Here is a 55,288-nt window from a genome sequence, read left to right on the forward strand (position 1 = left end):
GCCGGAAAGCATGTTACCCATGGCGTCACTTACACAGACAATCGGACACATCCGCCCGTTACGGAAGAACCTTCACAGGTTTTAATGGAACCTGCTACGGTTCCATCTAAACCTGATGTGCTATAGCGCGCCACCCTGGTTCAGATACCAGCGATAGGTTTCCGCCAGCCCGTCACGCAACCCGATCCGCGCCTTCCAGCCCAGCGCATGCAGCCGCCCGACATCGAGCCATTTGCGCGGCGTGCCATCCGGCTTGGACGTGTCGAACACCAGTTCGCCGTGGAAACCCACGGCATAGCAAATGGTTTCGACCAGTTCGCGAATTGTCACATCCTCTCCAACGCCGACATTCAGCGCAATGGAATCCTCGTAATGCCGCATGCAGAAAACCGACGCTTCGGCCAGATCGTCGACATGCAGGAATTCACGTCTCGGCGTGCCCGTTCCCCAAACCGGCATTTCCGACGCCCCGGTCACCTTTGCCTCATGCGCCTTGCGGATCAGCGCGGGAATGACATGGCTGGATTCCAGGTCGAAATTGTCGCCGGGTCCGTAAATATTTGTCGGCATCAGCGAGATCGCATTGAAACCGTATTGCCGGCGATACGCCGCGCACATCTTCAGACCCGCGATCTTGGCGATGGCATAGGATTCGTTGGTCGGCTCCAATTCGCCGGTCAGCAGGTATTCCTCGCGGATCGGTTGCGGGGCGTGTTTCGGGTAGATGCAGGATGACCCCAGAAACAGCAGCTTGGTCACGCCGTTCTTCCAGGCCGCGTCAATCAGGTTGGTCTGGATCGCCAGGTTTTCATAGATGAACTGCGCCGGCAGGGTATTGTTGGCATGAATGCCCCCTACCTTTGCCGCCGCGATAAATACGTATTCGGGGCTTTCTTCGGCAAAGAACCGGTCCACGGCCGCGCGGTCGCACAGGTCGAGTTCGGTCCGGGTACGGGTGATGAGGTTGTCACAGCCTTCCCGGACCAGCGCACGGGCAATGGCGGACCCCACCAGCCCGCGATGTCCGGCAACGAAAATGCGTGATTCCGGACTGAATGCGCTCATCGCCCCGGCAATCCTTCAACAGGAGAACCGATCACGGAAAACCCCATGGTCGCTGGCGAGGGAAGCCGGTGGCGTACTGCCGTCAGACGACGATATCGACGACGCGGCTGGGATCGGTCGCGGGCGACGAAAGCTGGCTCGCGCCCTGGCTGGTCGCCTTCGTCACGAGATCGACAATGGCCGATTCCGATTGCGACGCCGACTTCAACGCCTGTAACCCGGCCTGATATCCGCTTGACAATGCTGCGCTCAGTGCGATTTCCGCCGCCATGACATTCCTGCCTTCTTGTGTATGCGTTCGACGACATCGTAACGGGAAACCATTATCCAAGTGTTAACGCGAGGTCTAATCGACGTCCGCGGCAACCCGCAGGCTGATAATCTTGTCCGGCCCGTCCACGGCGCCCGAACGGGGGTCGCCTTTCTTGATATTGTCGACGAATTCCATACCCTCGATCACCCGGCCCCATACCGTGTACTGCCCGTCCAGCCAGGATGAATTTGCCAGCACGATGAAGAACTGGCTGTCGGCGCTGTTCGGATCGGACGACCGCGCCATGGACACGATTCCGCGTTCATGCGGCTCGGCGCTGAATTCCGCCGCGAGCTTCTTGCCGGAGCCGCTGGTGCCGGTGCCGGTCGGATCGCCGGTCTGCGCCATGAAACCATCGATGACCCGGTGGAAGACGATGCCATCGTAAAATTTTTCCCGCGCCAGTTCCTTGATGCGGGCGACATGGTTGGGCGCCAGATCCGGCAGGGTTTCGATGACGACGCGGCCGTCCTTCAATTCGAGATACAGCATGTTTTCCTTATCCTGCGCCGTGGCGGCTCCCGCCAGGGACGCAATTCCAATTGCAGTAGCGATCCATAGAACCAGTTGCTTCAACGTACAGTCCTTTCGAGAATTTGGCACCCGTTTCGCCGATTTTTTCCTTCCGGGCATATGGGGGCGGCCGGCCGCAATTCCCAGTTCTCCGTCCCGCTTCAACGCAATGCCGCGGCAATATTGCCGCCATCCACGGTAACGACGGCCGCGGTCGTCCGGTTTGCCCGGGCCAGATACACGAACGCATCGGCGACGTCGCTGGCGCGCACTTCCCGGTTCAGCAGGTTGCCGCCCATATAGGCCGCTTCCGTGACTCCGCGTGCTTCCGCCCTCGCGGCGATCATCGCATCGTCCAGCAATCCGCTGCGGATGCGGTCGGCATTGACCGCATTGGCGCGGATTCCCTCGGCGCCGTAATCGACAGCATATTGCCGCATCAGCGACAGCGTCGCCGATTTCGGCAGGCCATAGGGACCGAAGTCCGGGCCCGGATTGACTGCCTGCTTGGACGCGTTGAACAGCAGCACCCCGCCGGTCCCCTGCGCCTGCATCACCCCGACCGCCGCCTGCGCGATGTTCTGGTGGCCGTAGAAATTCAGCTCGAACGATTGCCGCAGGACGGCGTCCGGCACTTCGCCGATCCTGCCCGACCAGGCAGCCCCCGCGTTCGAGACGACGATATCGACCCCACCGAACGCTTCGCAGATGGAATCGAACGCCGCCGCGACCGAACCGCGATCCGTCACATCGCAGGCCAGCGCCAGCCCGCCGGATGTTTCCACCGCCCGCGCCGCCGCGGCGACATCCAGGTCCAGCGCCACGACCGAGGCGCCTTCCCGGGCGAACGCGGCGACAATGGCGGAACCGATCCCGCCGCCCGCGCCGGTAACGGCGACAACCTGCCGCGCAAGCGGCTTTTCCAAGCCCTTGCCCAGCTTGGCCTGTTCCAGCGACCAGTATTCGATATCGAACATGTCGTCTTCGGGCACGCATTCGTAGCGGCCGATGGCTTCCGCGTCGCTAATCGTCTGCACGGTGTTTTCCGCGATATCGGCGGCGATGGCGGCCGCTTTCGGGTCCGCGCCGATGCCGAACAGGCCAAGTCCCGGCACCAGCGCCACACGCGGAAACGGGTCGAGCATGGTCTTCGGCGATTCCTGGCGGGAATTATGGCGCTCGAAATACGCCCGGTAATCCTCCTGATAGGCTGCCAGCGCGGCCGCCGCTGTTTCACGAAACGAATCCAGCCTGTCGCATTCCGGCGCCGCCAGCAGCAGCGGATAATTCTTGGTGCGGATGTTGTGGTCGGGCGTGACCACACCAGTCTGGCTGTAGCGGCCGATTTCGGCGCCGTTCACGTAGTTCAGGATTTCCGGCCCGGTACGGAATTCCAGCACCATCCGCCGCCAGCCATCGGCCGCAAGGTCAGCGGCGAGCAGCCCGCGCAGGATGGGCGCGACATCGGCAAGCCTTGCGATATCGTCCGGCAACCGCGCGGGGACGAATACGGATTTCCGGTTGTTCTGCAGGCGGATTTCCGCCAGCGTCACCGCATCGATCATCCGCTCATAGGCTTGCTGCGCGGTATCGCCGAAGGTGAAGATGCCGTGCTTGTGCAGGATCAGCCCGTCGACATCGGGCGATTGCGCATGCACCTCCGCCGCGGCCCGGGCCAGCGCGAAACCCGGCATGATATAGGGCACGTAGCCCATGCGGTCACCATAGATTTCGCGGCAGATTCCGCCGCCATCCGGCTGATCGGTCAGGCTGAGAACCGCCGTGGAGTGGGTATGATCGATAAATTTATGCGGCAGGAAGGCGTGCAGCAGCGTTTCCACGGACGGGTTCGGCGATGTGGAATCCAGCAGGTTGCCGCGCTGGAAATTCACCATGTCCTCGTCGCTGAGCGCATTGAGCGCCTGAAGACGGCGCAGCGGTTCGAGGCGCACCGCCGGCAGGCCCGCCGGTTCGATATCGCCCATGTCCCAGCCGCTGCCCTTGACCCGCAGCACCGGCACGTCGTCGCCCAGCAGGTCGCGCTGGGTGGTCTTTACCGACGTATTGCCGCCGCCATGCAGCACCAGCCTGGGATCGCCGCCCAGCAGCCGGGTTGTATAGACCCGCAGCGCGGTATCGCGGTTTTCGCCCTTTTGGGCATAGCGTGTGACGAAGGCTTCGGCGTCGTCATCGGACCACAGACTTTCCATCTTCGGTAATTTACTCCTGTTCGGGAAACAGCGCTTTCAAACCATCGTGACTGGCCGCGGCGATGCCGCGTTCGGTGATCAGCCCGCTGACCAGCCGCGCCGGGGTCACGTCGAAGGCGTAATTGGCGACCGGACTGCCGTCCGGCGTGATGGTGACGGTTTCGATCCGCCCGTCCGCCGTCCGCCCGGTCATCTGCGACACTTCCGCGCCGTCGCGCTGTTCGATGGGGATCTGCGACACGCCGTCCTGCAGCGTCCAGTCGATGGTCGGCGACGGCAGGCCGACATAGAACGGCACGCCGTTGTCATGCGCCGCCAGCGCCTTCAGATAGGTGCCGATCTTGTTGCAGACATCGCCGGTCGCCGTGGTGCGGTCGGTTCCGGTGATACACAGGTCGACCAGCCCGTGCTGCATCAGGTGCCCACCCACATTGTCGGCGATCACCGTATGCGGCACGCCGTGATGGCCCAGTTCCCAGGCGGTCAGGCTGGCGCCCTGGTTGCGCGGCCGGGTCTCGTCGACCCAGACATGCACCGGGATGCCGGCGTCATGCGCCATATAGATCGGCGCGGTCGCCGTGCCCCAGTCGACCGTGGCCAGCCAGCCCGCGTTGCAATGGGTCAGGATATTGACGGCCTTGCCGTCCTTGCGCTCCCGCGCCGCCTCGATCAGGCCCAGCCCGTGCCGGCCGATGGCGCGGTTGATGGCAACGTCCTCGTCGCAGATTTCGGCGGCGCGGGCATAGGCGGCACTGGCCCGGACGCCCGGAGACAGCGGCGACAGGCGGGATTTCATATCGTCCAGCGCCCAGCGCAGATTGACGGCCGTCGGCCGCGTCGCCATCAGCTGGTCATAGGCCGCCCGCAGGCCGCCATCGGAGGAATCCGCCCGCATCGCCAGCGCCATGCCGTATCCCGCCATGGCCCCGATCAGCGGCGCGCCGCGCACCTGCATCGACGCGATCGCATGCGCCGCTTCCGCGACCGTTTCCAGCCGCAGGGTCACGAAGCCATGCGGCAGCCGCGTCTGGTCGATAATCTCCACCGACCATCCGTCCGGCGCGAGCCAGATCGTGCGATGCGCCACACCGTCCACCAGCATGCAGGGAACTCCGAAAATACTGTTCTGTCAGACTCAGACCCGGTTTATATCGGCTTTGATCGACAAAGGGGCAGCTTTTCCGGGCGGACCGCTGCATTAATTCAAAATTTGGGGCGAAGCCGCTAGACGATCCCGGCCACCGGTTCCTTGATCGAAACACGCCAGTGGATGCGGTCTTCTTCGGGCGGGTAATCGCCCGCCGCCTTGTGCACCATGCAGCGGTTGTCCCAGATCACGATGTCGCCGACCCGCCATTTGTGCCGATATTCCGCATCCGGCGCAATCATCCGTTCGGTCAGTTCGTCGATGACGTCGTCGCTCTGCTGCTGTTCCAGTCCTTCGATGAAGAGAATCTTGCCCGGATCGAAATACAGCGATTTGCGCCCGGTTTCGGAATGGGTCCGGATGATCGGATGGAAGGCCGGCGGCCGGTTGCGGTCCTCCGGGTTCAGCAGCGCCGTCTGCCCCGTGCGGCCGCCATAGGTAAACCCGCCCCGGCGCCCTTCCAGCAGCGTCTTCAGCCGTTCCGGCAGAACCTCATAGGCCTGGTACATACTGGAAAAATGCGTGTCGCCGCCCGTGTTCGGGATCGCCAGCGCATACAGCTTGGTCGCCTTGAACGGCACCTCGTCATAGGCGCCATCGGTATGATAGCCTTCCGCCCCGCGCCGGTAGACCGCCTTGTTCAGCGTGCCGTCGGCATTGAACTTGTTGATCCCCAGCAGGGTCAGTTCGGGATAATCCGGATGCCGCGTCGATTTGGAGGGATGCGGGACGATGACGCCGTAGCGGCGGCTGTAGCGCAGGAAATCCTCGATTTCGAGTTCCTGGTCGCGAACCACCGTGACACCGTATTTGAGCCACGCCGCATAGATCGGCGCGAAACCGGCATCATCCAGTTTCTTGACATCGACGCCGGTGACTTCGGCGCCGGTATACGGGCCCATCGGCCGAATCTGCAGCATAGTATAGCGCTCCCTTTACCCGGAATTTCCCAAATATGGCCGGATTCCAAGCGCAAGCCTAACCGCATGGCAATTTGCTGGCAAGATCCACCGCCGTTACCGGAATCACCCGGTTGCGTCGAAAACGGCAGCAAAACTGTAATATTCCGACGACACCGCTTGAGGCATACTCGCAATTATCGCGAATACACGGACAATCGAGGTCACTGCAAAATGTCGGTATCAGAGGAAAAACCGGTCCGCCACAGCTGGGTGGAAGAAGAGCTTCGGGACAGTTTCGACGAGGAACTGGAGATGGAGATCGACGACGATCGCATCGCCAGGGAACTTCGGGGGATCACCGACCTGGAGCACAAGGAGACCATGGACCGGAACACGTATTTTCGCGAACTGTTCCGGCTGCAGGCCGAACTGGTGAAGTTGCAGGACTGGGTCATCCATACGAATTACAAGCTGGCGGTGATCTTCGAGGGCCGCGACGCCGCCGGCAAGGGCGGCATGATCAAGCGCATCACGCAGCGCCTGAACCCCCGGGTCTGCCGCGTGGTGGCGCTCCCCGCGCCCAATGCGCGCGAAACCTCGCAGTGGTATTTCCAGCGCTACACCCCGCACCTGCCGGCCGGCGGCGAAATCGTCCTGTTCGACCGGTCCTGGTACAACCGGGCAGGCGTCGAACGCGTCATGGGTTTCGCGACGCCTGACGAGGTTGAACAGTTCTTCCAGGACGTGCCGGAATTCGAACGCATGCTGGCGCGGTCCGGAATCAAGCTGATCAAATACTGGTTTTCGATTACCGACCAGGAACAGCAGCACCGGTTCCTGATGCGCATCCACGACCCGGTCAAGCAGTGGAAGCTGAGCCCGATGGACCTGCAGTCGCGGATCCGCTGGGAGGAATACACCAAGGTGAAGGAGGAAATGCTGAAACGGACAAGTCTTCCCGAAGCGCACTGGTACATTGTCGAGGCCAATGACAAGAAACGGGCGCGGCTGAACTGCATCCACCACCTACTCCAGCAGGTACCCTACGAAGAGGTGACGCACGAACAGGTCACCCTGCCGGAGCGGGTCTTCAATCCGAATTACGAACGCTCCGCCTTGCCAAAGGAACTCTACGTCCCGAAAATATATTAGATCAGATCGTGTTTGTTTGGAATCGCCTCTGGCGATCCAACCAACACGTGAATCTGATCTATCTTATTGAAGATATAGCACCTTCACAGGTTTGATTGGAACCTGTTGTGGTTCCAATCAAACCTGATGTGCTATAGATATGACTGGCAGGTGAGGCTAAGGGGCAGCGATGATCGTGGACATGGAAACGCGGCTGGGCATGCGGATCGGAACCTTCGTGCCGGCGGAAGCGGCGCTGTCGTTTCGGTATCCCGATACGCCGGGCGGGATCGAACCGACCGTCCAGACCTATATCGGCGGCGTTACGGATCGCGAAAGCCGCGCGCCGTCGACCAGGCATCCCCGGCGCGGCGTGGTGCTGGTCGAAGCGCCCTATGCGGATTTCACGGTGCTGCCGGACGACCTGTGGTCGGCCTGCGATGCGCCGCCGGCGCATGAATGGGTGCTGGAGCAGATCCGTCCCGGCGGACGCCCGTCCCCCGCCGATGCCGGCGGGCTGTGCATTTCCGCGATGGAGGTGGATCCGGCCATCGAGGGTGAATTCAACGAATGGTACAATGAGGAACACATGCCGCTGATGGACGCGGTGCCCGGCATGCTGGCCGCGCGCCGTTTTCACGCCGTCAGCGGGCTGCCACGCTATGTCGCCGTGTACCACCTGGAATCGCCGGAAGTCTACAAGCAGCCCAGCTGGTACGAAGCGAACCAGACGCCCTGGATCCGCCGCATCCATCGCCACCGGCTGCGCACCCTGCACATGATCCTGGAACGGGTGCAACTGCCCGGATAGACGCTACCAGACCGAAGAAGGCCCCGGAATATACTTGAACCGCTCCAGCGCGTCCTTGCGCAGGGTGAAGCCGAGGCCCGGCTTTTCCGGCGGGCGGACCTCGCCATCCGCGCCGATATCGAACGGTTCCTCGAACAACTCGTACATCATCGGCATATGCGCCTGGCTGACCTCCAGGATATGGCAGTTCGGGCAGTGGCAGGCGAGATGGATGGACGCCGCGAACAGCACCCCGTTGCTCCAGGCATGCGGCGCCAGCCGCACCTGCCGCGCGGATGTCAGCGCCGAGATACGCCGGATTTCGGTGAAACCGCCGGCCCTGCCGATATCCGGCTGGGCGATATCCATCGCCTCGTGGTCCAGCAGATCGTTGAAATCGAAGCGGGTGAATTCCCGTTCCCCCGTCGCGATGGGGATCGTCGTCGCCTGCCGCACCAGCCGCAGCCCCGCATGATCGTCGGGCGAGATCGGTTCCTCGAACCACGAAATGTCGTATTCCTCGACCAGTTTTGCGAGCCTGATCGACGTGGACACATCCAGTGCGCCATGCGCGTCGATGAACAGTTCCACATCCGGCCCGATGCCGCGCCGCGCCGCCGCGATGCGCCGCACCGCTTTCTCGTAGGAAAATCCGTCATGCCCGACGACGCGCATCTTCACCGCCGTGAATCCCTTCGCCGCGTAGCCGGCCATTTCCGCTTCCGCCTCGTCGCCTGGCGCCCAACCGCCGGAGGCATAGCCGCGCACCTGATCCCGCACGGCCCCCAGCGCCTTGTATATCGGCACCCCCAGCGCCCGCGCCTTCACATCCCATACGGCCAGGTCGATGCCGGAAATCGCCTCCATGACGGTCCCGCGACGGCGCGTCGGTTCCGGCTGGGCCCAGCCCTGGCGCAGCGCCGGGATAACCCGCGAGCCGTTATACATCGTCTCGTAAATCCGCTCGGAGAACATCGGGTCCATGCCGATCAGGGCGGGCGCAAGTTCGTGTTCGACGATGGCGCGGACCACTTCCGGATTGCCCAGCGCCGCGCCCATGCCGGAAAGCCCCTCGTCCGTATCGACCATGATGATGGTCGAGTCGTTTTTCACGCGGGTGCCGAGATCGCTGCGCTGCCGCTTCTCGGGCGGCACTTCATGCGACAGGGGAATGCATCTGACGGCAGTGATTTTCATGGGACGGCGTCTCCGGCTGGTTTCAAGCGGAAAGAGTGCATCGATTGAACCGTCCCGTGCAACCGGTTACGCTTCGTTGCAGGGCCGCGCCGGACCATCGCCCAAACCGCGCAGCCGGGGAAGACCGCGACAGGCGGACAAGATTGATGAATTCCGCCGGCAAGCCGTATCCTGGATTTGAATACGGGGGCGCGGCGGTATACGCTTCCCTCCAGGATCGGGCAGGCCCATCGGCCATGCCGTATATTGGGGAGACCACAAAATGAGCGTTGTCGAAACCGAACGGAACGGCCAGATACTGACCATCCGGCTGAACCGGCCGGAACGCATGAACGCCATCGGCTTTGAATTGCGGACCCGGATGGCCGAAGCCTTCACCGAATTCCGCACGGACCCGGACCTGGAGGTCGCGGTGTTCACGGGCGCGGGCCGCGCCTTCTGCGCCGGCGAGGACATGAAGGAATCGCTGGAACGCGGCGCGCCCGGCCTCGACGACCGCGAACTGCCCAACCCCTTCATGGACGGCACCCTGGAAAAGCCGGTGATCTGCGCGATCAACGGTTTCGCCATGGGCGGCGGCTTCATGCTGGTGGAAAAAACCGACCTGCGCGTCGCGGTCAAGGGCGCGGTGTTCGAGATGTCCGAAGCCAAGCGCTGGCTGCTGGGCGGCTACAATCACGGTCTGGTCGCCGATCTGCCGCATCCGATCGCGACCGAAATGGCGCTCGCCTACCGCTTCACATCCGACCGGCTGTATGAACTGGGTTTCATCAACCGGCTGGTCGAACCCGACGACCTGATGCCCACCGCCTATGAAATGGCCGAGCACCTGCTGACCCTGCCGCCGGCCGCGCGGGTCAATACCGTCTACATGATGCGGCAGATGCGCCAGAAGCCGTCGCCCGACATCGAGAAACTGGCTGAGGCGCTGCACGCCCATGGCGACCAGTCCGACCGGATGGAATCGCGCAAGGCTTTCGCGGAGAAACGCAAGCCGAACTTCAAGGGCTGGCTGAAGCCGGAGGACCGCTACAACATGCCGACCCTGGATTCCGTGCGGAACAAGCCGTAGATCTGATCGTGGTTTGCTGGCACCGCCTGTGGTTCCATTCAAACCTGTGAAATTGCCCTATGCCCGGACCTACGCGGTGATGCGACCCTTTCCCGAATAGGACCAGGCCGCTTCCAGCGTTGGCGGGCAATGCGGGCCGGCGATCCGATACCCCAGGGATGCTTCGATATCTTCCCGCAACAAAAATTATCAAAAAATATGGAATTTGGCTGTATATTCGAAATAATGATGAGTTTTTAGAGAAATCGTCTGTTTTTCATCAAATCTCCGAAACACGGTCAACTGGCGGTGCGGCGCTGCGCGAAAATGCCGCGCTTGCCGCGTCCGCGCGGCTGCGATAGCGTTTGAAACTGACCGACATACGCGGGAGGAATACTGATGAACAAGGCACTGACGGACGAACAGGTCGCTGCGTGGAATCGCGACGGATTCCTCTACCCCTTTCCGCTGCTCAGCGAGGCCGAACGGCAGGAATGCCTGGACGGGCTGGCGCGTTTCGAGGGCTGGCTGGGATCGCGGGTCAATGAGTCCCGGGACCTGAAATGGCGGACCATGCCGCATATCACCCTGCCCTGGGCACACAAACTGGCGACCGATCCGCGCATCCTCGACGTTGTCGAAGACCTGATCGGCCCGGATATCATTATCTACACCAGCACCTTCTTCATCAAGGAATCGAACACCCCGACGATGGCCGCATGGCATCAGGATACGACCTATTGGGGGCTGGAAACGCCGATCGACATGGTGACCGCCTGGGTCGCGCTGACCGAGGCAAGCCCGGAGGCCGGATGCATGGAAGTGCTGCCCTTTGAAAACGGCAAGCCGCACCAGTACCGCCACCGGGCGAATGTGGTGGAAAACAGCGTCAACCGGGCTTCGCAGGTCATCACCGATCCGCTGGACGAAAGCCGCGTCGAAGTCATGGCGCTGAAGGCCGGCGAGTTCTCGATGCATCACGGCCAGTGCACCCATCGCTCCGGCCCCAACACCGCGGGTCACCGCCGCATCGGCATGGGAATCAACTACGTGCCAGCCTGGGCGAAACCGATCGGCAGGTACCGGACAGCGGGGATGCTGGTGCGCGGCGAGGATCGCTGGGGCTATCTGGAGCCCCTCACCCCACCCAAGGCGGAACTGGACGCCGAGTCCATTGCCGCGCATGAAATGGCCGTGACGCGCTATCGGGAGACCTATCTGGAACAGGAACCACTGCACCTGAAAATGGCGGGTTGATCAGGGCCTCCAGATTGCACAATCGCGCGGGACATTCGTTACAGACAAATGCCGGCTCGGTTTTTATCAGCCCTGTAATTGTCCCACTTGCCGCGTCCGCGCGGCTGCGATAGCGTTTTGAAACTGACCGACATACACGGGAGGAATGCTGATGAACAAGGCTCTGACGGACGAACAGATCGCTGCGTGGAATCGCGACGGATTCCTCTACCCCTTTCCGCTGCTCAGCGAGGCCGAACGGCAGGAATGCCTGGACGGGCTGGCGCGTTTCGAGGGCTGGCTGGGATCGCGGGTCAATGAGTCCCGGGACCTGAAATGGCGGACCATGCCGCATATCACCCTGCCCTGGGCACACAAACTGGCGACCGATCCGCGCATCCTCGACGTTGTCGAAGACCTGATCGGCCCGGATATCATTATCTACACCAGCACCTTCTTCATCAAGGAATCGAACACCCCGACGATGGCCGCATGGCATCAGGATACGACCTATTGGGGGCTGGAAACGCCGATCGACATGGTGACCGCCTGGGTCGCGCTGACCGAGGCAAGCCCGGAGGCCGGATGCATGGAAGTGCTGCCCTTTGAAAACGGCAAGCCGCACCAGTACCGCCACCGGGCGAATGTGGTGGAAAACAGCGTCAACCGGGCCGCGCAGGTCATCACCGATCCGCTGGACGAAAGCCGTGTGGAAACCATGGCGCTGAAGGTGGGCGAGTTCTCTGTGCATCATGGCCAGTGCGTCCATCGGTCCGGCCCCAACACCGCCGGGCACCGGCGCATCGGCATGGGATTCCACTACCTGCCGGCTTGGGCGAAACCGATCGGGAAGTTCCGGACGGCGGGCATGCTGGTGCGCGGCGAGGATCGCTGGGGCTATCTCGAACCCCTCTCACCGCCCAAGGCGGAACTGGACGCCGAGTCCATCGCCGCACACGAAATGGCCGTGACGCGCTATCGGGAGACCTACCTGGAGCAGGAACCGCTGCATATGAAGATGGCGGGCTGAACAGGACAAACCGCGCTGGCTTGATCTGCATCAATGGCAACCGGCGCCGCGGTATTATGATAACAATTCTGTCATAAGGCGCGGTGTATGGTTGTGATGGAACCGTTGCGCGACTATCTATAAACAGAGCCGGCATGTTGCGCAGGGTCCAGGTCGCCTCGCGATAAGCCGGGGACGCGGATGGGCCGATTGACCTGACAGGTTTAAGCAGGGAGCGTGAACATGACGTCTGATGACAAACAGAAAAAATATTCGTCACGCGGTCATTCCGGTGCCGCGCCGGACGCCGATTTCTACGAGTCGGTTCGCCAGTTCTGGGCGGGGCTGCCCAAATACCCGCTGGACATGGCGCAGAATCTGAGCGGGACCGGCAACAGGAAGCTGCTCGACGATACAACCACTCTGGCCAGCCGGATGATGGAGTTCGGTCAGGCGCGGATCCAGGCCGATATGAGTTTCATGACGGCGCTGGCGCAGTGCAAGCAGCCGGAGGACGTGCTGAGCCTGCAGAAGGACTGGTTCGAAACGGCGGTCAGGGATTATCGGGAAACCAACGCCGAACTCGTCAAAGCCGGCATGCAGTTGTTCTCCGACGGAGTCGAAGCCGCCGAGGATGTCAGCGAGGAGAAGGCCGCGCCGAAGAAGTAGGCGGTGGCGATCCGACGCCTGGTTTCCGGCGAGGCGTGGACACATTGCGCGTGAGTGCCGTGCGGGGTAGTTCCCTGCCATGCTTCCTGGCCCGCCGGTTGGTAAAGAGATTACACGCGAGTGGCGGGGCCCGCCGACGCACTCGTTGAACCGGTTGCCCAAAGTTCCCGAATCCCGAATTCAGGGAACCAGTTTCCCATGCATGCGTTGTATTCGTGCTTAACGCATTTTTCGGGAGACTTATCATGGGCGGTATAATCTATCTCGTCGGTCTGGTGGTCGTGATATTGGCCTTGCTGTCATTCTTCGGCATCCGGTAGGGGTGAAGTCATGGCGCATATTGTCGACGAACGCGGCGCGTCAACCGTCGTAACGGGCGGCCCGACCGGTAGTGCCGCGCAACAGCCTTACGTTGACTGGCCGGCGGTGCTGGGCGGCGCGGTTGTCGCATGGGCGCTGGCATTCCTGTTTCTTGCCTTCGCTTCGGGCATCGGGCTGACAATGACCGGATCGCCCTGGCGAGACGGCATGTCGACGGCATGGTTCCTGGCGGCTGCCGCAATCTGGTTCATCTGGACCCAGGTTTCCAGCGTCATGGCCGGCGGTTATATTGCCGGTCGCCTGCGCCGCCGTATCAACGACGCCACCGAGCACGAAGTCGATATCCGCGACGGCGCTCATGGCCTTCTCGTCTGGGCGGTCAGCGCCCTGGTCGGCGCGGTGCTGGCTCTCGGGCTGGTCGCCGGCGGCGCCAAGGTGGTAACTGGCGCCCTGGCGCCCACCGTCAACACCACCGGCGATATTCTGGATGACCGCGGCATGAACTATGTTGTCGACCGGCTGTTCAGGACGGTTGCGGGTAGTGACGCGGCGATCGCCGCATCGCCACGCGCAGAGATGGAACGCGAGGAAGTGCGAAGGATCATCGCGGCGGCGGGCAGGTCCGGCACCCTGGCCGAGGTGGATCGCAGCTACATTGCGCAGACATTGGCCGGTATCCCGGGGATTACGCCGGAGGAGGCGATATCTCGCGTCGACGGGTTCCTTGTCCTGCACCTTACCGAAGCGCGGGCGGAAGCGGAAAAGGCCCGGAAAACCGGCATTGTTGTCGCGTTCCTGACCGCCGCAACCTTCCTGGTCAGCGCATTGGCCGGATGGTGGGCGGCCTCCACGGGCGGCAGGCATCGCGACAATAACCTGGACCTGACCCGCTGGTTCCGGGTCCGATGAACCGAGATACCCGAAAGGTCTGACAGAATGCCATATTTGCTGCTCTGGCTGCTGGGGATGCCGCTTTCCATAGTGATTATCCTCGCCCTGCTGCTGTAACGCAGAGGCGGCCGTATAAACGAAAAAGGCCGGGACGGTTGGCGCGGCTATTATTACGTTCTACCAGTATTCCGCCATCAGCACCTTCGCCCATTCCGGCTCCACCACCGCGCCGCGGGCCTGAAAGCCTGTCATATAGGGTTTGATATCGAGCACGGGGGTGCCGTCGATGGCGTCCAGCCCCTGCACGGTGATCTTCGTGCCCTCCACCTTCACCAGCCGGCAGACCGTCACGCCGATCCGGTTCGGGCGGACGCGGCCGCGCTGGGCGAAAATACCGACCTTCGGCCAGTCGGTGTTGCCGCGCGGGTGGCGGGCGACATACTGGATATCGTCCTCCGACACGCGGTCGAAATGAAACACCACCTCGACATGCGAAAACGCCTCCAGCCCGGCCAGCGATTCCGCCGTGAACCGGGACTCGTCCAGCGCGATCACCGCCGTCTCGCGGTCCCAGTCATCGTCGGTCGGTTCGGCCCGTCCGCCGACAACCGCGCCGACCGCCTGAAGTTCGATTGTCATACCGCCCCCCTATAATTTCCCACGCACGCAGTCGAGGAATATGCCTTTCAGCGCTGCCGCGTCGACCGGCACCGGATTCCCTGGCGCGGTCGGATCCCTGGCGGCGGCTTCCGCCAGCACGTCCGCATCGGCTTCCGACACCCCCGCTTCGGCGAAGCTGTGTGGAATACCGAGTATCCGGCGCAAGTTCAGGAGCCATTCCATGACAGCATCGAATCCCGGATCAGGCAGCCTCAACAGTTGCGCGAGGCGCGTCATGCGGTCCTCGATCGCCGGGCGGTTGAATTTCAGCACATAGGGCAGCAGCACCGCATTGGCGAGCCCGTGATGCACGCCGTACATCGCCCCCGCCGGGTGGCTGATCGAATGCACCGCGCCCAGCCCCTTCTGGAACGCGGTGGCCCCCATCGAGGCGGCAACCAGCATATGCGCCCGCGCGGCGAGGTTCGCCCCGTCGGCATGGGCGGCGGGCAGCCAGTCATGCACCAGCCGCAGCCCTTCCAGCGCGATACCGTCCGCCATCGGGTGAAATCCGCGCGCGCAAAGCGCCTCGATGCAATGCGCCAGCGCGTCCATGCCGGTCGCGGCAGTGATATGCGGCGGCAGGCCGAGCGTCAGTTCCGGATCGGAAATCACGACGCCGGGCATCATGGTCGGGTGGAAGATGATCTTCTTGGCGGCCGCGTGTTCATCGATGATGACGGAGGCGCGGCCAACCTCCGACCCAGTCCCCGCCGTCGTTGGCACCGCCACGACCGGCGCCACCCCGGCGGGATCGACCCGTTTCCAGTTGTCGCCCGCATCCTCGAAATCGAACAGCGGCCGGGTCTGCCCCGCCATCAGCGCGATGGCCTTGGCCGCGTCGATGGCGCTGCCGCCGCCGAAGGCGATCACCCCGTCATGGCCGCCGTCGCGATAGGCCGCGACCCCGTCGGTCACATTGCGGCCGACGGGGTTTCCCTGCACCCCGGCGAACAGCCCCGTCGGCGTGCCCGCCGCCGCGTTCGCGCCCAGCACATCGCTCACCATCGGCAGCGCCGCCAGCCCCGGATCGGTCACCAGCAGCGGCTTCGCCATGCCGAGCGAACGGCAGGCGCGCGCCAGTTCGCGGATGCGCCTCGGGCCGAACCGCACCTGCGTCGGGTAGGACCAGTTGCCCCGCAATGTCGCCGGATCGATACTCATGTGACTGTCCTCAAATGGAATGATTTCGGCCGAGTAAGCTGTTCGAAGCCGAGCGGCGACAGGGTGCAGCCATGTCCGGAATTCTTCACGCCGGTCCAGGCCAGCGCCGGATCCAGGTAATCGCAGCGGTTCATGAACCAGGTGCCGGTCTCGACCTGCTCGCCGAGCGCCAGCGCCGCTTTCTCGTCCCTTGTCCATACCGCCGCCGTCAGGCCATAGTCGCTGTCGTTCATCAGGGCGATGGCTTCCGCGTCGGACCGCACCCGCATCACGCCGACGACCGGGCCGAAACTCTCCTCGCGCATGACCCGCATCGAATGGTCGACATTGATCAGCACCTGGGGCGCCATATAGGCGCTGCCCGGCCTGTCGGCGGGGAAGGTTTTCGGATCGACCATCGCCCGCGCTCCCGCCCGAACCGCCTCGGCGATCTGGCCGCGCACGAAATCGGCGGCGGACGCCCGCACCACGGGGCCGAGGGTCGTTTCGCGCTCGCGCGGATCGCCCAGCCGGTAGCGCCGCGCCGCGCGGATCAACCCGGCAGTGAAATCGTCATAGACATCCGCATGCACATAGATGCGTTCTATGGCGCAACACGACTGCCCGGCATTGAAAAATGCGCCTTCGGCGAGGTTCTCGACCGCGTGGTCGATATCCGCGTCATGCCGCACATAGGCCGGGTCCTTGCCGCCCAGTTCCAGCCCCGCGCCTTTGAAGCCATTCGCCAGCGCCTGCCGCACGGCGCGACCGCCGGCAACCGAACCGGTGAAGCAGGTGAAATCCGCCGCATGCATCATCGTTGCGGCGCCCGCATGGGACAGGTGCAGCGGCTGGTAGACGCCTTCCGGCAGCCCCGCCTGCGCCAGCACGGCGGCGAAGCGTTCCGCCGACAGGGGGGTCTGGTGCGACGGTTTCAGGATCACCGTATTGCCCGCCAGCAGCGCCGGCCAGACCGCGTTGACCGCCGTCAGGTAGGGATAGTTCCAGGGCGCCGCGACAAAGCACAGTCCCAGCGGCACGCGGCGGATGAAACGGGTGAAACCCCGCTGCGGCGCCGGGGTGATATCGGCGAGCGCCGCCGGCGCGATGGCGATCATGTGACGCGCGCGTTCGGCGAACCCCGCGATCTCGCCAGGCGCATGGGCGATGGGACGGCCCATCTGCCATGTCAGTTCCTGTGCAATGGCATTGGTGTCCATCGCCAGGTTTTCCACCGCCCGGGACAGGATCGCGCAGCGTTCGCGCAGCGGCGTGGCGCGCCAGCCGGGCCCCGCCGCCGCCGCGCGGGCCAGCGCCGCGGCGATTTCCACATCGTCCGCCAGCGGCCGTTCGACGAAGACCCGCCCGTCGATCGGCGAGATGCATTGCAGGGTGTCCGCCATGCGCGTCAGCCGCGCTCGAACATGCGGCGGCGGTCATAATCGGTGACATGGCGGTCGCTTTCCGCCTGCTCCCATCGCGCCGCGTGCAGGTAGTGCTCCACCACATCGTCGCCCAGCGCCGCGCGCAGTTCGGCGCAATTGTCCAGCGCATCGATGGCCGCGCGCAGGGTGCGGGGCACCTCCGGCACGTCGTCGCGCGCATAGATATCGCCGCTGAGGATTTCCGGCGGTTCCATCCCCGCCTCGATTCCGTGCAGACCGGCGGCGATGGTCGCGGCGAAAGCCAGATAGGGGTTGCAGTCGGCGCCGGGAATCCGGCATTCCACGCGCAATCCCGGCCCGGCCCCGACCAGCCGGTAGCCGGCGGTGCGGTTGTCGCGGCTCCAGGCGATGCGCGTCGGTGCAAAGGTAGCCGACTGGAACCGTTTGTACGCGTTCACCGACGGCGCGAAAAACAGGGTTAGCGCCGGAGTGAGCGCCATCTGCCCGGCGATCCAGTGGCGAAATATCTCCGACAGCCCCGCCGGGTCGGCGCAAATCGGCGCGCTGCTTTCCCTGTCCCACAGTGACGTATGGATGTGGCAGGAATTCCCCGCCAGGTCGTTGTCGAATTTGGCCATGAAGGTAACGGACCTGCCCTGCGCCCAGGCGATTTCCTTCACCCCGTTCTTGTAGATCACGTGCCGGTCGGCCATTTCCAGCGCATCCGCGAAACGCAGGTTGATTTCCGCCTGCCCCGGCCCCCATTCGCCCTTGGAGAACTCGATGGGAATCGCCGCCCCTTCCATGCCGTTGCGAATGGCGCGGACCAGCCCCTCCTCCTTGGTCGTCTGGAAAATGTGGTAATCCTCGATATAGCGCCCGGCGGTGCGCAGCCCGGCATAGCCCTTGCCGGACGCGGATTCGTAACTTTCATCGAAGATGTAGAACTCCAGTTCCGAACCCATTTTGATGTCCAGCCCGGCGGTCTGCGCCCGGGCGACCTGCCGCTTCAGCATCGCGCGCGGGCTGTGCGGCAACTCGTTGCCGGCTGCATCGACACAATCGCCGATCACCAGCGCCGTCGCCTCCAGCCAGGGGATGCGGCGCAGGGTCGCCATGTCCGGGCGCACGCCGAAATCGCCATAGCCGGTGTCCCAGCTCGCCGCGGCAAATCCGGGCACCGGCTCCATTTCCATATCGACCGTCAGCAGGTAGTCGCAGACATGCATTTCATGCAGCGCGTGATCGAGGAAATAGCGCCCGGTGATCCGCTTGCCGATCAGCCGCCCCTGCATGTCGGGAAAGCAGACCAGCACCGTATCGATGTCGCCTGTGTCGACCAGTCGCGTCAGCTCCGCAATATCGAGATTTCCGGCCATGGCGTCCCCGCTGTGCTGTCGCTCCATTTTAGCGACGGGTCAGGTGCCGGATGCAAGGGGAAGTTTCCGGTGGAATTCCGTTCAGTTCCCCTGATCGACTTGCCCGCCAGGGGCGATCCCGACCGCCAGCGTCTGGACAATCGCGCGCAGCTTGATGCGCCGGTCCGTCGGCGGGTAATCGCCGGCGCCGCGATGCATGGTCGACCGTTCGTCCCAGATCAGCAGGTCGCCGACCGACCAGTCATGCGTATACAGGTTGTCCGGCTGCGTCGCATGGGTCATCAGGTCCTTCACCAGCGCCACGCTTTCCGCTGCCTCCATCTCGGCGAATTTCCGCGTATGGGTCGCATTCACATACAGCAGCTTGCGGCCGGTCCGCGGATGCGTGGCGACGGCCGGATGCACCGCGTCCTTGTAGCCTTCCTTCTGGTCGTCGGCCAGCGAGCCGTCATACATGTCGCCGCCCGGCCCCGCGCCATGCAGATGCAGCCCGGTCAGCCCGGAAAGCTTCGCCCTGGTTGCCGCGTCGAGGCTGTCATGGGCATGGCACATATCGGCGAAGATCGTCGCCCCGCCGCGCGACGGCACCTCCAGCGCATACAGGATACCCAGCATCGGCGGTTCCTGCGTGTAACTGCCATCGGTATGCCAGCTTGTCGCCCGGATCACGCCGAATTCATCGACCGAACCGTCCTGCGCCACATTGGTCAGCCAGGACAGACCGGGAAATTCCGCGTGCCGGTATTTCCGCAGCACGTGGTGCTGCAATTCCCCCAGCCGGCTGGCGAAGCCGTGAAAAGCCGGCGCGTCCAGTTTCTGCCGGGGAAAAACCAGCACCTTGCGGTTATCCAGCGCGTTGCGGATCCAGTCGAGCGTTGCGCCATCGAGCGGGCCGCCGAGATCGATTCCATCGACCCGGCCGCCGAGGCGGCTGCCGAGCGGGGTCAATACGGGTCCGGTCATCCTGTGCCCCTCCCTGAAGATATCCCGACGAGTGTGCCCGGCCCGGCCGTCCGGCACAAGCCGGGACGGGGCAATCGCTTTTCCCGGGACCGCCGTTTAGACTGACGGTCCAGTACGCCGGCAGGGTGCGTCAGACGGAGAAGATATCATGAGACTTCAGGGTAAATCAGCGCTGGTCACCGGGGCGGGCGGCGGCCTTGGCGGCGCGATCGCGCGGCGCTTCGCGGCCGAGGGGGCCTCGGTGCTGTGCACTGACCGGGATCTGCCGAAGGCCGAAATCACGGTCGCGGCCATCGAAAAGGCGGGCGGCATTGCCAGCGCCTTCCCGGCCGATGTTGCGAACGCCGCGGATTGCGAGGCGCAGGTGGCGGAAACCGCCAGCCGCTACGGCCGGATCGATATCGCGGTCAACAATGCCGGGATCGGGCTGCACCGGCTGGCATTGGATACCAGCCTTGAGGACTGGGAGCGCGTGCTCCGCATCAACCTGACCGGATCCTTCATCACGGCGCAGGCGGCGGCCCGGCGCATGGTGGCGCAGGAATCCGGCCGCATCATCCAGATCGGCTCGATTTCCGGCCAGCGCGGCAATATGGGCGGCATCGCCTATGGCGCCTCCAAGGCGGCGGTGATGCATGTCTGCAAGGTGCTGGCGGTGGAACTGTCCGGCAAGGGCGTGATGGTCAACGCCATCGCCCCCGGCCCCATCGAAACCGGGCTCAGCGTGCATGGGCCGACGCGCAGGAAGGGCTATCTCGACCGGATACCCGCAGGCCGCTACGGCACGGGGGAGGCGGTTGCCAATGCGGCGCTGTTCCTGGCCTCGGACGAATGCGAATGGATCACCGGGCATGTGCTGAACGTGGACGGCGGCTACGGCGCAGCCGGTCTCGCCTACGACCCGGCCGAAATCGCGGTCGGAAATTAACGGCAGAGACCATTATTCACGCGCCGCCATCTGGCATCGTCCGAGCCTGCCTTGTATACCAATCATCACACTCATGTCTTTTGGAAGGGACCCAACATGCCCGTAACGGTCGCTATGTACGAAAAATCGCTGGACCATATCGGCGAACGGCTCAATGCGCTCAAGCTCGATATCAAGGTCCTGCCCTTCGGCAAGGACGGCAAGTTCAGGATTGACGGCGCATCCGTTTCGCCCGGTGAAGTCGATGTCGATTATTTCTGGCTGTCGAGCCACATCAATCCCGACGGCGCCCGCAAACTGGCCTTCGACACCATCCTGGGATGCAGGTCGGTCGGCGTGCTGCAGACCTTCAATGCCGGCCTCGACGATCCCGTCTACAAGCAGGTTTCCGACAAGGGCACCCGCATCTGCAACAGCAGCGCGCAGGGCGTGGCGATTGCGGAATATGTCATGGCGCATGTGCTGAGCCTGATCCATCCGATCGATCGCCAGCGCGAATTGCAGGCCGCCAGGAAATGGGAGAACACCCCGTTCCGCGAGGTTTCGCAAATGAACTGGCTGATCATCGGCTACGGGCCGATTGGCCAGGAACTGTCCAATCGGGTCAAGGCATTCGGCGCGACCGTCGATGTCGTGCGCCGCACGCCCCATACATCGGAATTCGTGGACCGGTCCGGCACCATGGCCGACCTGCCGGAATTCCTGCCCGATGCGGACGTCATCGTCCTCGCCTGCGCGCTGAACGACGACACGCGGGATTTCGCCGATGAAAAATTCTTCGCCGCCGCGAAGAAGGGCGTCATTTTGGTCAATATCGGGCGCGGCGCGCTGATCGTCGACAACGCCCTGATCGCGGCGCTGGACAGCGGCCATCTTGGCCATGCGGTACTGGATGTCTTTCGCCAGGAACCGATGCAGCAGGACGACCCCTTGTGGTCCCACCCGAAAATCCGGGTAACGCCGCATACATCCTTTGCCGGTGACGGCGCCCGGGGCCGCTGGGACAACCTGTTCCTGGACAATATCGCCCGGTTCGTGAAGGGCCGCCCGCTGGCGTTCGAGGTCAATCCCCGGGACATCTGACCCGTCAGGCAACGCGGCGGCGCGGCTTGCGCGGCCGCTGTTCCCATATGATCGGTCGCTGCATTACAGTACCGGAATTCAATTTGCCGGGCGCGACCTGTCCTGCGCCCGGCTTTCCGTATTCAAGAGGAAACCGCCATGAAGCTCGGCCTGTTCATGATGCCCCTGCACCCGCCGACCCGGACGGTCGCGGCATGCTACGACCGCGATATCGACCAGCTCGTGCTGGCCGACAGGCTGGGCTTCGACGAGGCCTGGCTGGGCGAGCATTTCACCGAGAAATGGGAAAACGCCCCGGCGCCCGACCTGCTGATCGCCAAGGCGCTGGCGCTGACAAAAAACATCAAATTCGGCACGGGGGTAACCCTGCTGGGCATGCATGAACCGGTCTATCTGGCGCACCGGGTCGCCATGCTGGACCATCTGGCGCATGGCCGTTTCCAGTGGGGCATCGGGCTGGGCGGCATCCCGACCGACATGCAGTTGATGGGGCTGGACCCGGCCACGGCGCGCGGCCGGGCGGAAGAGGCGCTCGACGTCATCCTGGGGTTGTGGCAGGCGGATGAGAACGGCTTCACCCATCACGGCAAACATTTCAGCATCGACGCGCCGAAAATGGACCCGGTCACCGGCCGGGGCCTGCACATGAAACCCCTGCAGCTCCCCCACCCGCCGATTTCGGTCGCGGCCAGCACGCCCAAATCCGGGTCGCTGCGCATCGCGGGCGCGCGCGGCTGGGCGCCGATGTCCAGTTCGCTGCTCTCCGCCACCCACCTGCCCGGCCACTGGGACCTTGTGGCCGAGGGGGCGAAAAGCGCCGGCCGCTCGGCCAGCCGCAGCGACTGGCGCGTCGCGCGGGATATTTTCGTCGGCCCCACGCCGAAGATCGCACGCGAGCGGGCGCGCGCCACGATGGGCCGCAATTACGATGAGCACCAGCATGCCAGCCGCGTCGGCACGGTGCAGATCGCGACCACCAAGCTGGACCCCGCCATGCCGGACGAGGCGGTGGATGTGGATTACCTGATGGAAAACGTCTGGATCGTCGGCGATCCGGCGGAATGCGAGGACAAGATCCGCGCGCTGTACGACGTCACCGGCGGCTTCGGGTCGTTGCTGAGCATCACCGCCGATTCCGACGATGCCGGCTGGGACCATGAAAGCCTGCGCCTGCTGGCGGAGGATGTAGGCCCAAGGATCGCGGACCTGGGGTAGTTCCGGACGGGATCGGGACGGGTCGTCGGCGTCAGGCCGGGCGGTCCCAGCCCCACCATTTGCAAATCGCCTCGCCCATCACCAGCGGCTTGTCCGCCGCGCGCAGCCAGGGCAGCTGTTCGGTGAACATCGTCACGCATTCGCGCCACGAGCACGGCATCTTCGAGATATCCGTACCCCAGAACATCCGTTCCGGCCCGAAGGCATCGTAGATCTGTTCCAGATAGGGATGCATCGGCGCAAACGGCCAGGGCTCGCTGCAATAGCCCGGCGCGCCGGTCGCCTTGACCGCCACATTGGGATATTTCGCCAGTTTCAGCAGTTCCGGCAGATGGGTCATGGCTTCGGCGTCCTTCAGCGTCGTATTGCCGCCCCGTCCGCCCAGATGGTCGATGGTGATGCGCAGTCCCGGATGGCGCTCCGCGAGGCGACCGAAATGCGCCAGCGAATCCGTCGCCAGCGCCGATACCGGAATATCCGCGGCCTCCGCCGCTTTCCAGACCCAATCGAAGGTCCCGTCTTCCAGCGGCTGGCGCATGGAATCCTTCAGGAAGGTATAGCGGATGCCGAGCATGCCCGGCTGCTGTTTCCAGCCGGCGAGCCGTTCCGCCGATTCTTCCGGCGTATCCAGCGGCACCGCGCCCATGATCGCGAAGCGGCCCGGATAATCCTTCACCGCCTTGAACGCCATGTCATGCGCGCCCGGGTCCCAGCCCGGCGGATGGATTACGGCGGCGTCGACCCCGGCCTCGTCCATCAGGGCAACCGCGTCCTCGGTGGTGAAGGAGGTTACCTGCCAGTGCGACTGGTTGCTGGGCAGTCCGCTGCCCCATACATGGATCTGCGCATCGACAATCTGCATCCTGTCCGCTTTCCTGTTTTCTGTGTTCCACACCGCATCGGGCTCCGGCCTTTCAGGCCGTTCGCACCTCACTATACACGCCACGCAGCGCCGGTCGGCAAGGCTGTTTGTCCACCAAGAAGGCGGCGACCCGGCGCAGCCCGTCAGGCCACCCCATGCAGGCTGGGAGTTTTCGCATCATGTCCTTAGCGCCCGTCCTGTAGTACGATGCCGTACTCAGCGCTGTCCCGCCGCGAACAAGGATTTTTATTTCACCCTGGAGGCACGTTCATGATGCGCATCGGAAAAACACTGCTTTTGCTCGTTTTCGCCCTGACCCTGGCCGCCACGGCGCGGGCGGAGGACGATACCTATTCCGTCGAAGAGATAAAGGACAAGGCAACCGGCTTCTTCGGCGATACGAGCGAGGGACTGGCAAAGGCGCTCGAAAAGGTATTTGCCGATCATGGCCGGCCCAACGCCTATATTGTCGGCGAGGAAATCAGCGGCGCGATCGGCGTCGGCCTGCGTTACGGCAACGGGACGCTGCACCGCAAGGTTGGCGGTTCGCGCAAGATTTACTGGCAGGGTCCGTCCATCGGCTGGGATCTCGGCGGCAACGCCTCCAAGGTGTTCACCCTGATCTACAGGCTGAAGAATACCGAAGACCTGTTCCAGCGCTTTCCGGGCGTCGACGGCAGTTTCTACTTTGTTGCCGGCATTGGTGTGAACTACCAGCAGGCGGGCGATATTGTCCTCGCGCCGATCCGCACCGGCGTGGGCCTGCGCGCCGGCGCCAGTATCGGCTATCTGCATTACAACAGGGAACATTCCTGGCTGCCCTTCTGACCGCAAAACATGCCATGACCGTCCTTGCCATCGATCAGGGAACCACGAGCACCCGGGCCATCGTTTTCGATGCGGGCGGAACGCCGCGCGGCCGGGGCCAGCGGGAACTGCCGCAGATATTTCCGCGACCCGGCCGGGTCGAACACGGGGCGGAGGAAATCTGGGCGGCGACGGTCGCGGTCTGCCGCGACGCGATGGCCGCCGCCGGGGTCGGGCCCACCGAAATTGCCGGGATCGGCATCAGCAACCAGCGCGAAACCACAATCATCTGGGACCGGACGACCGGCATCCCTGTTCACAACGCCATTGTCTGGCAGGACCGCCGCACCGGCGATCACTGCGCCCGGCTGCGCGCCGACGGGCTGGAACCGCTGATCCAGGCAAAGACCGGCCTGCTGCTGGATCCGTATTTTTCCGCCACCAAGATCGCCTGGCTGCTGGACAACCTGCCCGGCGCGCGCGCCAAGGCGGAATCCGGCGCGCTGGCCTTCGGCACCGTGGACAGTTTCCTGCTGTGGCGGCTGACCGGCGGCCGGGCGCATGCCACCGACGCCACAAACGCCGCCCGCACCCTGCTGTATGATATCCATACCCAGGAATGGGACGACGAACTGCTGCGCCTGTTTGGCATTCCGCGCGCGCTGCTGCCGGAAATCCGCGACAATACCGCCGAATTCGGCGCGACCGACCCGGCGCTGTTCGGCGCCGCGATACCGGTGCGCGGCATGGCCGGCGACCAGCAGGCGGCGACGGTCGGCCAGGCCTGCTTCACCCCGGGCATGGTCAAGGCGACATACGGCACCGGCTGTTTCGCGCTGATCAATACCGGCGAGGCGCCCGTCGCCTCCACCAGCAAGCTGCTGACGACGCTGGCCTACCGGATCGGCGGCAAGGCCACCTATGCGCTGGAGGGCAGCATCTTCGTCGCCGGGGCGGCGGTGCAGTGGCTGCGCGACGGCATCGGCATGATCGCGCAGGCGGCGGAGGTCGAGGCGCTGGCCCGCGCGGCCAACCCGGACAGTGGCGTCTATATGGTTCCCGCCTTTACCGGGCTGGGCGCGCCGCACTGGGATCCGGATGCGCGCGGCGCGATTTTCGGACTGACCCGCGATACCGGCCGGGCGGAACTGGCGCGGGCGGCGCTGGAATCGGTCAGCTTCCAGACCCGCGACCTGTTCGAAGCCATGGCCGCCGATGGCGCCACCCCGCCCGCCGCGCTGCGCGTCGATGGCGGCATGACCGCCAACGGCTGGGCGATGCAGTTTCTCGCCGATATCCTGGGCTCGCCGGTCGAACGCCCGGTCCTGCAGGAAACCACGGCGCTGGGCGCGGCGATGCTGGCCGGAATGCAGGCCGGCGTGATGCCGGGACTGGCGGAACTGTCCACCCGCTGGCAGCGGGATGCCCGGTTCGATCCGGCGATGGACGAGAGCGAACGCGAACGCCGTTACACGGGATGGCGGGATGCGGTGCGCCGCACGCGCAGCAGCCCCTAACCCTTGTTTTCGACCGTCGCTTCCTCGATGGCGTAATATTCGTCCAGCCCGATCGTGTCCTCGACATACTGGCGCAGTTCCACATTCTGTTCGGTGCTGAACCCGGAATAGACGCCGGACTGTTTCATTTCCCGCAGGGCCTCGCGCGCGCCATTGACGGCGGCGAGCAGGAAGAGCTGCGCGTCGATGCAGGCGGCATAACCCATATCCTCCATTTCCCGCAGCGAATAGACCGGGCGGCCGTCGCGGTTGCCGCGGCTCTGCACATAGACAAGCGGGATCGGCGACCTTTTGGGCGCGGCGCGCGCGGTTTCATCGTCCGTCGGGAACAGCAGCCCCATATCGGCCCCTTCCGCCGCGCCGATTTCCATCCGCCGGATCGCCACATCCAGCCCCTCGAAGCGGCAGGTATCGGTGCGGGCGATGATGACGAAATCCGGGTCCAGCTTGTCGCGCTCCTTGCAGGCCCAGCGGATCTTGTCGCCGAATTCCGCTTCGGGAATCGCGTGGGCCACATACTTGTGGTAATGCGCGCGCTTGGGATAAAGCTGGTCCTCGATATGGACCCCGGCGATGCCGCCATTGATGAATTCGCGCACGGTTCGGGTCGCATGCAGCGGTTCGCCGAAGGCGGCGCCCGCGTCGGCGATTACCGGCAGCGGGATCGACCGCGCCACGGCGGACGCCGTTTCGACCTGTTCGGTCAGGGTCAGCAGGGGTTCGCTGACCGCGCGGGACGCGCCGGTGACGAACCCGCCGACATAGGCGGCGTCAAACCCGACCTGCTGCACCATGCGGCCGCCGAACGGGTCATAGACCGACGGCATGTACAGCAGCCCATCGCGTTTCAGCAGTTCCCTCAGTCGTTTTGTCGCCGTACCCATAATTGACTTTCCGCCCCCTATTGCCGAACAATATTACCGGTCACATATGCGGACAGTATGCGCGTACCGTAGCAGAAGGAAAAGATCGAATGCCGGAAGCGACCGCAAAATCGGAACCGAGCGCGGAAAACCCGCAGCGCATCAACCTGCCCTGCGCCTGGTATGCCTCCGAAATGGAGGCGGACAAATCCTGGATCTGGCGGTTTCAGCCCGAACATCTGGAAGAACTGGACGCCGCCCTGCGGATTTCGAAGGAAAAGGGCCTGGCCGAACAGGACGTCACCAAAGCGGATTTCCCGCTGGACGGTTTTGCAAAGGTGCTGGATGCGTTGCTGGACGAACTGGAGTTCGGTCGCGGCGTGGTGCTGATGCGCGGGCTGCCGGTCGAAAAATACAGCCTTGAGGACCTGCGCCGACTCTATTGGGGGATCGGCGCCCATATGGGCAAGACCATGTCGCAGAACATCAATGGCGAACACATGCAGGAAGTCCGCGACCACGGCTTCGACTACTCCAAGCCGGAACACCGCGGCAGCATGACCGCCGCCAAGCTGCGACCGCATTGCGACATCAGCGACGTGGTCGGGCTGCTCTGCGTGCGCCCGGCGAAAAGCGGCGGCGAAAGTACGCTGTGCAGTTCGATGACGATCTACAATGAAATCTTCGACCATCACCCGGAAATGCTGCCGGCGGCGCATCACGGCTACCGTTTCGACCTGGACGGCAAGGGCCCGACCGGTCACCCGAAGGAAGTCACCAACCCGCTGCCCGTATACAGCTGGTTCAAGGGGCAGTTGAGTTGCCGCTTCAACCAGAAAGCCATCGAAGAGGGTGCTGCCAAGATCGACGAACCGCTGACCAAGCTGCAGCAGGACACCATCCGTTTCATCGGCGAAACCGCGCTGCGGCCGGATGTGCAGATGTCGATGGATTTCCAGCCCGGCGATATCCAGTGGCTGAACAACTACGTCATCCTGCATTCGCGCACCGAATACGTGGATTATCCGGAACCGGACCGCAAGCGGCTGCTGCTGCGGTTATGGATCAACCACGCCAAGTCGCGGCCGCTGGACGATGCCTTCGCCAACAAGACGCTGATGGGTCCGCGCGTCGGCGTGAAGAAACGTCCGCCGACCTATCAGTTGAACGCCGCCGACTGAATTCAGGCTGTCGCGAGGTATTCCGACGCGGCGGTCACGCCGCCCTTTTCATGCGGAATGCCGCAGATCCCAAGGCTTGCCTCGACGGCGGCCAGCGCGCCGATGATCATCGGTTCGTTCACGAAGCCCATATGGCCGATGCGGAACGCCTTGCCGCGCGACTGGCCCAGCCCCGTGGCGATGGAGACATTGAACCGGTCGCGGCAGGTCAGGCGGAATTTTTCAATGTCATGCCCGCCATCGACCAGGATCGTGGTCACGGAATTCGCCGCCTCGCGCGGGTCGGCGGCATTCAGCGAAATGCAATTGCCCCGCGCCCAGACGGCGATGCAGCGCCGCACCGCTTCGGCCAGCCGGGCATGGCGGGCGAATGCGTTTTCCAGGCCTTCCTCGAACACCATGTCGAGCCCTTCGCGCAGCGCGAACAGCAGGTGTTCCGGCGGCGTACCGCAGAACCACTTGTAATAGGCCTCATCCTGGCGCCGTTTCCAGTCCCAGTAGAGCCGCGGCAGCGTCGCGTTGTCGGAAGCATCCAGCGCCTTTTGACTGACCGCGTTGAACGCGAGCCCCGGCGGCTGCATCAGACCTTTCTGCGACCCGCCGACCGCGACATCGACGCCCCATTCGTCCATGCGGAAATCGACCGTCGCCAGCGCCGCCACCGTATCGACCATGAACAGGGCCGGATGGCCCGCATTGTCGATTGCACGTCGCATCGCCGGCAGGTCGCAGAGCAGGCTGGTAGCCGTATCGATATGGACCGTCAGCACCGCCTTGATCCTGCGATCCGTATCCGCCCGCAGATGCGCTTCGACCGCATTTAGGTCTACGCCGTGGCGCCAGTCACCCGGCAGGGTCTCGACGACGATGCCGAAGGCTTCGGCCATCTCCGCCCAGTTGATGGAGAAATGCCCCGCTCCCGGCACCAGAACATGGTCGCCGGGCGACAGGGCGTTGACGAGGGCCGCTTCCCAGGCGCCATGCCCGTTGCTGGCATAGATGATGACGTCGCCCGCCTCGGTGCGGAATACACGCTTGAGATCGACATAAATGCTGCGCAGCATTGCCAGGAATTCGGGCGTGGAGAAATCCACCGCCGGCTGGGCCATGGCGCGCAGCACCCGGTCGGGAATATTGGTCGGGCCCGGCGTGTGCAGGAAATTTCGGCCTCTTGAAAGCGTCATGGCGATTCGGTCCTTAACCCGTCCTGATGGCAGTGCATTCGGGCGATTCTCATGGCATTGGCGGCGCAACGCAAGGTTCGAATTCAGGCGGCGTCCAGCAGCGGTAAAAACAGCGCCGCCGCCTCCCGAACCGCCGCCTCGACGGTCTGCCCGTCCCCCAGGGGCTGATGCACCGAAAACCAGCCGTCATAGCCGATTCGTTTCAGCGACCCGATAATCGGCGCGGGATCGATCCCGGCCGGATCCGCGAGGGCGGCAAACCGGACGCCAACGGCGCCCCGGCAGCGCGTGTTAAAGGTCATCGGTGAATCGGGGTCGAGACGGATGTTCTGGAAATAGACATTGCGCAGCCAGGGCGCCAGCCGCGCAATGGCATCGTCGCCATACGGGCCGCCGCAGGCCAGCATGTTGGCCGGTTCATAGGTGACGCCGAAATTGGCCCGGTCGATGCGTCGCAGCACCTCGACCGCGCCGTCCACGGTTTCGAACAGCGAGCCCCAGTGCATCTGGTGGCTGAGGGTCATGCTTCGCTCCGCCGCCTGGTCGGCGGCCCGCCGGGCGCGGGCGATATCGTCCTCGCCATGCATCATGACCCGCAGCAATCCGCAGCCGAGTCCCGCAGCAAGGTCGAGATAGGGTGCAATGTTGTGCAGGGCGCGCGTCGCATCGGCATTGTTGATCGCGAGCGGCAGGTCCCCGGTCACCATGGACACCGGCAGACCAAGCCTGTCCAGAAGCGTCCGGACGGCGGTAACCCGCGCGGGCGACGTATCGACGGAAACCACCGACGCCCGCATCGACAGGCCCTGGAACCCGGCATCGCGCGCCAGCGGCGCCAGATCCTCGATGGGGACGGCCGCGACATCTTTTCGTTTCGGCGATTCGGCAATCCGAACCGACAGCGACAGTTTCATCGCGGCGACACCGTCATACCGCCGGCGGAATCAGCCTGCCGAGGATTTCGCGACGGCTTTCACGGCCTGAAAGATCGACTTGCGCAGAGTCGGGCTCGCAACCTTCTGGTACGCCTGCACGAATTCCCGCACCTCCGGTTCGGTGAACGGATTTTCATCCTCATCGATCGCCGGATCGGTCGCCTGCGAGGCGGCCTTGATCTTGGTCGGCATCTCTTCGAAGAAATAGGAAACCGGCACGTCCAGTATCTGCGCGAATTCATGCAGTTTGCTGGCGCTGATTCTGTTCGCGCCCTTTTCGTATTTCTGGAACTGCTGGAAGGACAGCCCTACCTGTTCCGCCAGGAATGTCTGGCTGTAATCCATCATGATGCGGCGTTGGCGCAGGCGCCGTCCGACATGCTGATCGATTTCGCGGACTTCGTCCCGTGTCAATTTATTCGAACCGCTTTCCATATTTCCCTCAATTCATTGTCTGCAATACACTGCGCCGCCAGCATGACTATCCACGATGTCAATTCGACATTCACACCGGGTCAAATCGTCCCTGAAGCCTCTCCTGACCATTCGTTATAGTCAATTTTGCGAATGTGTCACGACGATTAAACCATAGGAGGCTCGAAAACCCGTTTCCCTGATATGTGTCGCCGCCTATATTTTCGCAATCGCTGCCGCCCGCTTTTTCACAACGAACGATGGGAAACCGATGTCAAACCCAACCTCCATGCGTGTTTCCGACCCGGGCATCCGTTCGCTGTTCACCATCGAATCCCGCTGGCAGGCTTGGCTGGACGTCGAAGTCGCCCTGGCCCGCGCGGAGGCCGATCTGGGCGTCATTCCGGCCGAAGCGGTCCCCGAAATCGCCGCCAAGGCGAATCTGGCGCTGATGGACCGAAAGCGGATCGACGAAGGCCTGCGACAAACTGCCCATCCTATCGTCCCCCTGGTGTGGGAACTTTCGCGTATCTGCGATGGCGATGCCGGGCATTACGTGCATTGGGGCGCCACGACCCAGAATATCGTACAGACCGGCGACCTGCTGATCCTGCGCCGGACGCACCGGATATTCCTGCGGCAGATCGCCGCCATCCTGCGTGAAATGGCCGACCTGGCGGAACGCACCAAAGATATGGCGCTACCGGGGCGCACGCACGGCCAGCATGCGGTGCCGGCCACGTTCGGCCTGAAGGTCGGCAACTGGATCGACGAAATCTGCCGCCATGTGGAACGGCTGCACGGGGTGGAACCGCGTATTTTCCGCGTGCTGCTGGGCGGCGCCGCCGGCACCATGGCCTCCTTCGACGGCAAGGGCATGGCGATTCAGGCCGGTGTCGCGAAATATCTCGACATGATTCCGATGGCGGCGCCGGCGCGGACCATCGGCGACCACCAGGCGGAATACATCGCCATCCTGGGGCTGCTCGCCGCGACGGCGGGCAAGATCGGTCGTGAAATCTACACGCTGATGAAACAGGAATTCGGCGAGGTCGAGGAACCGGTGCCGCCCGGCACCGTCGGCAGCAGCACGATGCCGCAGAAGCGCAATCCCAAGCTGTCGCAGGATATTATCGCGGCCTCGGCGCAAATCCGGGCGCTGGTGCCGCTGGCGCTGGAATCGATGATGACCGAGCACGAGGCAGACCGGGCCAACTCGCTGATGATCCAGCACGCGACGGAGCAGGCCTGCATCGAAACCGGCGACATGCTGTCGCGAATTCACATGCTGATCGCCGGGCTGACCGTTTTTCCCGACCGCATGCGCCGCAACCTGGACCTGTCGGGCGGGTTGATCATGGGCGAGGCGCTGATGCTGTCGCTGGGCGCCAGTATCGGCCGCCAGGAAGCGCATGACGCGATCTACGACGCGGCGCAGGCCGCAGCGACAACCGGCGAATCCTTCGAAGCCCTGCTGGCGAAGAACCCGACCGTCAAGGCGCATATGACCCCGGCGCAGATCGCCGCGCTGCTGGACCCGGCCGCCTATACCGGTGAATGCGCCGCCATCGCCGCGGCGCAGGCGGTCCACGCCCGCGAGGTCGCGGCGGATATCGACGCCGGATAAAGCCGGTCATCCGCGCCAGCACGGCGTTGCGCGCCTGAAGATGCGGGCTGTGGCCGCTGTCGGGTGCCAGAAACGTCTGTACCGCACCGGCGCAGGGCGATCTGATGACCCGGAATGGATATCATGGTCAAATCGGCAGCCTGATACATTGCGAATTCGGGATGTCGCGGGATCAATCGTGGCAGATCGTCCCTCAAATGGAGGTCAGGATCAGACCGCCACTGTGGTACTATGACTTCAATCGGCGCATTCGGGGGAGGAATCGGAAATTTTTGACGGATTCATTTTTGACGGATTCACAAGACAGCGTATCGATACGGGCGAGGTCGAGATAAACCTCGTCACCGCCGGCACGGGCGAACCGCTGCTGCTGCTGCACGGCTACCCGCAGACTCATGTCATCTGGCACAAGGTCGCCCCGGTCCTGGCGGAGCATTTTACCGTGGTCGCCCCGGACATGCGCGGATACGGCGCCAGCGGCAAGCCGCCGGGCGGCGATGGCGGCATCCACTACGCCAAGCGCGTCATGGCGGCGGACCAGGTCAGGGTCATGGCGGCGCTGGGTCATGACAGCTTTTTCCTGGCCGGGCATGACCGCGGCGGCCGCGTCGCCTACCGGCTGACCCTCGATCACCCGGAAAAGGTCCGGAAACTGGCGCTGCTCGACATCGTGCCGACGCTGGAGCAGTTCGAAAGCATGGGCAAGAGCGGATCCTTCGGCAGTTTCCACTGGTACCTGCTGGCCCAGCCGGCTCCGTTCCCCGAGGAACTGATCGGCCGCGATCCCGATTATTTCTGCCGCCACATGATCGAGAGCATTTGCGGCACCCCCGGCGCGATTACCGACGCCGCCATGACCGCCTATCTGGACGCCTTCCGCGATCCGGATACCATCCGGGCCACCTGCGACGATTACCGGGCCGGTTACGGGATCGACTGCGAAATCGACGCCGCCGACCGGGATGCGGGAAAGCAAATCGAATGCCCGCTGCTGGCCATGTGGGGCGCGCGCGGCCGTCCGCACAAGGCGCAGGGTGTCATCGCCACATGGCGAAAATGGGCAACCGACATGCGCGGCAAGGGGCTGGATTGCGGCCATTTCCTCCCCGAGGAAGCGCCGAAGGAAACAACCGATGAATTGCGCGCGTTCTTTAGCGGATGATTTCATGTCGAATCGCTGTAAAACATACCCTTTCGTCACCAGAATGGCCTGAACAATGCCTCAACCGTTTCCGTTTCTCATAGCTGTCGTTATCCTTGTGGCGGGCACAGCGGTTTATGCGCTGATTACGCCGGATGCCCGGATATGGATCGACCAGTTTCCGGTCGAGGTCACTGTCATCGCCGGCGGATCGGCGACGGTGGTCGCGGTACTCGCGGCAATCGCGCTCGGCATCGGCAGCGGCGCCCGGTCCCGGCGCGACGAGGCGGAAACCGCCCGCATCGCCGAGGCGCGGGCGCTGGCCGCCGCAATACAGGGCGAGCTCACCGCGCTGAACCAGTGGCTGATCGCCCGTACCGAGGCGCTGGAACGGCTGGCGCGCAACCAGCAGCTCGGCGCCAACCGTTCTGTCGAGGAACTGGAAATCCCGCGTTCCGCCGCCCGGACGGTTTTCGAGGCCAATGCCAGCCGGTTGAACCTGCTGGGACCGGATCTGGCCAGCGCCACCGCATATTGCCACGCCGCGTTCGAACGGGCGGAATGGCAGCTTATCGCGACGCCCGAATTTTTCGACCGCCATGATATCGACGTGCTGCAGGCGATCAGCCGCAAGCTTGAAAAAACCACCCTGTATCTTGAGGCGTTCTCGGCCGGCGCCGTTGACCGGATAGCCGATGCGGACCGCAAGACGATCTTCGCACCGACCGCCATCGAACCGGGCCACTAGCGGACGCCCCGCGACTTGCGGACCGGCAGCCAGATTTCACAAAAAAGCCTTAATTGGGGCATTTCTGCACCATGAATGAGAACACATATGTATAGCCTGAGACCTCCCCTCTCAGCGAGGCTGACCGTCAGCCTCATACGGGTGATCCCCCACCGATCACCCGTTCTGGAGCGGTTGCCGGCCCACCCCCGGCAACCGCTCTTTTTCTTTTTTGGTCCGCCCCATATCGCCCCCCCGCCCGCGGGATACGGCGGTGTGCTATAGATCGGATCGCGTTTGCTGAATCGCCTCTGGCGATCCAGCAAACACGATCCGATCTACCCTGTTGAAGATATCGCGGCACCGATTGCGGACACATGGCTGACACAACATTTTCTCCCTCCGGATTTTCCGGCGAAGGCCTGACCTGCATCCGCGGCGAGAGAATGGTATTCGCCGGGCTGGGTTTTGCCGTCGCCGCGGGCGACGCCCTGATACTCAGCGGCCCGAACGGGAGCGGCAAGTCCAGCCTGCTGCGGCTTATGGCGGGGTTGCTGCCGCCGGCCGACGGCGCGCTTTATCGCGACGATCACGACATTCTGGCCGATCCGGAGGCGCATCGCGCGACGCTGCATTATGTCGGCCATCAGGACGCCGTCAAACCAATGCTTACCGTTGCTGAAAACCTCGCCTTCTGGGCCGGTATCCGCCACGCGCCGCAATCGCCGCCGGTGCCGCAGCGGGTCGCGGACGCGCTGGCGGCATTCGGGCTTGCGACTATGGCGGACAACCCGGCGCGCCTGCTTTCGGCGGGGCAGCGCCGGCGGCTGAACCTCGCCCGCCTGATCGCCAGCCCCGCACCGCTCTGGCTGCTGGACGAGCCGGCCGTGGCCCTCGATACGGCGTCGGTCGCGGTGCTTGTCCGGTTAATCGCCGCGCATCGCGAAAACAGCGGTATCGTCGTGCTGTCCACCCATACCGACCTCGGCATCGAGGCGCCGCAATCGCTGGTGCTGGATGATTTCGCCGTCAGCAGGGCGTTCGCGCCATGATGGGGGCATGGCGGCGGATATTCCTGCGCGACCTGCGGATTTCCCTGCGCCAGGGGTCGGACCTGTCAATGGTCGTAATGTTCTTCATCATCACCGCGGCGCTGTTCCCTTTCGGAATCGGCCCGGAACCTGCGATTCTCGCCCGGATCGCGCCCGGCGTTGTATCCGTCTGCGCCATGCTGGCGGTGCTGCTGTCGCTCGACCGGATATTCCTGAACGATTTCGAGGACGGGTCGCTCGACCTGCTGACCATGAACGCGCTGCCGCTGGAAGCCGTGGTGCTGGCCAAGGTAGCGGCGCACTGGGTGCTGACCGGACTGCCGCTGATTGTCGCGGCGCCGTTCATCGGGCTGATGCTGAACCTGCCGGATGCGGGCTACGCCACGCTGTTCACCGTGATGCTGCTGGTCACCCCGACTTTGAGCCTGATCGGCGCGGTCGGCGCATCGCTGACCCTGGGCGCGCGGCGCGCGGGTATCCTGGTGTCGATCCTGGTACTGCCGTTATACATTCCGGCGCTGATTTTCGCCGTTGCGGCCATCGATGCGGCGATCATGGGCCTGACGCCGCGGCCCTATTACTACATCCTGGGCGCCATGCTGGTCGCCGCCATCCCGCTCACCCCCTGGGCCAGCGCCGCCGCCATCCGGCAGGCGCTGCGGTAAAAAAGCAACTCAGATTTTATTTTCGACCAACTGACAGAGCGCCGGGCCGCTTCGAAGAGTCCAGCATGGGTTTGTCGCCCCGCCAGGAATACAGCATATCCCAGTTCACACCGGTTTCCGCCGGCGGGCAATGACTGCCTTGCGGTCATTGCCGCCCGTTTGCGGCAAATGCCGCTTGCGGAGGCAAATTTCGCAGGTCGGACATCTCGCCGCATGCCGCGCGGGAAAGCTTGAAATCGGCGGTGAAGCCCGCTATCCACTGCTGCTGGGGCGATAACAATTCGGTGCGCAACGCAGTGTTGGCAAAGAAGGTTTGGCGCGCAACGGGTCTGGTCACTATATAGGTGCCCATGCACAGATTCGCGAACCCCAATCAGTTTCTCCGCATTGCGAACCCGGCCCTGCCGTGGTGCGCCTGGCTGGCCGGCATTTCCATCGTCGTGGGGCTGTATTTCGGCCTGATCCAGTCCCCGCCCGACTACCAGCAGGGCGAAACCGTCCGCATCATGTATATTCACGTGCCGTCCGCCTGGATGGCGATGTTCGTATACGCCGGCATGGCGATCGCCAGCGCGACGGCGCTTATCTGGAAGCATCCGCTCGGATTCCTCGCCGCCAAGGCCAGTGCGCCCATCGGCGCCTGTTTCACCGCCATCGCCCTCGCGACAGGAATGCTGTGGGGCAAGCCCATGTGGGGCGCCTGGTGGGTCTGGGATGCGCGGCTGACGTCGTTCCTGATCCTGTTTTTCCTGTATATCGGTTATATCGCGCTGGTCGACGCCTTCGACGATCCGGCACAGGGCCAGAGCCGGGCCAGCATCCTGGCGCTGGTGGGCGCGATCAACCTGCCCGTCATCAAGTTTTCGGTCGACTGGTGGAACACGCTGCATCAGCCGGCCAGCGTGATCAGAATGGACGGACCGGCAATCCACGCGTCGATCCTCACCCCGCTGCTGATCATGATTTTCGGTTTCACGGCACTGTATCTGGCGTTGCTGATCGTCCGCATCCGCAGTGAGCTTGCGGCAACGCGCATTCGCAACATGCGCCTGGGACAGGGGGAAGTCTGATGCAAATCCTCGTCGAATACTTCGCCATGGACGGGTATGCCGGTTTCATCTGGCCGGCATACGGGATCGCGACGGCGGTCCTGGCCGGTTTGCTGTTTACCTCCCTGCGCGGCATGCGGCGCAACGAAGACCTGGCGCAATCGCTGCGCCGGCAGCGCCGCGCGGCACCGGAAAGCGAGGCACGGCCATGAGCATGACCGCAACGCGGCGCACGCCGACGACCCGCAAGAAACGGCGGATGCGGATTATCCTGATCGGCATGCTCATGCTGGGCGCCGCCGCGGCGCTCGTGCTGACCGCTTTCCAGGACAATATCCTGTATTTCTACAGCCCGACCGACCTGATCGAGAAATCGGTCAAGGAGGGACAGTCCGTGCGGATCGGCGGCATCGTTGCCGAAGGCAGCGTGCGCACCGGCACGGACGGGCAGACACGCTTCGACATTACCGATTTCAACAATACGACTGTCGTCAGCTATACGGGCCTGTTGCCGGATCTGTTCCGCGAGGGACAGGGCGTGGTCAGCGAAGGCTGGCTGGAAGCGGATGGCAGCTTCCACGCAACCTCCGTACTGGCCAAGCATGACGAAAATTACATGCCGCCGGAAGTCGCCGACGCCCTGAAACGGTCCGGCAAGTGGAAAGGCGAATCATCGCCGATGGAGGCCGAAAATTGATCGCTGAAATTGGGCATTTCGCGCTGATCCTGGCGCTCGTCGTCGCCCTGGTGCAGGCGATCGTCCCGCTGACCGGCGCGGCGCGGAACGATGCCGGATGGATGGGTATCGCGGCGCCCGCCTCCGTCGTGCAGTTCGCCTGCGTCGCCGCCAGTTTCGGTTGCCTCGTCTATTCCTTCGCCATAAGCGACTTCAGCGTCGTGAACGTGGCGCAGAACTCCAATTCGCTGCAGCCGATGATCTTCAAGGTCTCCGCGGCATGGGGCAACCACGAAGGGTCGATGGTGCTGTGGGTGCTGATCCTGGCCCTGTTCGGCGCGATGGTGGGGTTGTTCGGCGGCAACCTGCCGCCGTCGCTGAAGGCGCGCGCGCTGTCGGTCCAGTCGATGATCGCCTTCTCCTTCCTGCTGTTCATCCTGCTGACCTCGAACCCGTTCGAACGGCTCGACCCCGCGCCGGTTGACGGGCGCGACCTGAACCCGCTGCTGCAGGATATCGGCCTCGTCCTGCATCCGCCGATGCTCTATGTCGGCTATGTCGGGTTTTCGATGGCATTCTCCTTCGCTATCGCCGCCCTGATCGAGGGCAAGGTCGACGCCGCCTGGGCGCGCTGGGTACGGCCCTGGACGCTGGTGGCGTGGCTTTTCCTGACCGGCGGCATCGTGCTGGGCAGCTGGTGGGCGTATTATGAACTCGGCTGGGGCGGCTGGTGGTACTGGGACCCGGTGGAGAACGCCTCCTTCATGCCCTGGCTGGTGGGTACCGCGCTACTGCATTCCGCCATCGTGGTGGAAAAGCGCGATGCGCTGAAATCCTGGACCATCCTGCTGGCGATCATCACCTTCTCGCTCAGCCTGATCGGCACCTTCCTGGTCCGGTCGGGCGTGCTGACCTCGGTCCATGCCTTCGCCACCGACCCGGAACGCGGCGTGTTCATCCTGGCGCTGCTGATCGTCGCCATCGGCGGCAGTCTGGCGCTGTATGCCTGGCGCGCACCGGGGCTGAAGGGCGGCGGGCTGTTCGCCCCGATCAGCCGCGAAGGCGGGCTGGTGCTGAACAACCTGCTGCTGGCAACCGCGACGGCGACCGTGTTTATCGGCACGCTGTATCCGCTGCTGGTCGACGCCATGGAACTGGGCAAGATTTCCGTCGGACCGCCCTTCTTCAACGCGACCTTCGTGCCGATCATGACTCCGCTGATCGTCGCGCTGGGATTCGGGCCACTGCTGGCCTGGAAACGGGGCGACCTGGCCGGTGCCCTGGGCCGGCTCAAATTCGCCTTCGTCGCCGGCGCGGTCGCCATCGCCGTCGCCGGCTACCTGACCTGGGGCCGCTCGGTTTTCGGCGCGCTGGGATTAGGCGTCGCCGGCTGGCTCGCGGCGGCGGTTCTGGTGGAGTTCGGCGGGCGCATCGGGTTTGGCCGCGCGCCGTTGGGCGAGGTGCTGCATCGCGCCGCCGGTCTGCCCCGCTCCGCCTGGGGCATGACCCTGGCGCATTTCGGCTTCGCTGTCCTCGTCGCCGGCGCCACGGGCGCATCCATTTGGCAGGAAGAAGCGACGAAGAGCCTCAAGCCCGGTGAATCTGTCGCCCTAGCCGGTTACGAATTCACCCTGCGCAGCGTCGATAATATCCAGGGCCCCAATTACGCCGCGCAACGCGGCGTATTCACGGTCCGGCACGACGGCGAAAGGCTGACCGAACTGGCGCCCGAGCGGCGGCGGTATTTCGTGCAGGGTACCGAAACGACGGAAGCCGCGCTGTACAGCAACGGCATTTCCGACCTTTACGCCGTCCTCGGCCAGCCGGACGGGCCCGGCCGCTGGGTCGCGAAGGTTTATTACAAGCCGCTGGTGCCCTGGTTGTGGGCGGGCGGTGCGCTGATGGTGCTGGGCGGCTGCGTTTCGCTGACCGACCGCCGCCTGCGCATCGGCGCCCCGGCACGCCGCCCGGCGGAACCCGGCGGCGTAACCAGCCCGGCGCCGGCGGAATAGGATTCATTCGATGACCCGGGCCCTGTTTCTGCTGCCGCTGGTGCTGTTTCTCGGCATCGCCGCCTATTTCGCCATCGGCCTGACCAAGGACCCGAAAATTCTGCCCTCCGCCCTGATCGACAAGCCCGCGCCGGAATTCGCGCTGGAACCGCTCAAACCGGACAAGCCGGGCCTTGCGAAAGCCGACCTTGGCGGCGAGGTCAGCCTGATCAACGTCTTTGCGTCCTGGTGCGTGCCCTGCCGGGCGGAACACCCGGTGCTGATGCGGCTGGCGGAAGAAGGAACCGTGCCGATATACGGCATCAACTACAAGGACCGGAAAAACGACGCGCTTGCCTGGCTGGACGAACTGGGCGACCCCTATCAGCGGATCGGCCATGACCTTTCCGGCCGCGCCGGAATCGATTGGGGCGTCTATGGCGTCCCTGAAACCTACATCATCGACCGGGAAGGCCGGGTCCGGTACCGCCATGTCGGGCCGATGTTTCCCGAAACGCTGGAAGAAACCATCCTGCCCCTGATCGAGGAGCTTCGGCGATGATCATCCGCACCGCCCTTGTCTCGTGCTTGCTGGCCCTGTTCAGCCTGCCGGCGCTTGCCGTCCAGCCCGACGAAATCCTGAAGGACCCGGTCCTCGAAGGGCGCGCGCGCGAACTCTCCCGCGACATCCGCTGCCTGGTCTGCCAGAACCAGTCGATCGACGATTCCAATGCCGACCTCGCCCGCGACCTTCGGATCCTCGTGCGCGAGCGGCTGGTGGCCGGCGACAGCGACGCGCAGGTGATGGATTATCTGGTCTCGCGCTATGGCGATTTCGTCCTGCTGCGCCCGCCGGTAAAGGGCAAGACCTATTTCCTGTGGTTCGGCCCCGCCGTCGTGTTCCTGATCGCCGTGGCCGGGCTGGCGGTCTGGTACCGACGACGCCGGACCGCCCTGACGGATGGCAGCGATGCGCCCGAACGCCTGAGCCCGGAAGAACGGGAGCGGCTCGCCGCCCTGCTCGACGGGGGTGACGCACGCCCATGACCGTCTGGATAATTGCCGTCTTCATGAGTCTTGCCGCCATTGCGGCCGTGCTGATCCCGCTGATCCGCAGGCGCGGGCCGGGCGAGGATGCCGCCGCCTACGATATCGAGGTCTACAAGGATCAACTCGACCAGGTCGGCCATGACTACGACAGGGGCCTGCTGACCGCCGAACAGGCGCAGGCCGCGAAAACGGAAATTTCCCGTCGCATCCTGCTGGCCGACCGGAAGCGGAACAGCGCAGTCCCGACCGACTCCCGCAGCCTGAACAAGGGCCTGGCCGTGATCCTGGCCATCGCCATCCCGGGACTGGCGCTGGGCCTCTATACACAGCAGGGCGCGCCGCACCTGCCCGGCCTGCCCTTTGCCGAGCGCGCCGGCGAACGGACGCAGACCGCCGCCGGCGGCGAGGCGGCGAACAGCCTGGAGGCCTCGGCGGCGACGCTGGCAAAGCGGCTCGAAAACGAACCCGACGACCTGCAGGGCTGGGTCCTGCTGGCGCGCACCTATATGTCGATCGGCCGTTATCGGGAATCGGTCGCCGCGTTCGAACGGGCGCTGACGCTGGAAACCGGCGAACCCAGCCTGTATTCCGCCTATGGCGAGGCGCTGTTCATGGCCGCGTCGAGCGTCGTGACCCCTACCAGCCGCACGGCCTTCGGGAATGCGCTGAAGCTGGATCCGGACGATTCCCGCGCCCGTTTCTATATGGCGCTGGCCGAAGACCAGGCAGGCAACCGCCAGGAGGCGCTGGATCAATGGACGGCGCTGCTGGCTGATTCGCCGGGGGATGCGCCCTGGGTGCCCGCCGTGCGCGACCGGATCCGGAATACCGCGGAAGCCCTGGGTCTCGACGTCGCCACGGTCATGCCGGAAACGCAGTCGCCCGATTCCGGCCCGCAAAGCGGCCCGACCAAGGCGGAAATGGCCGCCGCCGCCCAGATGTCGCCCGAGGAACGCCAGGCGATGATCGACGGCATGATCGAAGGTCTGGCCCAGCGACTGGCGGAGGACCCGCGCGACTTCAGCGGCTGGCAGCGGCTGATCCGCGCCTATTCCGTCCAGAACAAAAGGGACAAGGCGCTGGCAGCCCTGGCGGAGGCGCGCAAGCATTTCGCCGCAGCACCCTTCCCGATGCAACAGCTTGCCGAACTGGCCGGCGAACTGGGGCTGGAGGCGGCGCAGCCCGTGGAAAGGCGACGCGGCCCGACGCCGGAACAGATGGCGGATGCGCAGAACATGTCGCCCGAGGACCGCCAGGCGATGATCGAAGGCATGGTCGCGCAACTGGCTGACAGGCTGAAGGAAAATCCGGACGACGTCGCCGGCTGGACGCAACTGGCCCGGTCCTACGGTGTGCTGGGCAAGTTGGAAGAGGCGCGCGATGCCCTGGCAGAGGCCGTAAAGGCGCTGCCGGACAATATCGACCTGCTGGTCCTGTACGGACGCACAATTCGCGGCGCCAACGGGGATCGGCCCAATGCGGATTCCGTCGCCACGATGCGCCGGGTCCTGGCCCTGTCACCGGACAATATCGAGGCCCTGTGGTTCGTCGCCGAGGCCGAAGCGGCGGCCGGCAATCCGGATCAGGCGAAAATACTGCTGGAAAAAGCGCTGCAGCAGCTTCCGGCCGGATCGCAGGAACGCGCCCAGGTGCGGCAGCGCATTGATTCGCTGCAATAATATACTTCGGGTATTATTTCCAATCAGCATCGCCAATAATTGTTACTATTGCTATTTGCCCCAACCCGGATAAGATCGGGGTTGGGGATAGGCACGAAACGGGCCGCCACATAACTGAAATGCGCAGCACGTTGTGCGGGGAGCGTTGATCTTTTGTCACTTGGCAATGGAGGAACACTCATGCACGTAAAATCGATTTTGCACGACAAGGGCCGCATGGTCGCCACCATCCGGCCGGATGCCACAATTTCCGCAGCCATCGATATCCTGAAAACCAGACGGATCGGCGCCCTTGTCGTCAGCCGGGACGAAAAAAATATCGATGGTATTCTTTCCGAGCGGGACATCATTGCCGGACTGTCAAATCAGGGCGCCAGCCTGCTGGATGATCTGGTCGAGTCGATCATGACCTGCGGGGTCCGCACCTGCACGCCCGAAAATACGGTGACGGAGGTGATGGAGTTGATGACGGACTGGCGGATTCGCCATGTTCCCGTCGTGGAAGATGGCGCTTTATCCGGCATTGTCAGCATCGGCGACGCCGTGAAACAGCGATTGCAGGAACTGGAAAGCGAAGCCTCGCATCTGCGGGAATATATCAGCCACTGACCCGGCCGGTATGTCTTAAAAGCTGTCCTCACGCGGCAGGAATATGAAATTGAACACATAATCCTGCCGGCTTGCAGCCTTGCGGTGATTGCGGTCGCCGTCGAAGGCCTCTATCGGACGCAGCACGCCGCGGCGGAGAAACAGGCCGCGGTAGCCCATTGCCTCGACCCGGGCGATTGCCTCCTCGATCGGCTTCCCCGTATGCACTTCCTCCATCTCGATCAGCAGGCTCGGGCGGTCGCGGGCAATGGTTTCGCGCGCCCCGGCCAGCACCGCCTGTTCGAATCCTTCCACGTCGATCTTGATGAAACCGATATCGGTAATACCGAGATCGTCCAGCCGCCGCGCGTCGATGGCGACCCCTTCGTAGCCGTCGGCAACCTTCACCGCGCTCAGGCTGGCGCCCTGATTGGAAAACCCGCCCCGCCGGTGCCGCGGCACCCGCAGTGTCGCCTCGCCGCTTTCATCGGACAGGGCGCTGCGCGATACATGAACATTGTTCCCCGCCAGTCGCTGCAGGAACCGGAACATTTTCGGGTTCGGTTCGAAGGCATGCACTTCGCGCGAATAGCGCCGCAGGAACCAGGTATAGACCCCCTTGTTCGCGCCGACATCGAGACTGACCCGGGCCGGATCGGCGAGGAAGGGCAGCAGCGCCACCTCGCCCTCGCCACGGCGACATTCCTTGTTCGTCCGGTAGCGCATATACAGGCCCGCCGGCACCAGGGCGAATTTCAGCCGTTCCTCCAGTGTCCAGGGCGGTTCCCATCCGGGCCTGTTTTCATTCGTCATATGTTGCCTTCACCGGAAGCCTGCCGCAGGGACCGCGACCGTAAACGCCCTCTTATCCGGGGACAAGCCCGCACCGATGAAAATCGGCGCATCCCTTCAGTGAGCCGATTTCCGTGGGGAAAACAGCCGCCAGGCCGCGAACGCGCCGATGATGACCGTTCCCAGCAGGATCGTCGCCAGCGCGTTGATTTCCGGGCTGAGCCCCAGCCGGACACTGGAGAAGACAACCATCGGCAGGGTGCTGGAGCCGGGACCGGAGACGAAACTGGCGATCACCAGGTCGTCCAGCGACAGGGTGAAGGCGAGCAGCCAGCCGACGATCAGCGACGGCGCGATCAGCGGCAGGGTAATGGTCATAAAGACCTTCAGCGGCCGCGCGCCGAGATCGAGCGCCGCTTCCTCCAGGCTGGAATCCACCTGCGACAGGCGCGCCTTGACGACGACCGCAACATAGGCCGTGGCAAAGGTGACATGCGCGATGGTTATCGTGAGCGGGCTGCGCCCTTCGGGCCAGCCGGTCAGCTGCTGCATCGTCACGAACAGCAGCAGCAGCGACAGCCCGGTGATGACTTCCGGCATGACCAGCGGCGCCGTCGTCATCGCGGAAAACAGCAACCGCCCGCGAAACCGTCCGAAGCGGACCAGCGCGATGGCGCAGAGCGTACCCAGCACCACCGCGCCGGTGGCCGAAAAAGCGGCGATCTTGAGGCTGAGGAACGCCGCCCCCAGAAGTTTCTCGTTTTCCAGCAGCGCGCCGTACCAGCGGGTCGAGAACCCGCCCCACACGGTGACCAGCCGCGAATCGTTGAACGAATAGATCACCAGCGACAGGATCGGCCCGTACAGGAACACGTAGCCGAAGGCGAGCGCCGCGATCAGCCAGGGAGACAACCGCGTCATGACCGCGCCTCTTCGCGTTTCAGCCGGATATGCTCCAGCCAGGCAAGCGGCGCGACGATCAGCGCCAGCACGACCACCGCCAGCGCCGCGGCGAGCGGCCAGTCGCGATTGTTGAAGAATTCCGTCCACAGCACCTTGCCGATCATCAGCGTCCCGGAATCGCCCAGCAGTTCCGGGATCACGAACTCGCCGACGGCGGGAATGAAGACCAGCAGGAACCCGGCCAGCACGCCCGGCAGCGACAGCGGAAAGGTCACCGTCCAGAACGCCCGCCACGGCGTCGCGCCGAGGTCGGAGGCGGCCTCGAGCAGACTTCCATCCTGGCGTTCCAGCGACGCATACAGCGGCAGCACCATGAACGGCAGATAGGAATAGACGATGCCGAGATGCACCGCGAAGGCGCTCTGCATCATCGGCAGCGGCGTATCGATGATCCCCAGACCCATCAGCGCGCCGTTGACCAGCCCCTCGTTGCGCAGGATGCCCATCCAGGCATAGACGCGGATCAGGAACGAGGTCCAGAACGGCAGGGCGACCGCCAGCAGCAGGAGCGGCCGGTGCCGCCGCGGACTGCGCGCGATAGCCAGCGCGATGGGATATCCGATCAGAAGGGCGATCGCCGCCGAGAGCGCCGCGATCCGCAATGAACTGAGCAGCGCGCTGATATATAGCGGGTCGTCGATGAGGAAGGCGTAATTGTCCAGCTTCGCCATGATCGCGCCATCGGCGATCAGCGGCTCATAGGGCGGAATGCCGAAGCGCTGGGTGCTCAGCGAGATGAGCATGATGATGACGAAGGGCGCCAGGAAGAACAGCGCCAGCCAGACGAAGGGAATGGCCGTCACGAGGGTCCGGCCGGGGTGCCGGTTGCGGCGCCGCTCCGTTGTCATGCGGTCAGCACCAGCCCGTCGCCAGGATACCAGGACAGCGTGACCGCATCGTCCCAGGTCAGCGGCGCATGGTCGGACCGGTGCCGGTTGGCCATCGCGACCTGCACCTTCAGCCCCTCGGACACCTGCACATGGTAGATCGACAGGTCGCCAAGATAGGCGATATCGCTGACGACGCCGGTCAGCGTGTTACCCGGCGCCGCGGTATCGGCGTCCCGCCAGGCGGCGATCCGCTCCGGCCGGACCATGACCGTCACCGCATCGCCCTCGGTCAGCGGCAGTTCGGACGGAACCGTCATGACGGCGTCGGCGGCGCTCAGCCGTACTGTCGCCACCCCTTCCTTCACCGACTCGATCTGCCCCGCCATCAGGTTCGCGGCGCCAATGAAATCGGCGACGAAGCGGGATTGCGGATCTTCGTAGACGTCGCGCGGCGCGCCGATCTGATGGATGCGCCCCTTGTCCATGATGGCGATCCGGTCGGACATGGTCATCGCCTCTTCCTGGTCATGGGTAACCATGATGAAGGTAATGCCGATCCGTTCCTGCAGGTTGACCAGTTCGAACTGCGTGCGTTCGCGCAGCTTCCGGTCCAGCGCGCCCAGCGGTTCGTCCAGCAGCAGGATCTTCGGCCGCTTCGCCAGTCCCCGCGCCAGGGCGACGCGCTGGCGCTGGCCGCCGGACAACTGGTCCGGCTTGCGTTTGGCCAGCGCCGACAGCTCGACCAGATGCAGCACCTCCGCCACCCTGTCATCGCGCTCCGACCGCGCCATGCCTTCCTGTTTCAACCCGTAGGCGACGTTCTGCGCCACCGTCATATGCGGAAACAGGGCGTAGGACTGGAACACCATGTTCACCGGCCGCTCATAGGGCGGCACGCCGGTCATGTCCTGGCCGTCGATCAGCACACGGCCCTCGTTCGGGACTTCGAATCCGGCGATCATCCGCAGCAACGTCGTCTTGCCGCAGCCGGATGGGCCGAGCAGCGCGAACAGTTCGCCGCCATACACCGCCAGATCGACGCCGTCGACGGCGGTATCGGCGCCGAAGCGGCGCGTCACGGCCTCCATGCTGAGGATGGCGCCGGCCGGCTCCGTCGTCCTGTTCATTGCCCGGTTTTGATCCGCGTCCAGCTGCGGGTCCGCAAACGGTCATATGACGGCGATTTCAACGGCACCACGAACATCCGGTCGCGGGTTGCCTTGCTCGGATAGACCACGGGATCTTTCAACCGCTCCTCGCTGACAAAGGCTTCCGCACCGTCCACCGCATTGGCGTATCCCACCGCGTTGGTGATCGGGCCGACCACGTCCGGACGCATCATGAAATTGATGAAGGCATGGGCGTTTTCGGGATGCGGCGCGTCGGCGGGTATGGCCATCACGTCGATAACCGCCTGCGCGCCTTCCTTCGGCAGGTAAACCTGCACATCGACCCCCTGCTTCGCTTCCGCCGCCCGGTCGCGGGACTGGATCAGGTCGCCGCCATAGCCATGCGACACGCAGACATCGCCATTGGCGAGATCGTTGATGTAGCTGGAGGAATGGAAATACCGGATAAACGGCCGGACCCCCATGATCAGGGCCGTCGCCTTGTCCAGGTCTTCCTTCTTTTCGGTCGCCGGATCGATGCCGAGATAGGCATAGGCGGCCGCGAAAACCTCGTTCGAATCGTCCAGCAGAGTGATGCCGCAGGCCGACAGCTTCTTCGCCCATTCCGGATCGAAGATCAGCGCCCAGCTGTCGGTCGGCGCGCCGGGCGCCGCCGCCACTTTGGCGGCATTGAAGCCGACGCCGGTCCCGGCAATCATATACGGCACGACATAGGCATTGCCGGGATCGCTGCCGGTCAGCGCCTTCATCGTCGATGCCGAGAGCTTGTCCCTGTTGGGCAGCAGGGCGCCGTCGAGCTTGCGGTAGATGCCCGACTTGATCTGGCGCGCGACAAAGGGCGATACGGACGGGAAGACGACATCGTAGCCCGACGAGCCGGCCATCAGCTTGGCCTCGAGGATCTCGTTTGAATCGTACACGTCGTAATTCACCCTGATTCCGGTTTCGGCGGTGAAACGTGACAGGGTGTCCTCCGCGATGTAGTCGGACCAGTTGTAGATATTGAGCAGCTTTTCCTCGGCGGCCGAAACGGCGCCGGCGGCGATGAACACTAATGCGGTAACGAGCGTGCGCATGGGCGTAATCCGCTGTTAGAGCCCCCGGGTTCCAGGCCGCACATCGCAGCCTGGCAGAGCCGGATCATGGCGGACAATTTGCGCTATTCCCTGTTCCTGTCAACAAGCAGATGACCCGGCGCGCGGATTCCCCCTTTCTTTTTCATCGCGATGCGGCACCGCGCCCTAAACCCCGCGGCGCAGATAGGGCGTATACAGGTTCATCATGCGGATGGTGCCGCAATCCGGGCCCATCCGGCCCATATCCACGGTCAGGCTGCCGAGGGGTGCGGCAAGTTCCAGCACGCCGAGGAATTCCCGACCGGCGTTTTCGTCGTCGCGGAAGACGCGCAACTGGCGGACCTCCGGCCGGGATTCGAACTGCCGGCGCAGGCCGTCGATTATTTCGGTGGCCCCGTTCGGCCCGGCGCCGGCGAAGCGGATCAGCACCATGTATCCGGCCTCGTCCTTCGGCACCGAAATCGCGTCATCGGGATAGATCAGCGTGCCTTCCATCCGGTAATTGCCCAGCACCCGCGACAATACCCGGCGCGACCAGACCGACAGGTTCTCGCCGATGAAGGCGCTGTACGCCGCGCTATGCACCGCATCGACGCTGTCCAGGTCGTAGAACGCCAGGTAGCGCGGCCAGCCCTGCACGCAGATCCAGCGCTGCGCCATCAGGAAGCCGGGGGCGTCCCGCCGCTCGGGGAAATGCTCCAGGTCGTACCAGTCGTTGAACTCTTCCTCTTCGGTCGCCTGCGGCTCCATCGCCGCAATCATCAGCCCCTTCGCCTTGGCCATAGCCCTTCCCCGCACGCATTTGATCGACAACACGGCGCGAAGCTTAATCCCATTCCCTATAGCGCATCAGGTGATTGTTGGATCGCCATGGACAATTCCAACAAACCACGATCTGATCTAATGGGCGAGGCCGACAACGTTACGGACGTTTTCTTCTGAAACATTGGCGTTCAGGTGGATCGACGCCAGCACAGCGGTCTGATGGATCAGCTGGTTTTCGTGCTCCTTCACGTCCTGCGCGTTCAGCGCCCAATCCGCCAGGATAGCCTTGTACGCTTCACGAATGGCGGCACAATGAATCATCATATCGATCACCTCAATCTGTGTACCAGTTGCGATGATATTCTGACAATTTTGAAAAACTGACAGTGACACGCGTCACATTTGTCTGTTTCTTCGATATTTTTTCCGAATTATACGATTTTTTTGATATAAGAAAAAATTACACGGAAATTATTGGAATATGAGTGAAATTACACCGTTATTCTAAATAATAGATAACGTGCCGACCGATTTTCTGGGTATTTCCGCATTTGCGGCGGAAGGCGCGGTTATTCCGGAGGCGTTTTCTTTTCCCGGGAAACCTGCATCGACCTGATATTGCTGCAGAATATTCGCAGCAGGGCGACAATGAACGTATCGGCCTCGCTCATTTTTTCCTGGAACAGCCTGTCCGGAATGACGATGCAGACGCTTGGCTTGATCGCGGTCGCCGATGCCATGCGCGCCGCATTATCGATCAGCGCCATTTCGCCGAAAATTCCGCCGGCGGCCACGACCCCGAGGACCCTCTTCTCGCCGTTTTCCGACACCCAGATTTCAATTTCGCCGCTTTGCACGACATAGGCCGCATTGCCCGGGTCGCCCTGGCGAAAGATCGGTGTGCCGGGCTCATAGGTCTTTCGGTCCAGGACCTGCAGGCCGCCTTTCTGACTGGACATGCCGTCTCCACTCCCGGTTCACGCTCAGGACGCAGGCGCCTCAACACGGATCGCCGCCCCCGCATGCAGGTTCAGCACATCGGCGGCCGACCCGCAGTTTACGGCAATTTCCACCATGCCGCTTGAATTTTCATACCAGAAAATCTCTCCGCGCGGCACGGCGGAAAAGACCCGCGCATGGCGAACGACCGTATCGCCCACGCGTATGACCGTCCCGCTATCGCAGGATGCGCCGCGCAGCCCGGTCACCGCATTGCCGAACCGGTCGAACCAGAGGATCGCGGGCAGATCGTCGGGCCAGTCCGCGCCGGGCCGCGAGGGATCGGTCCGCCAGCCATCGGTCCGTTCCGTCACGGCCGGTACCTCGCCCCGCGCCAGCCGGGCGGCCACCGGCGCGAACAGGTCACGCCCATGGAAAGACGGCGACAATCGCGGCGGCCGCCAGTCGATCCGCCACTGCCGGGCGGATTCCGCCTGGCGCTGCAGGATTTCGAACAGCCCCTCGCCGGGCCCGGTAAACCAGCGGCCATCCGCTTCGACGATCACCAGCGGCCGGGCGCCGCCGACGCCCGGATCCACCACGGCGACGCAGATCGCGCCCGGCGGCATGTCCGGCACCAGCGCGGCCAGCAGGTAGGCGGCGCTGCGCGGGTCATGGCGCGGCGCGTCATGCATCAGGTCGATGACGGTTTCACCCGGCGCCGCGGATGCCAGCACGGCCTTCATCTGCCCCACATACGGGCCTTCGAAGCCGAAATCGGTAAACAGCAGGATCATGTCACGCCGATGATACGGCAAACCGCCGCTTCGGATACAGGACCGGCCCAAAACAAAACCGCCCGGACCATCTTGTGATCCGGGCGGTCCGCATCCCCGTGAAGGGCGCGAATGTTATTCGCGGTTGCCGAACAGGTGCAGCATCATGATGAAGAGGTTGATGAAGTCGAGATACAGGCGCAACGCCCCGTAAATCGCCTTTTTCTGCGCAACATCGCCGCTGTCGCTGACATCGTATTCCGACTTGATGTTCTGCGTGTCATAGGCGGTAAGCCCGACGAACACCAGAACGCCGACAATCGAGATGATGAAGTGCATCATGCTGGACTGCAGGAAGATGTTCACGACCATGGCGATAATGATGCCGATCAGGCCCATGAACAGAAAACTGCCCAGACCGGTCAGGTCACGCTTGGTCGTGTAGCCATACAGGCTCATGGCCGCAAACACACTGGCGGTGATGAAGAACACCCGCGCGATGCTCGTGCCCGTATAGGTCAGGAAAATATGCGACAGGGACAGGCCCATCAGGCCGGCGAAGGCCCAGAACAGGAGTTGTACCGTCGGCGCGCTGAAGCGGCGCATGGCCGGCGCGATCATGAAGACAAAGGCCAGCGGCGAAAAGGTCACGATCCATCCCAGGATCGAAGGCTGCAACCCGCCCGTCGCGGACTGTGTATACAGCGCATTCAGAATTGCCGGCGTGTGCGCTGCCGTAAAGGCAACGGCGCCCGTCATGGCGAGGCCGACCGACATGTAGTTGTACACACGGAGCATGTAACTCCGCAGGCCTTCGTCGATGCCGGTACGGCCGGCAGCCCCCGTGCCCATGGAAATCGTACGTTGCCGTGGCGTCAAAGCCATTTCTGCCCCCTTTGAGCAAGATTGAAATTCAAGTTGCGACTAATATCGCGACGTTCTGCCGGAATTTCAAGCTGATAGCCCGTCATATCGACGAATTTTCTATTCGTTCCGCAATAGCGGCGCGGCCTTTCGGCCCAGCGCCGACCATGTTCCGGCAGTCCCCACCGCGACAGTCGCCGCCAGACAGGCCAGCGCCGTGACGATGACCGCGCCGGGCGCGAAAAACCATTCCGCGTTCATCAGTTGCGTCACGATACCCCAGGCCGCCGCCGTGCCGACAATTCCGGCGATCACCGCCGTTACCAGCCCCAGCAGCATGAACTCGATCAGGAAAGCCAGCAGAACGTCCCGCCGCGTTGCGCCCAGCACCTTGAGGACGACGGCGTCGTAAATCCGCTGCTTGCGGCTGGCCAGGATCGCTCCCGTCAGCACCAGCAACCCGGTCACGATCGCAATGCCGGCGACAGACCGAATCGCGGTCGCAAGGTTGCCCGCCACCTCGCGTAGCCGGTCGAGGATTTCCCGTATCCGGATCGCCGTGATATTGGGGAATTCCCGGATGACGGCGCTTTCCAGCGCCTGTTCGCGGGCGGGATCGTCGGTGCGGACCGTCGCGATATGCGACTGCGGCGCACCGTCCAGCAATCCCGGCGACAGGATCATGACGAAATTGATCGAGAAGCTGTCCCAGTCGATCCGGCGCAGATTAGCTATTTCGGTTACAAATTCCCGGCCCAGCACATTCAGCGTGATTTTATCGCCGATTCCGATTCCGAAGGCGCGCGCGGCCCCTTCATCGAAGGACAGCAGCGGCGGACCGCTGTAATCGGCGGGCCACCAGGCGCCCTCGACCACTTCGCTGCCTTCGCCGGGCGCCTCGCGGGCCCAGGTCAGTCCCCGGTCGCCCCGCAGGACCCAGCCGTAATCGGCCGGCGCCGGGAATTCATCGACGGGCGTGCCGCCGATCGCGGTAATCCGGCCGCGCAGCATGGGCACCCGCCGCATTTCACCGATGCCGGGCGTTTCCGCCACCAACCGGTCGAAGCCTTCCACCTGGCCGGACTGGATGTCGATAAAGAACAGGCCCGGTACCTGTTTCTGCAGGGATTCGCCCAGGTACCGGGACAGATTGCCCTCGATCAGCGCCACCGCGATCAGGACCGTCAGCCCCATGCCGAGCGAGGTTGAAATCGCCGCCGTCGGCGCGCCGGGACGGTGCAGGTTGGCGATCGCGAGACGCAGATGCGCCTGCCGGATATGCGGCAGCCGCGCCGCCAGTTTCTGAACGGCGCTGGCCGACAGCCGGAACGCCAGCAGGGCGACGGTCGAACCGGCGACAAAATAGGCGGCCAGGCGTCGATCATCCGCACTGGCGATAACGACGACCGCCAGCAGGATCACGAGGCCGGCCATGACCAGCACGGCGCGGCGGTCCAGCCTGCCTTCCGCGGCGATCTTGTGCCGGAACAGCGTCGCCGCCGAAATGGCGCGGGCGCGGGCCAGCGGCCAGTACGAGAACGTAAAGGTAACCAGGTAACCGAACAGCGCCGCCAGCGCCAGCGGTCTGGCGAAAACGCCAAATTCGGGTTCGATGGGCAGGCGCCCGGCGAGAACCGCCCCCGCGGCCAGCGGCAGCAACCCGCCGGCGACCAGCCCCGCGGCGATTCCGAGCGACGCCAGAATCATGACCTGGATCAGGTACACCTGAAAAATCATCGCGCCGGAGCCGCCGAGGCATTTCAGCGTTGCGATGGTCTGGGTCCGCGACAGCAGAAAGGCGCGCACCGAATTGCCGATCCCGACGCCCCCGACCAGCAGCGCCGTCAGCCCGATCACGACCAGGAAAACGGAAATCCGCTCCACGGCGCGGCCCAGACCCGGCGAAGCGTTGCCGGTGTCGCGCACTCGCCATCCCGCCTCGGGAAACCGCTCGTTCAGCCGCTCCCGCCACGCGGCGACCATGTCCTGCCGCGGCAGGCCGATGCGGTAGTGATAGCGGATCAGGCTGCCCGGCGTGATCAGCCCGCTGGCCTCCAGCGCGGCGCGGCTGACGATGACCCGAAACCCGAAGGCCAGCCCCCGCCCCGCCTGGTCCGGCTCGCGCGTCAGCGCCGCGGTGACGCGGTACCAGGCATCGCCGATCCGCATCCGGTCGCCCACGGCGAGGCCCAGCCGGGCCAGCAGCCCCGGTTCGGCCACCGCGCCCCAGTCTTCGCCCTGCCGGGCCAGGGCGTCCGGCAATGGCATGGCCGGCGCCAGAACGACCCTGCCGAACAGCGGATAGGCTTCATCCACCGCCTTCAGTTCGATCAGCGAGCTGGTGTTCGCCGCGCGCGCCATGGACCGCATCTGGATGACATTCGAAACCCGTCCCTCCCCGTGCAGCCAGGCAAGCTGTTCCGCATTCGCCGGGTAGTGCGACAGCCGCAGATCGATATCCCCGCCGAGGATGCCGCGCGCATCGGTTCGCATGCTTGAATTCAACGCCTCGGAAAACGACCCGATGGCGGCAATCGCCGCCACGCCGGTGGCGAGGCACAGCAGGAAAATCCGGAAACTGCGCATGCTGCCGCGCAGTTCGCGCCGCGCAATCCGCCAGGCCAGACGCAGGTTGTTCATGCGCCGGTCGCTCCCGCCGCGGCAATGGCCGGCGAACCGCTATCGGCGACGATCAGCCCGTCCTCCAGCCGGATCTGCCGGGCGCATTGCCCCGCAAGCGCCGGTTCATGGGTGATCAGGATCAGCGTCGTGCCATGCTCCGTCGACATCCGGAACATCAGGTCGACGATATGATTGCCGGTATCGTGATCCAGGTTGCCGGTCGGTTCATCCGCCAGCAGCAGCCGCGGCCCTGCCGCGAAGGCGCGCGCCAGCGCCACCCGCTGCTGTTCGCCGCCCGACAACTGGCCCGGGTAATGCGCCAGCCGTTCGCCGAGGCCGACATCGCGCAATCCGGCGGCGGCGCGCTCCATCGCATCGTCTCGGCCGGCGAGCTCCAGCGGGATCGCGACATTTTCCAGCGCGGTCATGGTCTGAATCAGGTGGAAGTCCTGAAACACGATTCCCATATTATTGCGACGGAACAACGCCAGACTGTCTTCACTGAGACGTCTCAGATCCTGCCCCGCAACCCTCACCGTTCCGCCCGACGCCTGTTCAAGACCGGCGACAACCATCATCAGCGAGGTTTTACCCGCACCGGAAGGACCCATGACACTGACCGATTCCCCTGCCGCCACCCGCAGATCAATGCCGCGCAGGATGTTGACCGCCCCGGCGCCGCTGTTCAGCGTGAGTGTTACATCGTCCAGCCCGACAATCGGGTCGGCACTGATGGAAGCGTTCAAGTCGTCCATGAAAAACCTGTTCGTGACAAAGCGTTTATTCCCCGGAATCCTATTATTGACAACGCTCGTCTGGGCGCCCGCCGGGGCGGATACCATACTTGCGCTCGGCGACAGCCTTACCGCCGGCTACGGACTAAGTGGGCGCGACAGTTTCCCGTCAAGGCTGGAGACCGCCCTCCGGGAATCTGGGCACGAAGTTCGCGTGGTCAATGGCGGCGTTTCCGGCGACACGACCGCCGGCGGTCTGGCCCGCCTGGATTGGCTGATGCAGGAACGCCCCGATCTGGTTATTGTCTCGCTGGGCGCGAACGATGCGCTGCGCGGCGTCGACCCGGCCGTGACACGCCGCAATCTGGACGCCATCATCACGGGGGTGAAACAGCAGAACGCCCGTGTCATGCTGGTCGGCATGCTGGCGCCGCCGAATATGGGATCGGAATACGGTAAGGAATTCAATGCGATTTATGAGGAACTGGCGCACGATCACAATGTCGTGTTGTACCGCTTTTTCCTGGAAGGGGTTGCGGGCGATCCGGCACTGAACCTGGCCGACGGCATGCACCCCAACGCAGAGGG

At 63.9% G+C, this 55,288-nt stretch carries 57 protein-coding genes (1 of these 57 cut by a window edge); 27 read left to right on the forward strand and 30 right to left on the reverse strand.

Features of this window, described 5'->3' with window-relative positions:
• Positions 1–120: 120 nt before the first annotated feature.
• The 6 genes from WD767_09335 to WD767_09360 all read right to left on the reverse strand — a co-directional run bounded on the left by WD767_09335 (position 121) and on the right by WD767_09360 (position 6,168).
• On the reverse strand, positions 121–1,065 hold the full coding sequence (locus tag WD767_09335) for a GDP-L-fucose synthase (protein ID MEX2616287.1): 945 nt from the start codon (positions 1,063–1,065) through the stop codon (positions 121–123).
• A gap of 82 nt (positions 1,066–1,147) precedes the next feature.
• Positions 1,148–1,336, reverse strand: coding sequence for a hypothetical protein (locus WD767_09340; protein MEX2616288.1), 189 nt, complete (start codon positions 1,334–1,336; stop codon positions 1,148–1,150).
• A 75-nt stretch (positions 1,337–1,411) separates the two neighbouring features.
• On the reverse strand, positions 1,412–1,870 hold the full coding sequence (locus WD767_09345) for a peptidylprolyl isomerase (GenBank protein MEX2616289.1): 459 nt from the start codon (positions 1,868–1,870) through the stop codon (positions 1,412–1,414).
• Positions 1,871–2,052: 182 nt separating this feature from the next.
• On the reverse strand, positions 2,053–4,101 hold the full coding sequence (locus tag WD767_09350) for a bifunctional aldolase/short-chain dehydrogenase (GenBank protein MEX2616290.1): 2,049 nt from the start codon (positions 4,099–4,101) through the stop codon (positions 2,053–2,055).
• Positions 4,102–4,111: 10 nt separating this feature from the next.
• A complete protein-coding gene (gene mtnA, locus WD767_09355) occupies positions 4,112–5,203 on the reverse strand; it encodes an S-methyl-5-thioribose-1-phosphate isomerase (protein MEX2616291.1) in 1,092 nt (363 codons plus the stop codon).
• A 122-nt stretch (positions 5,204–5,325) separates the two neighbouring features.
• Positions 5,326–6,168 (reverse strand): TauD/TfdA family dioxygenase, encoded by an 843-nt coding sequence (locus WD767_09360; protein ID MEX2616292.1) that lies wholly within the window; start codon positions 6,166–6,168, stop codon positions 5,326–5,328.
• A gap of 213 nt (positions 6,169–6,381) precedes the next feature.
• On the opposite strand from WD767_09360, the gene ppk2 reads away from it, so the two are divergent.
• On the forward strand, positions 6,382–7,302 hold the full coding sequence (gene ppk2, locus WD767_09365; protein ID MEX2616293.1) for a polyphosphate kinase 2: 921 nt from the start codon (positions 6,382–6,384) through the stop codon (positions 7,300–7,302).
• A 169-nt stretch (positions 7,303–7,471) separates the two neighbouring features.
• Complete coding sequence (locus tag WD767_09370) at positions 7,472–8,092, forward strand: hypothetical protein (protein MEX2616294.1); 621 nt, start codon at positions 7,472–7,474, stop codon at positions 8,090–8,092.
• Between the two features lie 3 nt (positions 8,093–8,095).
• Here WD767_09370 and WD767_09375 read toward each other — a convergent pair whose 3' ends face one another.
• Positions 8,096–9,268 carry a mandelate racemase/muconate lactonizing enzyme family protein gene (locus WD767_09375; GenBank protein ID MEX2616295.1) on the reverse strand — a complete coding sequence of 391 codons (1,173 nt, stop codon included), beginning with the start codon at positions 9,266–9,268 and terminating at the stop codon, positions 8,096–8,098.
• A 262-nt stretch (positions 9,269–9,530) separates the two neighbouring features.
• Between WD767_09375 and WD767_09380 the strand changes: the two genes are divergently transcribed.
• The 5 genes from WD767_09380 (at position 9,531) to WD767_09400 (ending at position 14,463) form a co-directional block, all read left to right on the forward strand.
• Positions 9,531–10,340 (forward strand): enoyl-CoA hydratase/isomerase family protein, encoded by an 810-nt coding sequence (locus WD767_09380; GenBank protein ID MEX2616296.1) that lies wholly within the window; start codon positions 9,531–9,533, stop codon positions 10,338–10,340.
• A gap of 378 nt (positions 10,341–10,718) precedes the next feature.
• On the forward strand, positions 10,719–11,576 hold the full coding sequence (locus WD767_09385; protein ID MEX2616297.1) for a phytanoyl-CoA dioxygenase family protein: 858 nt from the start codon (positions 10,719–10,721) through the stop codon (positions 11,574–11,576).
• 151 nt (positions 11,577–11,727) lie between these two features.
• Entirely contained in the window at positions 11,728–12,585 is an 858-nt protein-coding gene (locus WD767_09390) for a phytanoyl-CoA dioxygenase family protein (protein MEX2616298.1), read from the forward strand.
• A gap of 222 nt (positions 12,586–12,807) precedes the next feature.
• Positions 12,808–13,233 (forward strand): phasin family protein, encoded by a 426-nt coding sequence (locus tag WD767_09395; GenBank protein MEX2616299.1) that lies wholly within the window; start codon positions 12,808–12,810, stop codon positions 13,231–13,233.
• A 330-nt stretch (positions 13,234–13,563) separates the two neighbouring features.
• Positions 13,564–14,463, forward strand: coding sequence for a hypothetical protein (locus tag WD767_09400; protein MEX2616300.1), 900 nt, complete (start codon positions 13,564–13,566; stop codon positions 14,461–14,463).
• Between the two features lie 159 nt (positions 14,464–14,622).
• On the opposite strand, the gene WD767_09405 is transcribed toward WD767_09400, so the two are convergent.
• From WD767_09405 to WD767_09425, 5 genes are all read right to left on the reverse strand, one after another.
• Positions 14,623–15,084 (reverse strand): SAM-dependent methyltransferase, encoded by a 462-nt coding sequence (locus tag WD767_09405; protein MEX2616301.1) that lies wholly within the window; start codon positions 15,082–15,084, stop codon positions 14,623–14,625.
• A 9-nt stretch (positions 15,085–15,093) separates the two neighbouring features.
• Entirely contained in the window at positions 15,094–16,269 is a 1,176-nt protein-coding gene (locus WD767_09410; GenBank protein ID MEX2616302.1) for an iron-containing alcohol dehydrogenase, read from the reverse strand.
• Positions 16,266–17,651: an aldehyde dehydrogenase family protein gene (locus tag WD767_09415; GenBank protein ID MEX2616303.1), complete on the reverse strand. Its 1,386-nt coding sequence runs from the start codon at positions 17,649–17,651 to the stop codon at positions 16,266–16,268. The genes WD767_09410 and WD767_09415 overlap by 4 nt, the downstream gene beginning before the upstream one ends.
• Positions 17,652–17,656: 5 nt before the next feature.
• Positions 17,657–19,012, reverse strand: a complete 1,356-nt coding sequence (locus tag WD767_09420; GenBank protein MEX2616304.1) for a glutamine synthetase family protein — start codon at positions 19,010–19,012, stop codon at positions 17,657–17,659.
• A gap of 81 nt (positions 19,013–19,093) precedes the next feature.
• Positions 19,094–19,975 carry a TauD/TfdA family dioxygenase gene (locus WD767_09425; GenBank protein ID MEX2616305.1) on the reverse strand — a complete coding sequence of 294 codons (882 nt, stop codon included), beginning with the start codon at positions 19,973–19,975 and terminating at the stop codon, positions 19,094–19,096.
• A gap of 148 nt (positions 19,976–20,123) precedes the next feature.
• Between WD767_09425 and WD767_09430 the strand changes: the two genes are divergently transcribed.
• The 3 genes from WD767_09430 (at position 20,124) to WD767_09440 (ending at position 23,201) form a co-directional block, all read left to right on the forward strand.
• The gene (locus tag WD767_09430) at positions 20,124–20,903 is read left to right on the forward strand and encodes a glucose 1-dehydrogenase (GenBank protein ID MEX2616306.1); all 780 of its coding nucleotides are present in this window, start codon (positions 20,124–20,126) and stop codon (positions 20,901–20,903) included.
• Positions 20,904–20,999: 96 nt separating this feature from the next.
• Positions 21,000–21,986: an NAD(P)-dependent oxidoreductase gene (locus tag WD767_09435; protein MEX2616307.1), complete on the forward strand. Its 987-nt coding sequence runs from the start codon at positions 21,000–21,002 to the stop codon at positions 21,984–21,986.
• 138 nt (positions 21,987–22,124) lie between these two features.
• A complete protein-coding gene (locus tag WD767_09440; protein MEX2616308.1) occupies positions 22,125–23,201 on the forward strand; it encodes an LLM class flavin-dependent oxidoreductase in 1,077 nt (358 codons plus the stop codon).
• Positions 23,202–23,232: 31 nt separating this feature from the next.
• On the opposite strand, the gene WD767_09445 is transcribed toward WD767_09440, so the two are convergent.
• Entirely contained in the window at positions 23,233–24,063 is an 831-nt protein-coding gene (locus WD767_09445; protein ID MEX2616309.1) for an amidohydrolase family protein, read from the reverse strand.
• A gap of 270 nt (positions 24,064–24,333) precedes the next feature.
• On the opposite strand from WD767_09445, the gene WD767_09450 reads away from it, so the two are divergent.
• Together WD767_09450 and glpK are read left to right on the forward strand one after the other, a co-directional pair.
• Positions 24,334–24,891, forward strand: coding sequence for a DUF1134 domain-containing protein (locus WD767_09450; GenBank protein MEX2616310.1), 558 nt, complete (start codon positions 24,334–24,336; stop codon positions 24,889–24,891).
• 14 nt (positions 24,892–24,905) lie between these two features.
• Positions 24,906–26,387: a glycerol kinase GlpK gene (gene glpK, locus WD767_09455; protein MEX2616311.1), complete on the forward strand. Its 1,482-nt coding sequence runs from the start codon at positions 24,906–24,908 to the stop codon at positions 26,385–26,387.
• Here glpK and WD767_09460 read toward each other — a convergent pair.
• On the reverse strand, positions 26,384–27,271 hold the full coding sequence (locus tag WD767_09460; protein ID MEX2616312.1) for an isocitrate lyase/PEP mutase family protein: 888 nt from the start codon (positions 27,269–27,271) through the stop codon (positions 26,384–26,386). The two genes, glpK and WD767_09460, sit on opposite strands and share 4 nt — an antisense overlap.
• An 89-nt stretch (positions 27,272–27,360) precedes the next feature.
• Here WD767_09460 and WD767_09465 point away from each other — a divergent pair, with 89 nt between their 5' ends.
• Entirely contained in the window at positions 27,361–28,431 is a 1,071-nt protein-coding gene (locus tag WD767_09465; protein ID MEX2616313.1) for a TauD/TfdA family dioxygenase, read from the forward strand.
• A 2-nt stretch (positions 28,432–28,433) separates the two neighbouring features.
• On the opposite strand, the gene WD767_09470 is transcribed toward WD767_09465, so the two are convergent.
• The 3 genes from WD767_09470 to WD767_09480 all read right to left on the reverse strand — a co-directional run bounded on the left by WD767_09470 (position 28,434) and on the right by WD767_09480 (position 30,964).
• Positions 28,434–29,615, reverse strand: coding sequence for an aminotransferase class V-fold PLP-dependent enzyme (locus WD767_09470; protein MEX2616314.1), 1,182 nt, complete (start codon positions 29,613–29,615; stop codon positions 28,434–28,436).
• A gap of 83 nt (positions 29,616–29,698) precedes the next feature.
• The gene (locus WD767_09475; protein ID MEX2616315.1) at positions 29,699–30,529 is read right to left on the reverse strand and encodes a sugar phosphate isomerase/epimerase; all 831 of its coding nucleotides are present in this window, start codon (positions 30,527–30,529) and stop codon (positions 29,699–29,701) included.
• Positions 30,530–30,559: 30 nt separating this feature from the next.
• Positions 30,560–30,964 (reverse strand): helix-turn-helix transcriptional regulator, encoded by a 405-nt coding sequence (locus tag WD767_09480; protein ID MEX2616316.1) that lies wholly within the window; start codon positions 30,962–30,964, stop codon positions 30,560–30,562.
• Between the two features lie 271 nt (positions 30,965–31,235).
• On the opposite strand from WD767_09480, the gene WD767_09485 reads away from it, so the two are divergent.
• The 5 genes from WD767_09485 (at position 31,236) to ccmB (ending at position 36,176) form a co-directional block, all read left to right on the forward strand.
• A complete protein-coding gene (locus WD767_09485) occupies positions 31,236–32,591 on the forward strand; it encodes an adenylosuccinate lyase family protein (protein MEX2616317.1) in 1,356 nt (451 codons plus the stop codon).
• 331 nt (positions 32,592–32,922) lie between these two features.
• Positions 32,923–33,753, forward strand: a complete 831-nt coding sequence (locus WD767_09490) for an alpha/beta hydrolase (protein ID MEX2616318.1) — start codon at positions 32,923–32,925, stop codon at positions 33,751–33,753.
• 55 nt (positions 33,754–33,808) lie between these two features.
• The gene (locus tag WD767_09495; protein MEX2616319.1) at positions 33,809–34,480 is read left to right on the forward strand and encodes a hypothetical protein; all 672 of its coding nucleotides are present in this window, start codon (positions 33,809–33,811) and stop codon (positions 34,478–34,480) included.
• 356 nt (positions 34,481–34,836) lie between these two features.
• Complete coding sequence (gene ccmA / locus WD767_09500; GenBank protein ID MEX2616320.1) at positions 34,837–35,511, forward strand: heme ABC exporter ATP-binding protein CcmA; 675 nt, start codon at positions 34,837–34,839, stop codon at positions 35,509–35,511.
• Positions 35,511–36,176: a heme exporter protein CcmB gene (ccmB, locus tag WD767_09505; protein ID MEX2616321.1), complete on the forward strand. Its 666-nt coding sequence runs from the start codon at positions 35,511–35,513 to the stop codon at positions 36,174–36,176. Before ccmA ends, ccmB begins: the two co-directional genes overlap by 1 nt.
• Positions 36,177–36,321: 145 nt before the next feature.
• Here ccmB and WD767_09510 read toward each other — a convergent pair whose 3' ends face one another.
• Positions 36,322–36,528, reverse strand: coding sequence for a hypothetical protein (locus WD767_09510; GenBank protein ID MEX2616322.1), 207 nt, complete (start codon positions 36,526–36,528; stop codon positions 36,322–36,324).
• On the opposite strand from WD767_09510, the gene WD767_09515 reads away from it, so the two are divergent.
• The 8 genes from WD767_09515 (at position 36,527) to WD767_09550 (ending at position 43,230) form a co-directional block, all read left to right on the forward strand.
• Positions 36,527–37,246: a heme ABC transporter permease gene (locus tag WD767_09515; GenBank protein MEX2616323.1), complete on the forward strand. Its 720-nt coding sequence runs from the start codon at positions 36,527–36,529 to the stop codon at positions 37,244–37,246. The two genes, WD767_09510 and WD767_09515, sit on opposite strands and share 2 nt — an antisense overlap.
• The gene (ccmD, locus tag WD767_09520) at positions 37,246–37,437 is read left to right on the forward strand and encodes a heme exporter protein CcmD (GenBank protein ID MEX2616324.1); all 192 of its coding nucleotides are present in this window, start codon (positions 37,246–37,248) and stop codon (positions 37,435–37,437) included. The genes WD767_09515 and ccmD overlap by 1 nt, the downstream gene beginning before the upstream one ends.
• Positions 37,434–37,922 carry a cytochrome c maturation protein CcmE gene (gene ccmE / locus WD767_09525; protein ID MEX2616325.1) on the forward strand — a complete coding sequence of 163 codons (489 nt, stop codon included), beginning with the start codon at positions 37,434–37,436 and terminating at the stop codon, positions 37,920–37,922. The genes ccmD and ccmE overlap by 4 nt, the downstream gene beginning before the upstream one ends.
• On the forward strand, positions 37,919–39,913 hold the full coding sequence (locus WD767_09530; protein MEX2616326.1) for a heme lyase CcmF/NrfE family subunit: 1,995 nt from the start codon (positions 37,919–37,921) through the stop codon (positions 39,911–39,913). Before ccmE ends, WD767_09530 begins: the two co-directional genes overlap by 4 nt.
• A 10-nt stretch (positions 39,914–39,923) precedes the next feature.
• A complete protein-coding gene (locus WD767_09535; protein MEX2616327.1) occupies positions 39,924–40,454 on the forward strand; it encodes a DsbE family thiol:disulfide interchange protein in 531 nt (176 codons plus the stop codon).
• Positions 40,451–40,939 carry a cytochrome c-type biogenesis protein gene (locus WD767_09540; protein ID MEX2616328.1) on the forward strand — a complete coding sequence of 163 codons (489 nt, stop codon included), beginning with the start codon at positions 40,451–40,453 and terminating at the stop codon, positions 40,937–40,939. The genes WD767_09535 and WD767_09540 overlap by 4 nt, the downstream gene beginning before the upstream one ends.
• Complete coding sequence (gene ccmI, locus WD767_09545) at positions 40,936–42,621, forward strand: c-type cytochrome biogenesis protein CcmI (protein MEX2616329.1); 1,686 nt, start codon at positions 40,936–40,938, stop codon at positions 42,619–42,621. The genes WD767_09540 and ccmI overlap by 4 nt, the downstream gene beginning before the upstream one ends.
• 180 nt (positions 42,622–42,801) lie before the next feature.
• Entirely contained in the window at positions 42,802–43,230 is a 429-nt protein-coding gene (locus tag WD767_09550; GenBank protein ID MEX2616330.1) for a CBS domain-containing protein, read from the forward strand.
• 15 nt (positions 43,231–43,245) lie between these two features.
• Here the strand turns inward: WD767_09550 and WD767_09555 are convergent, their stop codons facing one another.
• From WD767_09555 to WD767_09610, 12 genes are all read right to left on the reverse strand, one after another.
• On the reverse strand, positions 43,246–44,022 hold the full coding sequence (locus WD767_09555) for an FkbM family methyltransferase (protein ID MEX2616331.1): 777 nt from the start codon (positions 44,020–44,022) through the stop codon (positions 43,246–43,248).
• A gap of 96 nt (positions 44,023–44,118) precedes the next feature.
• Complete coding sequence (locus WD767_09560) at positions 44,119–44,922, reverse strand: ABC transporter permease subunit (GenBank protein MEX2616332.1); 804 nt, start codon at positions 44,920–44,922, stop codon at positions 44,119–44,121.
• Positions 44,919–45,812 (reverse strand): ABC transporter permease subunit, encoded by an 894-nt coding sequence (locus tag WD767_09565; GenBank protein MEX2616333.1) that lies wholly within the window; start codon positions 45,810–45,812, stop codon positions 44,919–44,921. The genes WD767_09560 and WD767_09565 overlap by 4 nt, the downstream gene beginning before the upstream one ends.
• Entirely contained in the window at positions 45,809–46,921 is a 1,113-nt protein-coding gene (locus WD767_09570; protein MEX2616334.1) for an ABC transporter ATP-binding protein, read from the reverse strand. Before WD767_09570 ends, WD767_09565 begins: the two co-directional genes overlap by 4 nt.
• Complete coding sequence (locus WD767_09575; protein MEX2616335.1) at positions 46,918–48,000, reverse strand: polyamine ABC transporter substrate-binding protein; 1,083 nt, start codon at positions 47,998–48,000, stop codon at positions 46,918–46,920. Before WD767_09575 ends, WD767_09570 begins: the two co-directional genes overlap by 4 nt.
• Positions 48,001–48,165: 165 nt before the next feature.
• Positions 48,166–48,783 (reverse strand): hypothetical protein, encoded by a 618-nt coding sequence (locus tag WD767_09580; protein ID MEX2616336.1) that lies wholly within the window; start codon positions 48,781–48,783, stop codon positions 48,166–48,168.
• A 117-nt stretch (positions 48,784–48,900) separates the two neighbouring features.
• On the reverse strand, positions 48,901–49,089 hold the full coding sequence (locus WD767_09585; GenBank protein MEX2616337.1) for a hypothetical protein: 189 nt from the start codon (positions 49,087–49,089) through the stop codon (positions 48,901–48,903).
• Between the two features lie 245 nt (positions 49,090–49,334).
• On the reverse strand, positions 49,335–49,724 hold the full coding sequence (locus tag WD767_09590; protein MEX2616338.1) for a cyclic nucleotide-binding domain-containing protein: 390 nt from the start codon (positions 49,722–49,724) through the stop codon (positions 49,335–49,337).
• A gap of 24 nt (positions 49,725–49,748) precedes the next feature.
• Entirely contained in the window at positions 49,749–50,522 is a 774-nt protein-coding gene (locus tag WD767_09595; protein ID MEX2616339.1) for an SAM-dependent chlorinase/fluorinase, read from the reverse strand.
• 93 nt (positions 50,523–50,615) lie between these two features.
• The gene (locus WD767_09600) at positions 50,616–51,365 is read right to left on the reverse strand and encodes a Bax inhibitor-1/YccA family protein (GenBank protein ID MEX2616340.1); all 750 of its coding nucleotides are present in this window, start codon (positions 51,363–51,365) and stop codon (positions 50,616–50,618) included.
• 99 nt (positions 51,366–51,464) lie between these two features.
• Positions 51,465–53,984 (reverse strand): FtsX-like permease family protein, encoded by a 2,520-nt coding sequence (locus WD767_09605; GenBank protein ID MEX2616341.1) that lies wholly within the window; start codon positions 53,982–53,984, stop codon positions 51,465–51,467.
• Entirely contained in the window at positions 53,981–54,721 is a 741-nt protein-coding gene (locus WD767_09610) for an ATP-binding cassette domain-containing protein (protein ID MEX2616342.1), read from the reverse strand. The genes WD767_09605 and WD767_09610 overlap by 4 nt, the downstream gene beginning before the upstream one ends.
• Before the next feature lie 46 nt (positions 54,722–54,767).
• Between WD767_09610 and WD767_09615 the strand changes: the two genes are divergently transcribed.
• On the forward strand, positions 54,768–55,288 hold the 5' portion of the coding sequence (locus tag WD767_09615; protein ID MEX2616343.1) for an arylesterase. 67 nt of this gene lie beyond the right edge of the window; 521 of the gene's 588 nt are visible here — the first part of the coding sequence; its start codon is at positions 54,768–54,770; its stop codon lies beyond the right edge, outside the window.

It is taken from the genome of Alphaproteobacteria bacterium, from assembly GCA_040905865.1.
Classification (GTDB): Bacteria; Pseudomonadota; Alphaproteobacteria; order UBA8366.

What these genes read in the sequence shown, in the direction of transcription:
- WD767_09335 (MEX2616287.1), bottom strand. Translation starts at nt 1,065, where the DNA reads ATGAGCGCATTCAGTCCGGAATCACGCATTTTCGTTGCCGGACATCGC.
- WD767_09340 (MEX2616288.1), bottom strand. Translation starts at nt 1,336, where the DNA reads ATGGCGGCGGAAATCGCACTGAGCGCAGCATTGTCAAGCGGATATCAG.
- WD767_09345 (MEX2616289.1), bottom strand. Translation starts at nt 1,870, where the DNA reads ATGCTGTATCTCGAATTGAAGGACGGCCGCGTCGTCATCGAAACCCTG.
- WD767_09350 (MEX2616290.1), bottom strand. Translation starts at nt 4,101, where the DNA reads ATGGAAAGTCTGTGGTCCGATGACGACGCCGAAGCCTTCGTCACACGC.
- mtnA (MEX2616291.1), bottom strand. Translation starts at nt 5,203, where the DNA reads ATGCTGGTGGACGGTGTGGCGCATCGCACGATCTGGCTCGCGCCGGAC.
- WD767_09360 (MEX2616292.1), bottom strand. Translation starts at nt 6,168, where the DNA reads ATGCTGCAGATTCGGCCGATGGGCCCGTATACCGGCGCCGAAGTCACC.
- ppk2 (MEX2616293.1), top strand. Translation starts at nt 6,382, where the DNA reads ATGTCGGTATCAGAGGAAAAACCGGTCCGCCACAGCTGGGTGGAAGAA.
- WD767_09370 (MEX2616294.1), top strand. Translation starts at nt 7,472, where the DNA reads ATGATCGTGGACATGGAAACGCGGCTGGGCATGCGGATCGGAACCTTC.
- WD767_09375 (MEX2616295.1), bottom strand. Translation starts at nt 9,268, where the DNA reads ATGAAAATCACTGCCGTCAGATGCATTCCCCTGTCGCATGAAGTGCCG.
- WD767_09380 (MEX2616296.1), top strand. Translation starts at nt 9,531, where the DNA reads ATGAGCGTTGTCGAAACCGAACGGAACGGCCAGATACTGACCATCCGG.
- WD767_09385 (MEX2616297.1), top strand. Translation starts at nt 10,719, where the DNA reads ATGAACAAGGCACTGACGGACGAACAGGTCGCTGCGTGGAATCGCGAC.
- WD767_09390 (MEX2616298.1), top strand. Translation starts at nt 11,728, where the DNA reads ATGAACAAGGCTCTGACGGACGAACAGATCGCTGCGTGGAATCGCGAC.
- WD767_09395 (MEX2616299.1), top strand. Translation starts at nt 12,808, where the DNA reads ATGACGTCTGATGACAAACAGAAAAAATATTCGTCACGCGGTCATTCC.
- WD767_09400 (MEX2616300.1), top strand. Translation starts at nt 13,564, where the DNA reads ATGGCGCATATTGTCGACGAACGCGGCGCGTCAACCGTCGTAACGGGC.
- WD767_09405 (MEX2616301.1), bottom strand. Translation starts at nt 15,084, where the DNA reads ATGACAATCGAACTTCAGGCGGTCGGCGCGGTTGTCGGCGGACGGGCC.
- WD767_09410 (MEX2616302.1), bottom strand. Translation starts at nt 16,269, where the DNA reads ATGAGTATCGATCCGGCGACATTGCGGGGCAACTGGTCCTACCCGACG.
- WD767_09415 (MEX2616303.1), bottom strand. Translation starts at nt 17,651, where the DNA reads ATGGCGGACACCCTGCAATGCATCTCGCCGATCGACGGGCGGGTCTTC.
- WD767_09420 (MEX2616304.1), bottom strand. Translation starts at nt 19,012, where the DNA reads ATGGCCGGAAATCTCGATATTGCGGAGCTGACGCGACTGGTCGACACA.
- WD767_09425 (MEX2616305.1), bottom strand. Translation starts at nt 19,975, where the DNA reads ATGACCGGACCCGTATTGACCCCGCTCGGCAGCCGCCTCGGCGGCCGG.
- WD767_09430 (MEX2616306.1), top strand. Translation starts at nt 20,124, where the DNA reads ATGAGACTTCAGGGTAAATCAGCGCTGGTCACCGGGGCGGGCGGCGGC.
- WD767_09435 (MEX2616307.1), top strand. Translation starts at nt 21,000, where the DNA reads ATGCCCGTAACGGTCGCTATGTACGAAAAATCGCTGGACCATATCGGC.
- WD767_09440 (MEX2616308.1), top strand. Translation starts at nt 22,125, where the DNA reads ATGAAGCTCGGCCTGTTCATGATGCCCCTGCACCCGCCGACCCGGACG.
- WD767_09445 (MEX2616309.1), bottom strand. Translation starts at nt 24,063, where the DNA reads ATGCAGATTGTCGATGCGCAGATCCATGTATGGGGCAGCGGACTGCCC.
- WD767_09450 (MEX2616310.1), top strand. Translation starts at nt 24,334, where the DNA reads ATGATGCGCATCGGAAAAACACTGCTTTTGCTCGTTTTCGCCCTGACC.
- glpK (MEX2616311.1), top strand. Translation starts at nt 24,906, where the DNA reads ATGACCGTCCTTGCCATCGATCAGGGAACCACGAGCACCCGGGCCATC.
- WD767_09460 (MEX2616312.1), bottom strand. Translation starts at nt 27,271, where the DNA reads ATGGGTACGGCGACAAAACGACTGAGGGAACTGCTGAAACGCGATGGG.
- WD767_09465 (MEX2616313.1), top strand. Translation starts at nt 27,361, where the DNA reads ATGCCGGAAGCGACCGCAAAATCGGAACCGAGCGCGGAAAACCCGCAG.
- WD767_09470 (MEX2616314.1), bottom strand. Translation starts at nt 29,615, where the DNA reads ATGACGCTTTCAAGAGGCCGAAATTTCCTGCACACGCCGGGCCCGACC.
- WD767_09475 (MEX2616315.1), bottom strand. Translation starts at nt 30,529, where the DNA reads ATGAAACTGTCGCTGTCGGTTCGGATTGCCGAATCGCCGAAACGAAAA.
- WD767_09485 (MEX2616317.1), top strand. Translation starts at nt 31,236, where the DNA reads ATGTCAAACCCAACCTCCATGCGTGTTTCCGACCCGGGCATCCGTTCG.
- WD767_09495 (MEX2616319.1), top strand. Translation starts at nt 33,809, where the DNA reads ATGCCTCAACCGTTTCCGTTTCTCATAGCTGTCGTTATCCTTGTGGCG.
- ccmA (MEX2616320.1), top strand. Translation starts at nt 34,837, where the DNA reads ATGGCTGACACAACATTTTCTCCCTCCGGATTTTCCGGCGAAGGCCTG.
- ccmB (MEX2616321.1), top strand. Translation starts at nt 35,511, where the DNA reads ATGGGGGCATGGCGGCGGATATTCCTGCGCGACCTGCGGATTTCCCTG.
- WD767_09515 (MEX2616323.1), top strand. Translation starts at nt 36,527, where the DNA reads ATGCACAGATTCGCGAACCCCAATCAGTTTCTCCGCATTGCGAACCCG.
- WD767_09510 (MEX2616322.1), bottom strand. Translation starts at nt 36,528, where the DNA reads ATGGGCACCTATATAGTGACCAGACCCGTTGCGCGCCAAACCTTCTTT.
- ccmD (MEX2616324.1), top strand. Translation starts at nt 37,246, where the DNA reads ATGCAAATCCTCGTCGAATACTTCGCCATGGACGGGTATGCCGGTTTC.
- ccmE (MEX2616325.1), top strand. Translation starts at nt 37,434, where the DNA reads ATGAGCATGACCGCAACGCGGCGCACGCCGACGACCCGCAAGAAACGG.
- WD767_09535 (MEX2616327.1), top strand. Translation starts at nt 39,924, where the DNA reads ATGACCCGGGCCCTGTTTCTGCTGCCGCTGGTGCTGTTTCTCGGCATC.
- WD767_09540 (MEX2616328.1), top strand. Translation starts at nt 40,451, where the DNA reads ATGATCATCCGCACCGCCCTTGTCTCGTGCTTGCTGGCCCTGTTCAGC.
- ccmI (MEX2616329.1), top strand. Translation starts at nt 40,936, where the DNA reads ATGACCGTCTGGATAATTGCCGTCTTCATGAGTCTTGCCGCCATTGCG.
- WD767_09550 (MEX2616330.1), top strand. Translation starts at nt 42,802, where the DNA reads ATGCACGTAAAATCGATTTTGCACGACAAGGGCCGCATGGTCGCCACC.
- WD767_09555 (MEX2616331.1), bottom strand. Translation starts at nt 44,022, where the DNA reads ATGACGAATGAAAACAGGCCCGGATGGGAACCGCCCTGGACACTGGAG.
- WD767_09560 (MEX2616332.1), bottom strand. Translation starts at nt 44,922, where the DNA reads ATGACGCGGTTGTCTCCCTGGCTGATCGCGGCGCTCGCCTTCGGCTAC.
- WD767_09565 (MEX2616333.1), bottom strand. Translation starts at nt 45,812, where the DNA reads ATGACAACGGAGCGGCGCCGCAACCGGCACCCCGGCCGGACCCTCGTG.
- WD767_09570 (MEX2616334.1), bottom strand. Translation starts at nt 46,921, where the DNA reads ATGAACAGGACGACGGAGCCGGCCGGCGCCATCCTCAGCATGGAGGCC.
- WD767_09575 (MEX2616335.1), bottom strand. Translation starts at nt 48,000, where the DNA reads ATGCGCACGCTCGTTACCGCATTAGTGTTCATCGCCGCCGGCGCCGTT.
- WD767_09580 (MEX2616336.1), bottom strand. Translation starts at nt 48,783, where the DNA reads ATGGCCAAGGCGAAGGGGCTGATGATTGCGGCGATGGAGCCGCAGGCG.
- WD767_09585 (MEX2616337.1), bottom strand. Translation starts at nt 49,089, where the DNA reads ATGATGATTCATTGTGCCGCCATTCGTGAAGCGTACAAGGCTATCCTG.
- WD767_09590 (MEX2616338.1), bottom strand. Translation starts at nt 49,724, where the DNA reads ATGTCCAGTCAGAAAGGCGGCCTGCAGGTCCTGGACCGAAAGACCTAT.
- WD767_09600 (MEX2616340.1), bottom strand. Translation starts at nt 51,365, where the DNA reads ATGGCTTTGACGCCACGGCAACGTACGATTTCCATGGGCACGGGGGCT.
- WD767_09605 (MEX2616341.1), bottom strand. Translation starts at nt 53,984, where the DNA reads ATGAACAACCTGCGTCTGGCCTGGCGGATTGCGCGGCGCGAACTGCGC.
- WD767_09610 (MEX2616342.1), bottom strand. Translation starts at nt 54,721, where the DNA reads ATGGACGACTTGAACGCTTCCATCAGTGCCGACCCGATTGTCGGGCTG.